The 57,671-nt window shown below is 63.0% G+C and carries 47 protein-coding genes (1 of these 47 running past the window's edge); 2 read left to right on the plus strand and 45 right to left on the minus strand.

Features of this window, described 5'->3' with window-relative positions; translation table 11 throughout:
• The 13 genes from AB1451_10500 to AB1451_10560 all read right to left on the minus strand — a co-directional run.
• Positions 1-1,542: multicopper oxidase domain-containing protein (locus AB1451_10500; GenBank protein MEW6683334.1), on the minus strand; the 1,542-nt coding region annotated here is incomplete at its 3' end.
• 48 nt (positions 1,543-1,590) lie between these two features.
• A complete protein-coding gene (locus AB1451_10505; GenBank protein MEW6683335.1) occupies positions 1,591-2,883 on the minus strand; it encodes a multicopper oxidase domain-containing protein in 1,293 nt (430 codons plus the stop codon).
• A gap of 55 nt (positions 2,884-2,938) precedes the next feature.
• Positions 2,939-4,264: a multicopper oxidase domain-containing protein gene (locus AB1451_10510; GenBank protein ID MEW6683336.1), complete on the minus strand. Its 1,326-nt coding sequence runs from the start codon at positions 4,262-4,264 to the stop codon at positions 2,939-2,941.
• A 267-nt stretch (positions 4,265-4,531) separates the two neighbouring features.
• Complete coding sequence (locus AB1451_10515) at positions 4,532-5,677, minus strand: LuxR C-terminal-related transcriptional regulator (GenBank protein ID MEW6683337.1); 1,146 nt, start codon at positions 5,675-5,677, stop codon at positions 4,532-4,534.
• A gap of 404 nt (positions 5,678-6,081) precedes the next feature.
• The gene (locus AB1451_10520) at positions 6,082-6,312 is read right to left on the minus strand and encodes an SHOCT domain-containing protein (protein ID MEW6683338.1); all 231 of its coding nucleotides are present in this window, start codon (positions 6,310-6,312) and stop codon (positions 6,082-6,084) included.
• A gap of 104 nt (positions 6,313-6,416) precedes the next feature.
• A complete protein-coding gene (locus tag AB1451_10525; GenBank protein ID MEW6683339.1) occupies positions 6,417-7,271 on the minus strand; it encodes a patatin-like phospholipase family protein in 855 nt (284 codons plus the stop codon).
• Between the two features lie 398 nt (positions 7,272-7,669).
• The gene (locus AB1451_10530) at positions 7,670-7,966 is read right to left on the minus strand and encodes a CBS domain-containing protein (protein MEW6683340.1); all 297 of its coding nucleotides are present in this window, start codon (positions 7,964-7,966) and stop codon (positions 7,670-7,672) included.
• 240 nt (positions 7,967-8,206) lie between these two features.
• Complete coding sequence (gene merA, locus AB1451_10535) at positions 8,207-9,616, minus strand: mercury(II) reductase (protein ID MEW6683341.1); 1,410 nt, start codon at positions 9,614-9,616, stop codon at positions 8,207-8,209.
• The gene (merF, locus tag AB1451_10540; protein MEW6683342.1) at positions 9,594-9,923 is read right to left on the minus strand and encodes a mercury resistance system transport protein MerF; all 330 of its coding nucleotides are present in this window, start codon (positions 9,921-9,923) and stop codon (positions 9,594-9,596) included. The genes merA and merF overlap by 23 nt, the downstream gene beginning before the upstream one ends.
• Positions 9,924-9,955: 32 nt before the next feature.
• Complete coding sequence (locus AB1451_10545; protein ID MEW6683343.1) at positions 9,956-10,759, minus strand: MerR family transcriptional regulator; 804 nt, start codon at positions 10,757-10,759, stop codon at positions 9,956-9,958.
• An 82-nt stretch (positions 10,760-10,841) separates the two neighbouring features.
• Positions 10,842-11,816 carry a DUF3179 domain-containing protein gene (locus AB1451_10550; GenBank protein ID MEW6683344.1) on the minus strand — a complete coding sequence of 325 codons (975 nt, stop codon included), beginning with the start codon at positions 11,814-11,816 and terminating at the stop codon, positions 10,842-10,844.
• Positions 11,817-11,949: 133 nt separating this feature from the next.
• Positions 11,950-12,315 carry a hypothetical protein gene (locus AB1451_10555; GenBank protein ID MEW6683345.1) on the minus strand — a complete coding sequence of 122 codons (366 nt, stop codon included), beginning with the start codon at positions 12,313-12,315 and terminating at the stop codon, positions 11,950-11,952.
• Positions 12,316-12,481: 166 nt separating this feature from the next.
• On the minus strand, positions 12,482-13,213 hold the full coding sequence (locus tag AB1451_10560; protein MEW6683346.1) for a Crp/Fnr family transcriptional regulator: 732 nt from the start codon (positions 13,211-13,213) through the stop codon (positions 12,482-12,484).
• A gap of 380 nt (positions 13,214-13,593) precedes the next feature.
• On the opposite strand from AB1451_10560, the gene AB1451_10565 reads away from it, so the two are divergent.
• On the plus strand, positions 13,594-14,409 hold the full coding sequence (locus AB1451_10565) for an outer membrane lipoprotein-sorting protein (protein ID MEW6683347.1): 816 nt from the start codon (positions 13,594-13,596) through the stop codon (positions 14,407-14,409).
• Positions 14,410-14,458: 49 nt separating this feature from the next.
• On the opposite strand, the gene AB1451_10570 is transcribed toward AB1451_10565, so the two are convergent.
• The 28 genes from AB1451_10570 to AB1451_10705 form a co-directional block, all read right to left on the minus strand.
• Positions 14,459-14,809 carry a hypothetical protein gene (locus AB1451_10570; GenBank protein ID MEW6683348.1) on the minus strand — a complete coding sequence of 117 codons (351 nt, stop codon included), beginning with the start codon at positions 14,807-14,809 and terminating at the stop codon, positions 14,459-14,461.
• 252 nt (positions 14,810-15,061) lie between these two features.
• A complete protein-coding gene (locus AB1451_10575; GenBank protein MEW6683349.1) occupies positions 15,062-16,435 on the minus strand; it encodes an IS1380 family transposase in 1,374 nt (457 codons plus the stop codon).
• Positions 16,436-16,504: 69 nt separating this feature from the next.
• A complete protein-coding gene (locus tag AB1451_10580; GenBank protein ID MEW6683350.1) occupies positions 16,505-17,371 on the minus strand; it encodes a hypothetical protein in 867 nt (288 codons plus the stop codon).
• Positions 17,372-17,456: 85 nt separating this feature from the next.
• Positions 17,457-18,335, minus strand: a complete 879-nt coding sequence (locus tag AB1451_10585; GenBank protein ID MEW6683351.1) for a sigma-70 family RNA polymerase sigma factor — start codon at positions 18,333-18,335, stop codon at positions 17,457-17,459.
• Positions 18,336-18,877: 542 nt separating this feature from the next.
• Positions 18,878-24,379, minus strand: a complete 5,502-nt coding sequence (locus tag AB1451_10590; GenBank protein MEW6683352.1) for a sigma 54-interacting transcriptional regulator — start codon at positions 24,377-24,379, stop codon at positions 18,878-18,880.
• A 231-nt stretch (positions 24,380-24,610) separates the two neighbouring features.
• A complete protein-coding gene (locus tag AB1451_10595) occupies positions 24,611-24,892 on the minus strand; it encodes a zf-HC2 domain-containing protein (GenBank protein ID MEW6683353.1) in 282 nt (93 codons plus the stop codon).
• Positions 24,893-25,184: 292 nt separating this feature from the next.
• A complete protein-coding gene (locus tag AB1451_10600) occupies positions 25,185-27,446 on the minus strand; it encodes a cytochrome c peroxidase (protein ID MEW6683354.1) in 2,262 nt (753 codons plus the stop codon).
• Positions 27,447-27,712: 266 nt separating this feature from the next.
• Entirely contained in the window at positions 27,713-28,834 is a 1,122-nt protein-coding gene (locus AB1451_10605) for an inorganic phosphate transporter (protein MEW6683355.1), read from the minus strand.
• Positions 28,834-31,296, minus strand: coding sequence for a methyltransferase domain-containing protein (locus AB1451_10610; GenBank protein ID MEW6683356.1), 2,463 nt, complete (start codon positions 31,294-31,296; stop codon positions 28,834-28,836). Before AB1451_10610 ends, AB1451_10605 begins: the two co-directional genes overlap by 1 nt.
• 45 nt (positions 31,297-31,341) lie before the next feature.
• On the minus strand, positions 31,342-31,860 hold the full coding sequence (locus tag AB1451_10615) for a DUF417 family protein (GenBank protein ID MEW6683357.1): 519 nt from the start codon (positions 31,858-31,860) through the stop codon (positions 31,342-31,344).
• 31 nt (positions 31,861-31,891) lie between these two features.
• Complete coding sequence (locus AB1451_10620; GenBank protein MEW6683358.1) at positions 31,892-32,848, minus strand: VOC family protein; 957 nt, start codon at positions 32,846-32,848, stop codon at positions 31,892-31,894.
• A 53-nt stretch (positions 32,849-32,901) separates the two neighbouring features.
• Positions 32,902-34,482 carry a GMC family oxidoreductase gene (locus AB1451_10625; GenBank protein MEW6683359.1) on the minus strand — a complete coding sequence of 527 codons (1,581 nt, stop codon included), beginning with the start codon at positions 34,480-34,482 and terminating at the stop codon, positions 32,902-32,904.
• 18 nt (positions 34,483-34,500) lie between these two features.
• The gene (locus AB1451_10630; protein MEW6683360.1) at positions 34,501-36,045 is read right to left on the minus strand and encodes a GMC family oxidoreductase; all 1,545 of its coding nucleotides are present in this window, start codon (positions 36,043-36,045) and stop codon (positions 34,501-34,503) included.
• A 25-nt stretch (positions 36,046-36,070) separates the two neighbouring features.
• Positions 36,071-37,105 (minus strand): SMP-30/gluconolactonase/LRE family protein, encoded by a 1,035-nt coding sequence (locus AB1451_10635; protein ID MEW6683361.1) that lies wholly within the window; start codon positions 37,103-37,105, stop codon positions 36,071-36,073.
• A gap of 23 nt (positions 37,106-37,128) precedes the next feature.
• On the minus strand, positions 37,129-38,763 hold the full coding sequence (locus tag AB1451_10640; protein ID MEW6683362.1) for an SMP-30/gluconolactonase/LRE family protein: 1,635 nt from the start codon (positions 38,761-38,763) through the stop codon (positions 37,129-37,131).
• A 12-nt stretch (positions 38,764-38,775) separates the two neighbouring features.
• A complete protein-coding gene (locus AB1451_10645) occupies positions 38,776-39,699 on the minus strand; it encodes a heme-binding protein (protein ID MEW6683363.1) in 924 nt (307 codons plus the stop codon).
• Positions 39,700-39,717: 18 nt separating this feature from the next.
• Positions 39,718-40,023 (minus strand): Rieske (2Fe-2S) protein, encoded by a 306-nt coding sequence (locus tag AB1451_10650; GenBank protein MEW6683364.1) that lies wholly within the window; start codon positions 40,021-40,023, stop codon positions 39,718-39,720.
• A gap of 107 nt (positions 40,024-40,130) precedes the next feature.
• Positions 40,131-40,541 (minus strand): hypothetical protein, encoded by a 411-nt coding sequence (locus AB1451_10655; GenBank protein MEW6683365.1) that lies wholly within the window; start codon positions 40,539-40,541, stop codon positions 40,131-40,133.
• A gap of 114 nt (positions 40,542-40,655) precedes the next feature.
• Positions 40,656-41,477 (minus strand): aquaporin, encoded by an 822-nt coding sequence (locus tag AB1451_10660; protein MEW6683366.1) that lies wholly within the window; start codon positions 41,475-41,477, stop codon positions 40,656-40,658.
• A gap of 70 nt (positions 41,478-41,547) precedes the next feature.
• On the minus strand, positions 41,548-41,964 hold the full coding sequence (locus AB1451_10665; protein MEW6683367.1) for a hypothetical protein: 417 nt from the start codon (positions 41,962-41,964) through the stop codon (positions 41,548-41,550).
• Positions 41,961-43,064 (minus strand): glucose 1-dehydrogenase, encoded by a 1,104-nt coding sequence (locus AB1451_10670; protein MEW6683368.1) that lies wholly within the window; start codon positions 43,062-43,064, stop codon positions 41,961-41,963. The genes AB1451_10665 and AB1451_10670 overlap by 4 nt, the downstream gene beginning before the upstream one ends.
• Positions 43,065-43,149: 85 nt before the next feature.
• Positions 43,150-44,721 (minus strand): mercuric reductase, encoded by a 1,572-nt coding sequence (locus tag AB1451_10675; GenBank protein ID MEW6683369.1) that lies wholly within the window; start codon positions 44,719-44,721, stop codon positions 43,150-43,152.
• 62 nt (positions 44,722-44,783) lie between these two features.
• The gene (locus AB1451_10680) at positions 44,784-45,545 is read right to left on the minus strand and encodes a DUF3047 domain-containing protein (GenBank protein MEW6683370.1); all 762 of its coding nucleotides are present in this window, start codon (positions 45,543-45,545) and stop codon (positions 44,784-44,786) included.
• The gene (locus AB1451_10685) at positions 45,542-46,276 is read right to left on the minus strand and encodes a TVP38/TMEM64 family protein (protein MEW6683371.1); all 735 of its coding nucleotides are present in this window, start codon (positions 46,274-46,276) and stop codon (positions 45,542-45,544) included. Before AB1451_10685 ends, AB1451_10680 begins: the two co-directional genes overlap by 4 nt.
• A gap of 5 nt (positions 46,277-46,281) precedes the next feature.
• Complete coding sequence (locus tag AB1451_10690) at positions 46,282-47,235, minus strand: sugar phosphate nucleotidyltransferase (GenBank protein MEW6683372.1); 954 nt, start codon at positions 47,233-47,235, stop codon at positions 46,282-46,284.
• Positions 47,236-47,490: 255 nt separating this feature from the next.
• Entirely contained in the window at positions 47,491-48,249 is a 759-nt protein-coding gene (locus AB1451_10695) for a TVP38/TMEM64 family protein (GenBank protein ID MEW6683373.1), read from the minus strand.
• An 80-nt stretch (positions 48,250-48,329) separates the two neighbouring features.
• On the minus strand, positions 48,330-50,321 hold the full coding sequence (locus AB1451_10700; protein MEW6683374.1) for an amylo-alpha-1,6-glucosidase: 1,992 nt from the start codon (positions 50,319-50,321) through the stop codon (positions 48,330-48,332).
• On the minus strand, positions 50,318-53,032 hold the full coding sequence (locus AB1451_10705; GenBank protein MEW6683375.1) for a glucosidase: 2,715 nt from the start codon (positions 53,030-53,032) through the stop codon (positions 50,318-50,320). The genes AB1451_10700 and AB1451_10705 overlap by 4 nt, the downstream gene beginning before the upstream one ends.
• A gap of 515 nt (positions 53,033-53,547) precedes the next feature.
• On the opposite strand from AB1451_10705, the gene AB1451_10710 reads away from it, so the two are divergent.
• Entirely contained in the window at positions 53,548-53,847 is a 300-nt protein-coding gene (locus AB1451_10710; GenBank protein MEW6683376.1) for a zf-HC2 domain-containing protein, read from the plus strand.
• 117 nt (positions 53,848-53,964) lie between these two features.
• Here AB1451_10710 and AB1451_10715 read toward each other — a convergent pair whose 3' ends face one another.
• The 4 genes from AB1451_10715 to AB1451_10730 all read right to left on the minus strand — a co-directional run.
• Positions 53,965-54,654 (minus strand): protein-methionine-sulfoxide reductase heme-binding subunit MsrQ, encoded by a 690-nt coding sequence (locus AB1451_10715; GenBank protein ID MEW6683377.1) that lies wholly within the window; start codon positions 54,652-54,654, stop codon positions 53,965-53,967.
• 48 nt (positions 54,655-54,702) lie between these two features.
• Entirely contained in the window at positions 54,703-55,665 is a 963-nt protein-coding gene (msrP, locus tag AB1451_10720) for a protein-methionine-sulfoxide reductase catalytic subunit MsrP (protein MEW6683378.1), read from the minus strand.
• Positions 55,666-57,010: 1,345 nt separating this feature from the next.
• Positions 57,011-57,298 (minus strand): hypothetical protein, encoded by a 288-nt coding sequence (locus AB1451_10725; GenBank protein MEW6683379.1) that lies wholly within the window; start codon positions 57,296-57,298, stop codon positions 57,011-57,013.
• A gap of 51 nt (positions 57,299-57,349) precedes the next feature.
• Positions 57,350-57,671, minus strand: the 3' portion of a protein-coding gene (locus tag AB1451_10730; protein MEW6683380.1) for a TfoX/Sxy family protein. The gene runs 14 nt beyond the window's last position; 322 of the gene's 336 nt are visible here — the last part of the coding sequence; its start codon lies beyond the right edge, outside the window; it ends in the stop codon at positions 57,350-57,352.

The following is a 57,671-nucleotide window of genomic DNA, read 5'->3' on the forward strand; positions in this document are numbered from 1 at the left end:
GCCGCCACCCCCACCGCCGGCCGGAGGAGGGAGGGCCGAGGCCACGGTCACGGCAAAGGCCTGGCTGCCGACCCCGCCACGGTTGTCATCGGCTTGGACCTGAATGGTGATTGGATCGCCCACGAGCGACTCGGTGGGCGTCCAGGAGATGACTCCGGTGCCGGCGTCGATCGTCATCCCAGGAGGCGGGGCAACCAGGACGTACTGAACCAAATCAGTATCCGCATCAGTCGCAATGACGGTCACCGATAAGGGCGAGCCTGCGGTGAGGGTCTGGTCCGTGATCGGGTCGACCTGGGGCACACTGTTGACGAACACATCGAACACTTGGGTGACCGGCCCGCTGCCGTTGTCCACCGAGACGGTCACACTGTGGGGAGCGCCAGCGATGAGCGCGCTGGCATCGCCCGCGGCGGGGGCCCAGGTGAGCCGGCCGTTGCCGTCGATCGCCATGCTGGCAGGGCCCGAAACACCGTACGTGAGTGCGGCGTCAAGATTCGCCCCGTCCACCGCGACCACGTCGTACACCAGGGTGTCGCCCAACGTCACGGCAGCGGGCGGCGATGACAGGATCGCCAAGCCGGCCAATGCGGAGTCGATGGCGCGGACCATGGTAATCATGCCGCCAGGGAACTGGTCCGCGTTCGTGATGTCCAACCGCCGGTCAAACAGGGGGTAGTCGCCTGGAACCGCGGCGGTGACAATCACGTCCCGGGTTTGGCCCGGGGCCATCACCACTGTAAACGCATCCTGGGGATAGGTCGTGAGGTTGGCATCGTCGGCAATGCCGCGCTGCGCCAAGCCCTTGATCACGATCACGTGGTCTTGCGACCCTGCGTTGACGTACCGCAGGAGGAGCTTTTCGCCGGTCTTGACCAGCACGTCCTGGGTGTCGGGGTAGGCCTTGCCGTTGATCAACCAGTATTTCGGAGCAAAGTAGATCGGGTTATAGGGGTTGCCCGCAGCCACCTCGGCGTGCCACGCCGGGTCAATGTCGCTCAGCACCACCACCTGCTCGCGGTCAAACGTCCCTGCCGGATACCCTTGCACCACCACCGCGCCGTACAGACCCATCTGGACCTGCTCGGCCTGGTTCGTGCCACTCTCATAGAGATACGTCCCAGGACCCGGGGGCGTGAACGTGAATGAACCGGATCCCCCTGCCGCAACCATTGCCGCCGTAAAGGTCCCGGCGCCGGTCGGCCCTGTGCCAGGAGTGGGCACGGCCTGGACGGTCATCCCAGGAACGAGGACCGAAACCGCTTCGTCCAGATCATTCTTCAGGTTGATCACCAGGCTGTCGCCGGCTGGAACCACCAGCGTGGGGCCGGGAAGGGTGGCTGGAGGGTTCGACGCGCAGAGGGGGTCGCTCCCGCAGTCCGCAAACCCCCGAATCTCCACGGGTGTACCGTCCGGCATGGTCACGGACCCGGTGGTCGCGCGCAGGCTATAGGTCACGGCCTCGGCAGAGCCCGCTACCAACGCGCTCGCGAACACGGCCAGACCCCCGACAAAGAGCTGTAGTCTCGTTCGGCTTAACATCGCTCCCCTTCCCTCTTCTCCAACAATCAGTGAAAGTGCGTCGCTCAGTTACGGTGTGGGCGGCATGATCATGATATGCGTCATCATGCCGCCGGGACCCTCGTCAAAGTTCTGAATCTCCTGCTCGTGGTGGCTGTGAAACATCATGTAGTGTTCACCCATCCCCTCGTTGAGCGAGACGTGTTTAGCTCCCAACTCACCCGTCTGCCCCAAGAATGGGCTTCCGCTGTACAGCTCGCCGAATGTCAGGTCTGCGTTCGGATCATTGCTCGGCGGCCCCACCACCACGGGAAGCGCCTCGCCGTGCCCCAATGTCGACTCAGCGGTCTCCAGAGCATCGGCCGGAGCGTGCCCGTAGACGTCCCACCCCAGATCTTTGCCCTCCCACGTATAGATCGCGTCCACGGTCTGGCCCGCGGACACCGACTGCGTGAACCGCCCGATCGCCAGATCAGCCACTCCCGCCGACGGATCGCTCTGCAGCAACCGCCCGTCCTGCGCGATCACCTGGGCGTGGTTCCCGTGGTGGTGGAACGGGTGAAGATCGCGGTCCACCGTGGCCATGCGAAAGAGCACCCGCTCGCCGGGGAACATGGAGATCATCGAGCCCACGGGCTGACTTACCAGGTGCGGGACGTTATCCGGCAAGAGCGTGTCGGGATACCCGCGGCCATTGACGAACCAATAGGCCGGTAGATACGACGTGGCCTGATACGGTTGGCCCCGTTCCACCAGCTCGTGTTGGATGGGATCCATGGCGCTCAAGAGCAAAAAGTGCTCGCGATCGTAGGCCGTGTCGGGCGTGTCGTAGGCCTGGCCGGCCGCGGCGGGCCGCACGATGATGCCCCCGATCAATCCCATGTCGAGATGCTTGGTGAGGTACGTTCCGCTGTGGTAGTAGTACGTCCCGGGCTTCGTCGCCGTGAACGTATAGCTCACGGTTCCGCCGGGCGCTGCCTCGGGCGCCAGGGAGCGCAGCGTGGCGCGTTCGCCGACGGTTTCATACACCGGCGCCTGGTTGGGGACGTCCTGGCCGAAGAACACGATCGACACCGGATCCGCCTTTAGAGGCCCGGCCCCGTCGGGATCCGGCAGGTTGTTGGTCAGATTGACCGTGACGTCGTCGCCGACGCTCACCTCGATCAACGGCCCCGGGTAGCGAAACCCGGTCGCATCCCCAAACGACCACGTGTAGACCTGGCCGCCGTCCGGTGTGCTGATGTACCCGGCCTTCGCCTGAAGGTCGTAGACCACCGACGCAGCGGTCGCTGGTGCCGTCGCGCCCAGAAGGGTCGCGACCCCCAGAGCGACCATGAACAGCCGTTGCCCCGTGCTCAACATATCGATCTCCTTCTGTCCCTCAAAGCCATGGTTCACACTGTTCCAGTTTGGAACGTTAGTTCACGATGCGGATTTCGGTGATCATGCCGTTCTGGTTCTCGGACTGCGCCCCGGCGAGTTGATCTTCCCGAGACAGGCCGCTCTGCTTGTTCAGCTCCCGCGCGTGCAGGAAATAGGTCTCGCCCGGGTTCAACCCGGTCGTGTCGATGATGATGTCGGCGGTCTTGCCGCCAGCCATCGAGTACACGGTCTTCTTAAACGACAAATCCTTCCCAACCAACGGCCCTGCGCCGTCAGGATCCGGGCCCCGCAGGAGCTTGGCGTCCTCACCCACCACGTGCATGCGAATGCCGGGGATTGTCACGGTGTGGGTCTGAAATCCCAGGTTCACCAGCCGGATCAGCACGCGCTGGTTGGGCTGCGCCGTGATCAGTGAGGAGATCGGCTGGGAAAAATAGTCTTCTCTGTTGTACATGCAGCCGGGCAGACACGGGGCGTCCCTTGAAACCACGGTGTCGGGATAGGAGCGGCCGTTGAGGGTATAGTAGTGCGGCCGGAAGGTGTGCCACTGGGTCTGCCCCTCCTGGATCGTGTCCAGGTTATGGTGCTTCTCGGCGTCCAGCTCTTGAAGGAGTAAGTTGTACGCCACGTCATACTGCGTGTTCGGCGCTAGTCCTCCGTCGTTATACGCGAACGTGGCGGAAGGCGTGTCCTGCGCCGGTTTGACGATGATCGTTCCGACCATGCCCAATTGGATGTGCTCGGTTGGTTCAAAGTGGCAGTGGTAGGGGTAAGTTCCCGGGTCATTGACCTTGTAGTAGTAGGTGAAGTCGCTGTATGGAGGCACCATCACCGACAGCTCGGGCACGCCGTCGAAAATCGCCATGGCGTGCGGAAAGCCGTGGAAGTGCAGGGTATGCGGGTCAGCGAGATCCACCCGGACGAAAAATCCCAGGTTGGTCTCGGTGATGTACAGATCCTGCCCTTCTTTGACTTCAATGGTCGGCGCCGGGAGATTCGCCTTGTACTTGTAGTCCACGATGTGTTCCTCCGGCACCCCGGTCAAATCAACGAATCCAAAGATGTAGTGGAAGGTGCCGTCCGACATCCTGATGGTTCCGTCCGTCACGCCAAGCCGCACACACTTGACGTTGGGGTCGGCATCAAAGATCCCGTTGCCGTTCCGGTCATTGTCCTCCGGACCCGGAGCGCCCCCTGACGACCAACCGGTCGGCATATTGTCGAGATCGTTCGGGCACTGCACACCAGGGCCCACGGGCGTTGAAGTCACCGCGGAAGCCGGACCAGCAAGGGCCAGCCCCCACGCGACCAGCGCGAGTCCGCCGATTACGAACCTGAAACCTCTCGAACATTCACCCATTGCCCACTCCTTAGTTGAATACGGCGATTGGTTGCCTGGACCTATCGATATCTGCTGGTACGCGGACCAGTCAGAACCCGCGAATCATCCCGGACATGGCCGACCACAGGGCGTCAAAATGGCTCCTGGAGCCATTTTAGATGCTGTACCGATTTAGAGTACAACTATAAAGGTACTTGGATCGGTTCGACAATCCCCTCGAAAGAGGGGATTGAGCAGGGAATCAGCGACGCCGCGCCTGGTCCTGGCCGATGCCGCAGGCTCAGCTCAGGAGGACCCCGAGGGCCCGCGAGCGAGCACCGAGGAGATCCCTGACCGCGTTGTGACGCCGAGCTTGGGCATGATACGTTTGATGTGCTCTTTGATCGTGTACTCGGATAGTTCCAGGGCGCCGGCAATCTCCTTGTTGGTCTGGCCAAGCGCGATGGCCTGGGCGACCGCGATTTCGCGCGGGGTGAGCCCGAACTGCGCGACGACTCGCCCCAGATCAATCCCGGTTTGCCTGATCCGCTCGATCAAGATGAGAACGTGCGGCTTGGAACTCCGATCTATGGCCTGAAGCATCGTGCAACGAATCGAGAACTTTTCCCCCCCAAGAGAACATAGGTACGCCGGGGACGGCGAAGACCGATAACCGCCCCCTTCGGGATCACTCGCCGGCCGTTCCAGAACTTGGTGGCACGTCTCAGCCAGTACCCTTGGAAGGGTCATGGGCCCGGCCTGACCACCAGCCTGAGCCTCCAGCAGTTCGATCAAATCGAGGGCTTCGCGATTCGCGGATGCCAGTCGGCCTTCGTGGTCGACGACCAGCACTCCGGGGTGGCCTCTCCGGCCGGCAAGCACCCCAAGCGGCTGCAGCTCGCCCGTCTCGTCGCCCGGGTTGAAGCCGCCGTCCAAGGCGCGTCCAAGTGCCACGGTCAGCGACGCCGCGAACGCGACGTCTACTTTTGAGAAGTCGGGTTGCCCGACAATTCGCCACACACAGAACTGGCCGATCCGGCTGCCATCCAAAGTCTGAACGCTGCCGATCAGCGACGCCCCCAACCGGTTCGGATCCAGCACCGTCTCCGCGAGCCGGGCCTCGTGGTACACGCAGCGCACCGACGCCTCCGATCCGCGGATCACGGGTCTGGATTGCATGGAGTGGCGTTTGGTTCGAAGACAGCGTACGAGGGGATACAGATACCGGTGGTCCAGGTTCTCCAAAACGGCTCCGACAATTCGACCGCTCGCGGGGCAGAAGAACAAGAGTGCGGCGGCGTGAAAGGAGATTGTCGTTCGCAGCACCGCGAAGAACCGCCGCACCTTCTCCTCGCGCGAGATCGGAGAGGCCGCCAACGCTTCAATCGCGCAGACAACCTTTCGTTGGTAAGGCGACAGCACTTTTTTGGACAAACCCGTCTGCACCGGCATCGCCGCTGACTTCTATCTTTACTCTGTTGCGGAGTAGACCTTTCTCGACCGGCCTTTCATCCGCCTGAGCGTTGCCGTTGCGTGCGATTTCAGGGGCCCGGCACACCTGCCCTACGCGTGCCGCCCACATCAGCGGCGTCAAACCGTCCTGGTCCGCTTCGTCGACGACCACCCCCCGGGTCAACAGCCGCGTGACGGACGCGTCGTCACCGTTGACCGAAGCCCTTGACAACGGGCTCAGCCCCGCGGTCTGTGCGACGCTCATCGACGGGGGAACATTCTCCTCGTGCCGCGGAAAAGGGACGTTCCTAACTGCCTCGATTCCGCCCACTGATGTTTGGGACGCGGACCAATCCCGAGACGTGCCCCCCGCACTAACTTCTTCCCCGAGAGCCATGACCTTTCTACGCGATGTGCCGTTTCTTCTCTTCGAATTCATCCTTTGAGACTTCGCCTCGGGCGTATCGTTTCTTCAGGATCTCCAGAGCCGTCTCCTCAGTTCTTCCCGCCCCTGTACCCTTCTGCACCGCCCAGACGACCAACAAGACGACCCCCACGATCACCAGGATCCAGAAAATCGTGTTCAAGAGCATCCATAGCCCGATCCCTCCGCCCATCATTCCACCATCCATCATCGTCTTCGCTCCCATTCTCGTATGTGGGAATGACGCATCCTCTCGGTACGAATTCTATAGCGCCCGGTGGCAAACATTTGCCCTGTTGGCCAAGGTCCAACCTATCAGGCGTGGGCATGGGGACGCACCAGCTCAGCCTGGTCGGACGGGTGAGGGGCTCGGCCTGATGTCAGCCATCGCACGGTCGACTCGTACGAGCGGTGGATCAGCTCGGCCGCGCGACCGAAGTCCGCGGGAGAGACGTCGAGGGGACACAGCGGTGGAACAACGTGAAGCCTGCACTGTTGCTCGAAGCGCTGAACGTCCAGCGCAAGCCGCCAGCCGATCATGAGCGCGAGGGCTTGCAGCGCCATGCTGATCGCGGTCCGAGGGGTGTGCGGCAACGTGCACGCGTATCCGGCGGGCAGGACATAGATCGATTTCGCGCCGAGGCCGACCGCATGAGAGATAGGGGTGTTGTCGGAGACGCCCCCGTCCATGAGGTCGCGCCCGTCGATGCGCACCGGCGGGAACACCGCCGGGACGGCGGTGCTGGCGAGAATCGCCTCCGCCGCATCGCCCCGGGAGAGCAGCACCGCGGCCCCGGTCCTGACCTCAGTCGCCACGACGTGGAGCGGAACAACGGCGTCTTCCAGGCGCGACAGCGCTACGTGTTGCCGGATGAGGCGGGTCAACGCATTCGGGCGCACGAGCGAGTTGCGAAAGCCGTAGTACCCGAGCGCTCCCTGGATCGGCCCGATGGGGAACACGTCCTTGCGGCGCAGCGAGCGCCAGATACCGGCCAGGTGATCGACGGCGCCCGCTTCCCGCCGCCCCGCGATGAACGCGCCGTTCAGCGCCCCGACCGAAGTCCCCACGATCAGGTCGGGGCGGATGCCGTGTTCGTCCAGAGCGCGCAGCATCCCCACCTGCACCGCGCCCAGGCTCGCCCCACCGGATAGCACGAACGCGATCGACATGACCTCTCCCTACTCGCCTTTGGTCAAAGGACTCCTCTTTGATCGCTAGGGGTTTTGAGAGCCCCTTCTTCTCGAGGCTACGTTCCGATCACCCTGGGCTCCTGCCAGGCTCAATGCGACCAACAGCGCGGACGGCCCGATGGTGTGCTTTCTCGTCTTGGCGTTCATCTGAATCTCCTTTCCGGTTGATGTATGTGTTGACCGACACCCTTACTCATACTGCTCACGTCATGCCGAGTGAGGATCAACTCATGCTGCCCTCCTTTCCTCGCTTGCGTCACCGCAACGCAACGCCTGCGTTGCTTCGCCACCTGGGTGGAACTGACCATCCAGGTTCTCGGAGCGACGCTCGGAGATGCCTTTTGCCTCTCGTCCCTACTGCCGACCTCACGGCCGCGTCATTGATGCAGGGCCGACCGGCTCGATTTCTCGGATGGCTCGCTCTCCAGCTCGCATCCCCCGCGCGAGAAAAATAGCCCGCGATGAATGGCGCCGATGCTGACCATCCCGACCAGCTTGCCCTGCTCCACGACCGGCATGCGACGGAAATTCTTCAGCCCCATATAGGAGGCCGCTTCGAGGATGGGCGTCTCCGGCGAGACCGTTAACGGCTTACGCACCATGATCTCCGCGGCCTTCTTGGCGAGCACTTCGGGATATCTCTGCTCCATTTCCAGAAAATTCCGGCCGTGCACGGTACTTCCGATTCGTATTCCTCGTCACCATCGGCCTCCTTGGACCAGCACCCTGTTCCGGTAGCTGTGCATTGCGTTGCTCGCCGACTTCACCGCTTGCGGTCAGTCCAATCGCCGCGAGGCCGCGGAGTACACGGGTGCACGGCCGCTCTTAAGGCCGCCATAGAAATCGTTGAATGCGGGCGTTGTGAAAATCGGCCATGTAGCTGAATCCATCCCGATCTCCGCGGAGCGTACCACTCAGGTGGCGCAGCACGAAAGCTTCTTCACGTCCCGATCGAACGCGAGCGCGGCCAATTTCAAACCTTCGGCCATGGTCAGGTACGGATGGAAGGTGTCGATCAGGTCACGGATCGCCAGACCATATCGAATCGCGAGCGTGGCTTCCTGCACCACATCTCCAGCCTCGGGCGCCAGGACGTGGGCGCCGAGCAACCGGCCCGTGCGTTCTTCCGCCACCAGCTTGATCAGCCCCCGCGTGTTCCTGGCGACCACGGCCCGTGGGACATCTTTGAGATGAATCATCGCGGTCTTGATCGCGAGCCCCTGCTCGGCCGCGGCCTGTTCGGTCAGCCCCACGCTGGCGATCTGCGGGTCCGTGAAGGTCACGCGGGGCAGGACAGACAGGTCGTACACGCGGCCGACTCCGGTCAGCGCGTTCTCGGCGGCGAACGCGCCAGCGTACGCGGCCACGTACACGAACATGGGCTCACCCAACACGTCGCCGGCCGCGTAAATCGCGGGGTTGCGGGTCTGCAAGTGCTCGTTGACCAGGATCTCGCCGTGCACACCCAGCTCGACACCGGCCGCTTCCAGCCCGAACCCTTCGGTCGTGGGGCGGCGGCCCGTGGTGAAGAGGAGTTGCTCGGCAACGAACGTGCGCGCCTCGCCTGCCACTTCGGCGAGCACCCGATAGCCGCCCTGATTCCGCTCGACCCGGGCCACGTGAACCCCGGTTTCGATCTGTAGCGTCTCTCGGCGCAGCGCGTCGGTCATAGCGGCGCTCACATCCGGTTCTTCCGCAGGAGCGATCCGATCGCCCGCCTCCAGGAGCGTGACGCGCACGCCGAATCGCGCAAGGAGCTGTCCGAGTTCCAAGCCAATGGCCCCGCCCCCGATCACGATCATCGACTCGGGAAGGGCGGGCAGGCTCAGGGCGTCGGTGCTGTCCAGGTATCCGGCCTCGGCCAGACCAGGAATCGGCGGCGTCCAAGGGTGGGACCCGGTGGCGACCAGGATCCCGCGCGGCCGATAGACGGCCCCGTTGATCGAGACCGCGGTGTCCGCCTCCAAGCGTGCCTCGCCTCGAACAATCGAGATCGTGGGATAGGCCTCGGCGACCTGGACGTATTTGCCTTCCCGGAGCGCGGCTACGAGTTCGTCCTTCTGCGCCACGACTCGCCGCCAATCCGAGGGCGGCGGGCATGCCGTCAGTCCCTGAAACTCGTGGTACGCGCAGCGATAGCAAATCTCGGCCGCGCGGATCAGGGTTTTGGACGGCACGCAACCGATGTTTACGCAGGTGCCGCCGATCAAGCCTTTTTCCGCAATGATGACCCGCGCGCCCAATTCCGCGGCCTTGATCGCGGCGGCAAATGCGGCCGACCCGCCGCCGATGATCAACAGATCAGTGTCGCTCTGCCCGTTCATGGCTGACCTCCTCGGGGGACGCCTCGCGGCCACAACACACCGCCCGTACTTTACGCCGGAGATACAGGCCGTAGGCCAGCACAGCCACGCAGACCAGCAACGAGGGAACGAGCACCGCGTCGAGACCACCGGCCATGGCGCCCAGCCCGACCGCGGTGAGCCCGATCACCAGCAGCGGCGTGACGCAGCAGACCGCTGCGACGACCGACCCGATCATCCCGACCTTGACCAGGCGATCGGCCCGCGTCCTCTCCGTGCTCGCGGCGTGCGCGGCGCCATGTGAACGATCCCCCGTCACGGTATGCACGCTCTGCTGCCTGGTCGCCAGCGCGCAGATCGTCAGCGAGTGGGCCGGCCGATGCCCGCCTCTCGCAGCGCCGCCTCCGTGGGACCGCCCTCTGCACAGCACGCGAGCAGGCGGCCGTCCACCGCCACTGCGGGCACGCGCGTGACCCCGTACCGGCGCGCGCGGTCCGCACCGGCCGAATCGCGCGTCGAGACGATCTCGACGGCGCACCACGGACACGCAAGACGCTGGACCATAATGACCGTTTCGTCACAGACCGCGCACCCCGCGCTGAACACTTCCACTGTTCGTTGTGTGGACATGTCATCCTCCCTTCTTCGTTTGCGTGGCGCAGCATCGGCACACGTTCCAGCGCCGACGCCGCGAGACGCCCTTAACGTAGTTCTGCCTCTCTGTGGTCGTGTCCTTCCCCAACTCTTCTTGTCCTGATCAATAGGTCTTTGGTCGACCACGTCGAGGATCGGACACTCGCTGGTGGGACCTTGCCCCCGACAAGCCGCCGCCAAGTTTCTCAACGCGTCGCGCATTCGCTTGAGTTCGACAAGGCGTTGATCGATCTGGGCGATCTTGCGTTCGGCCTCGCGCTTGACGTCCGCGCAGGTCTTCCGCTTGTCGACTTTCAGGTTCAACAATTCCGCGATTTCGACCAGCGAAAACCCCAGGTCTTTGGCCCGCCGGATGAAGCGCACGCGCGCGAGGTCCTCGTCGGTATACTCCCGATAGCCCGAGTCGCGCCGAGACGGCGGCAGGATCAAGCCCCGGCGCTCGTAATAGCGAATCGTATCCACCCGAACGCCCGCCTCTCTGGCGAGCCACCCAATGGTCGAAGGTTTCATCGAGCGCACTATACACCCTGGACCTAGGTCCAGAGTCAAGCCCGCGAATCCGCTGGTTGTCAGCCCTCGCTCCATGCACGAATTACTCGGGTGCCGGCCGGTAAATGGCCGTGTCCGGATGAAACGCGTACCAGGCAAACCAGAAGGCCGCCACAGACGGAATCGGCCGGTCGTTCGGATCAGTGGCGTGGGCTGTACGGGTCTTTGGGTCAAAGTGAACCGTGATCGGCTGATCCCCGAGCCGATCGCGGACGGGCGTGCGCTGGGTCTCAAGCACCGAGAAGGGATAGGCCTTGGCTTGGCCCCCGCGTTTGACGCCCAGGACCCAGGCTTTCGGAGGCAGGCGGGAATCGCGCGCCGCGACGTCGAAGAAGAGACGCGGGGTCGACGCGTACCCGCGGTAGGGATCGGTCTCGTAGTCGCGGGCGTGGCCGGTATCCGTGGAGAGCACGAGCGTCGCGGAATGCGTGGTGCGCCACGCTCCCCAGGTCGTATGGAGCGCCGGAAGCAGGGTCAACCTGGTGCCGATCCTGGGACCGGTCATGGCCTCCTGCCGAAGCTGGGACCAGAGACTCTCGGTGTCGCGGTCGTACAGGAGGACGTCGCTCTGGTAGAGCAGTCCGGACACGCCGAACAACGCGCGCCGGTCGTGGATGAGCGCGTCGAACACCATTCCGGTCCCGCACAGCGGGCAATAGGTCACGACCACCGGCGCGCCGCCCACGCGATCGTTGACCACCTCGTGCCAATTAAGGATCTTTATGGGATACGCCTTGGCTTGCTCGTTGAGCTGGATTCCGATCACCCGATCATCGTCCTGAAGGAACCCGCAGAACCCGCCGGGGCTGAGCCCTGGCGGGTTCTCGTCAACGGGCTTGTCGCCGCACGGGTGGCGCAGCAACGCGGCGGACGACGCCGGAACAAACGCGGGGTCGGTGAGCGCGGGAATCCCGTCACGCGGCGGACCGCCCGATACGATCTGATCCAAGGGCACGCTTCGCATGGTCAAGTCGAACCCGTTCATCACCGGGCCGCGAGCGCCAATCGTCGAGACCATGACGAGCGCACCCCAGACGGTCAGCGCGACATGACTCTGCCGTGTGGGGCCCCGGCAGCCCGCGGCCGGGGCTCGCTTCATAAACGGCTTGCAGTCGTCCACGACAGGGAAACCGCCAACGGCCGGCCTCGCTTCAGAGCGTGATCACCTGGTAGCCGTCCCCGATCAGCTTGGCCACGCTCGGATGTCCCATGTACTCGGAGATCGTCGAGACCTTGGCTTCTTTGACTTTCTGTTTGTCGACCTGGAACGCGCCGATGCAGTAGTCGCACGCGCCTTTGATCAACCCCTGGTCACGAAGCTGGATGAACAGCGGATGGAGCATGTGATCGTCCTTGTTCAGTTCGGGAACCCAACCCGTCCCGCCCCCGTCGAAAATGAGCTGCACCGCGTGCCCCGCTTCACGCAAGTCCTTGGTGTACACCAAACTATGTGCCGCTCGGCCCATGCTGTCGTGCGTGCCAGGTTCGGCGTGAAGGATGACCGCGATCTTTGCCATGAGAATCCTCCTTTCCTCGCTTGCGAAGGGCAACGTAGGCGAGCTTTCCCGCGCCGAGGCTGCCAGATTCCTTCGCCCTTCGGTGTCTCTTGATTCCTTGCGAAGGATACTCCCGGAGCGGCCCTCAAGAATGTAGGCAGGATTACAAAAAGGAAAAAGAGAAAGATTACCGGCTGTCTCTGGCGGCGAGAGACGAGGGCGTGCCGCTCCGTCGCTTGAGCACCTCCGGACGGAGCAGAGTGATCGAGCGGTCTTCGAAATCGATCAGCCCCGCTTTCTTGAAATCGCCCAGCACTGCGCTCACGGTTTCTCGGATCGAGCCGATGAGGTTGGCGATCTCCTGGTGCGTGATTTTGATCTCGATGCGGATACCTCGGTCGGTCGTCCGGCCGTGCTCTTCCGCGAGTTGGACCAAGAGATGCGCCAACCGGGAGGGGACGTCCAGAAACACCAAATCTTCGACGCGGGTCTCGATCTTCCGGAGCCGCGAGCCGATCAACTTGGTCAGCCGAAACGAGAGTTCCGGTTTGTGCCGGACCAAGGCCAAGAACTGCTCCCGCGGAATGAGACAGATCGCGCTGTCGTCGAGCGCTTCGGCGATCGTGTCTCGCGGCGACTCGTCGAGGACTTCCACCTCACCGAAAATCTCGCCGGGTTTCAGCAGGGCCAGCGTGACCTCTCGCCCATCTTCGGAGACGCGGGAGATCTTGACGCGGCCCGTCTTCAGCAGATAGACGTACCGACTCGGCTCTCCCGGCAGAAACAGTGCCGATCGCTTTTTGACGGACTCCATCTTGGTGGTGCGCTCAAGCTCGCGCATCTCCGCGGCGGTCATCTCTTGAAACAGATTGACGCGCTGGAGGTACCACAGCTTGCTTTCGAGCACGCGAACGGTCATGACATGGTCGCTCCGAAACCAGCCCCTCGTGTTTGACGCACCGCCGTGGCCGCCCTCCCGACGATCCTCCGGACTCCAAACGCCTCGCCACTATAAGACCCGACGACCGGAATGTTCAATAGCGCCCCGTTGGGGCGTCGCCATGGCGCGATGGTCCCTCCACCAAAGACGTCCTGAGCGCGGTAGGCCTTCGATGCTCCGGGCTCTCTACTTTGTAGGCCAGGCTACGTTTTGGCTCGTCGCCCGCGTGTAGAGTGAATAGTCGCACGCGTATGCGACGGGTATCGGTCGGTTCTATGAGTTCTGTATGCTGCCACTCGGACGGCTTCGGGGCGAGCTTCTTGGGTCGCCGCAGTCGAGCCGACCGCGAACACCGTTTCATGGCCAGCGTCAAGCAATTCATCCCGGCGGCGATGATCTCTGCGCTCGCCGTTGCGCTCCCCTCCGAGGCCGCCGAGCTGCTCGTCGAAGACGTGGTTCGCAATGTGACCGTGCAGGACAATGCGATCCGTGACGAGACCGCGCAGGTTGTGATCCATCGGGATGACGGCCGAGGGGGCGACCAGCGGAGCGCGTACCGTCTCTATTGGAAAAATCTCCAGGGCGAGAAGGGCGCGCTTGGCAAAATGCTCCTGATCACGCTTTCGCCGTTGGACAAACGCGGCGAGGGGTTTCTCCTGTGGCAGATGGAGCGCGCGACCGACTCTCAGGCCTGGCTCTACTTACCAGATCTACGACAGGTCCGCCGCGTGACGATCTCGGGACACGAGCAGCACCAACACGATCGCGACCAGCGCTCCGACCTGGGGCTCGGATTCGAGCAGCTCGGAACGCGCTTGGCCGGCGTGCGCGGGGAGCTGGTGGGGCGCGAGGTGCTCGGCGGAGTCGAGCATCTGGTTGTCGAGACCAGATCCGTGATGAGCCCCGACCCGCTCCCCTTGCGTCGCTTCTGGATCTCGTCGGCCGACTGGACGATCGCCCGGATCGAATATCGCGACCTTGCCGGACGCCTGGCGCGCACCCAACGGATCGACTGGGCGCGCCTCGGCCAAGCGTGGGTGTGGACGCGCACAGAAATCCAGCAGGCGGATTCGCCCGCCAAGACGATCGTCGAACTGCGCGATATCGCGGTCAACACCAACCTCGCGGACCGTCTCTTCACAGTCGAGACCCTCAAGTCGGGAAGGACTCCGTAGCGTCCCGTGCCGGGCAGTCGGGATCTTCGCACCTCCTGTTCGTTCTTGATCAGAACCGACCTGTGGACTCGAGGTCCTTCCACAGTCGCGCGCCGTTGTAAGAAAGCACCGGGGTCAGGGTCGCATCCTCAAACCCCTTGATCGCCTGTTCGAAGACCCGCACTAATTTTTCATCGCCGTCTTGGACGTACCAGAACTGGGCGATATCCGAGTACTTCTTCAGGTTCGGCCAGGTGTTCATATCCATTCCCGGCGGCCCGGTCCGATAGAAGTTCTGCCACACTCCGAAGACGCGCAGCTTATCTCCGAGCGGAATCCAGCTCACGTATAACGGGTCGCGGTCTGGCAGGAACTCGATCCCACAGAGCACCTCGGTAGCACCGGACTCCGATCCGTACACCCTATCCTCCCCTCCGGTCAGGGGTGCCCGACCGCCAAGGACTAGCCCGCATTATTCATGAAGCCCATGGATAAAGCTCGAGTCGGGATACCTCGCCTCGTCCGGACACCTGGCGGAGCGCCAACAGGCGCTTTGCCAGCCCTCGGGGGCTCGGCGAGCTCCCGAGGGCCCGGTCCGCGAGTAGGCTGCGCCCCTCGGAGACGCACCTCGCCCGCGGGAGCCAGCGGAACGTCGTGTTGGCCCTCGCCACGCCTAGCCCGCCCGCGCGCCGACGGCCAGGGCGACCTGGGACCACGCCTCACGAAAGGGCGCCGAGGCGGGCAGGTGCAGCACGATGCGGCGCACCGACACGACGACGCGCGCCCCCAGCTTGAGCAGCCACTCGCGCAGGGTGGTGACTTGCGCCCGGGCACAGGCCGTTCGCGCCGCAGACCGTCGCAGTTCTTGCAGCACGACATACGCCGCGGCGGTCAGCAGCACGCGGAACTGGTTGGCCCAGAAGCGCGAGCAACTGGTCCGATCCAGTTCCAGCCCGTGGTGCAATTCTTTGATCCGATTTTCAATTTCGCCCCGGTAACAGTACCGCTGCTCGTAGACCACCTGCGCCCGCTCGGCCCGGTTGGTGACCACGAACCGCGGGTTGTCCTTGAGCGCCCGGCCGGGATGCGCCACCACCTCGGCTTTGATCACCACCCGGCGCCGCCGGGCCCAGCTCTTCGCCGCATAGCGACACTCGGTATACCCCGTGGCCGTCTGCCCCGTCTCGCGCGCCCGGCGTCGGGCCTTGCGCAGGGCTTTCTCCGCCCGCCGTTCCAGGACGGCGTTGCTCGGCAGCCCGATGACGTACTCCACGCCCACGGCCTCCAAGCGCTCCAGCAGTTCAGGGCTGCCCAACCCGCCATCGAGCCGCACCAGCAGGCGAGCCGTGGGAAACGCCCCGCGCAGCCGCGCGATTGTGCGGACCAGCAGCCCGCTGATCCCCTCCCGCGAGGCCGTGCCCGGCCGCAACACGGCGGCGAACAGATACTGCTCGGGCTCGTCGTCGAAGCGCAGAAACCCCACCAGCGGCAGGTAGCACGTGCTCCCGTAGTGGCCGTTGAACAGCGCCAGCTGCTGCGCCCCGTGTGTGGGATCGTCCGTCGGGTCCAAGTCGATCGTGATCTGCCGGGCGCGGCCCTTGAGCCGCCGCTCGTGGTAGGCGAGCACGCCCTCGGCCAGCGCGGTCCCCAACCGCAGCAGGGCTTTGGGACCGACCGCGTTCTCAAAGCGCGAGAGCGTGGGCTGCGAGGCCAGGCCGTCGCCGGTCACCGGATCGCGATCCAGCAGCAGCTTGTGCACGGGGTCGTCCACCAACCGCGCCGCGTCGTTCGCATCGGCGTAGCCGCAGGCCAGGCCGAAGACGCGCTGCCGGACCAAGTCCACCAGCGGGTGCACCACCTTGCCGGGCTCGCGCACATCGGGCAGGCACGCCGCCAAGCGGGAGGTCAGCCCCAGGCGCTGATCGACCGCTTTCAGCAAGATCGCCCCGCCGTCCGAACTGCTGTGCGCCGCGTCGAACTGGGCGATCACCGGCCGATCCGCCAGGGCTGGGAACAGGACACGCTGTGTGCTATCATCCGCTCGCATCGACACGCCTCCGGAGTGGGAAATGCTGCGTCGCAACAGCACTTATACCACGCCGGAGGCGTTGTCGTTTCAAGTTTCGTGAATAATCCGGGCTAGGTAACGAATATGTTTCGGATTGCCCACGGCTCGGTGGTGAGCTGGCTGGGAACCGCTTGGGCAGAGGTATGGCTCGTTCGACCGCTCGGCGTAACATACCGAGAGGTGATCGTCGGTTGGCCATGTCAGGTCGCGCCCGATCAGATAGGTCCGGAAATGATTGTGCTGCGCCAGCACAACAGCGAATGGGCGCTCCTCCCCCGACTTGAGGAGCACATGCACAGCCCCGTGGATGTCCAGCTCGTGCCAGGTGTTGAGGTCTCCGATCAGTCTGGCAACCACGCCCTGATACCAGGCCAGGCGGGCTGGCAAACCGCTGGCTGCGAAGGCCACGTTGTACTTGAGGATCAGCACCTCCATGGCGCGGGCCGGCTCGTCGCCGGGAGGGGCCTGCATCGTTTCTCGGTATAATCTGCCATACACCACGGCACGATGGTCGCGGCAGCCGGCTCCTCGGCACGGCGCGATATCCCCTTGGAAGTCGAGGTTGAAACGCGGATTCCGCTCGATCTGCTTGAGAGACGTCCTGTCGGGCCTTTCGCGAACAACCCGCTTCTTTAAGTCTCGCACCACCGTCTGCGGAAGATAGTCGCGGTAGAAGTCGATCGGAGGGATTCCCCGAGGCGCAATGAAGACTCGCGGCTGGAATCGCTCCAAGAATGCGCGATCCGCCTCGGGCGTTTCCTCGCCGAAGTCATCCGCCCGCCACTCCGAACTCGGGTAGGTGAGCGGTTCAAAGAAGGCCAAGGCATCCGCCGGCCACGACGCCGGCTCGGCCGAAGCCGGGACGGCCATCAGGAACATGGCGAGCACAACAAGACTCACGGTGACTGGCGCCACCGGTCGGATCGTTCCCCACCGATTTGCGGCATCTCGCTTCACCACCGGTTGCAACCGACGACCTATTGATCACGAGCCTACTAGTTCAGACTTGCTCTACGGACAATAGGCGCTCGGAGCCCCGTGGTCGATCGCGCCAGTCCCCCCACCGCGCATCCGGAGCCACCGCCAAAGCGGGATGGGTCCCCCGCAGAACACGCTCCCCGAGAGCTGAGTGGCGACGAGGTTGTGGGGTTGCCGTCTGGTCACACTTATCCCTTCCACCATCGAGATATTGCTCGAGTGCCCGTCGGACCTTCGACCTCGCCCGGTGAAGCAGCACCCGCTGATTCGTCTCGCCGATCTCAAGCAGGCTACAGGTCTCTTTTGCGTCCAAGCCCTCGACGTCTCGTAACAGGATGATCTGCCTCTGGTTTGGTGGAAGGGCTTCGATGGCTTTCACGAGATATTCACCCGCTTCTTTCGATAAGAGGAGTCGCTCTGGCGTACCTTCATCCCAAGAGTTGGGCGGTGAGGCCCAGTGATCCACCCAGGGACCCGTTGTCTGAAATCTTGCCGGATCCACAGCGGGCTCATGAGGATCCTCATCAGAACTCCCGAGGGATGAAAATGGCACACTGCGACTCTCGCGGACTCCCCTGGTCTTGGCCCGGTTGATTAGGATCCGGAAGATCCAGGTCTTGAGCGAGGAACGGCCCTCGAACCGATCCAGTCCCTCCAACACCCCTACCCAGGTTTCCTGGACGACTTCTTCAGCGACCTCGTGGCTTCGAACGAAACCCTTCGCCAGACGAAGCAGCACGGCATGATAACTGTCTACCAAGGAGGCGAACGCGGCTTCTTCGCCTCCTCGCAGCGCTGCCAGGAGTTGTCGTTCATTTGTCGATGCGTCAGCTCCCACGGGCCTAAGACTCGATTCCAGGGATCGGTCGGCTTCCTGAACCGTCTCGCTCGACAGCGACATTATGGATCTCCTTATCCCTCGGGACAAACGTCCAGGTCCTTTTGACGACCCTCACAAACTCTCTGTCGCGTCGGGGTTAGTCCAGCACATTCCTGGATCGACCGGCAGTATACAGCATGTTCTTGACCCCGACAGGACAGTTAACCAAGTAGACTCCTTCTGAGAGTCGCTCTAACAGAATGTCCAGGCCCTTGGGGCAAATGGAAGATACCGAAGAGCATTCCAGAACAGTCTGATGGACCCCATTCCGGGTGATGCGTCCCATCTCTTCAGCCCACGCACTCAGATTGTCCTCACAGATCGATCCTTCTATCTTGAGGATCGATGTCAGTTCATTTTCGAGGATTCTTCTTATACGAAACATATCGCTCCTGGCCATCTCGCCCTTTACTTACTACAGGAACTATGCCAAAAAAAAATCCATCGGATGATTTCCTAAGTGCTCAATTTCAAAAGGAATGATAAATTTTTCGAGATTTCCTACTGAGGCTTGCACACTGATCGTGTCGAGATATCAACGCGACGTTGATATTTCGACAGCGTCATGGTGTCCGATTGATACCCAGCTTCTTCATTCTGGATAAGAGCGTTGTACGATTGATTCCCAGTAAGAGCGCAGCACCTTGAGGGCCGCCGATCATCCAGCGCGTCTTCTCCAGAGCCTTGAGGATATGCATCCGCTCCGCCTCATCGAGGGGTAGGACCTCCTCTTTTTTCTCCTGGACGACCGCCGCTACGTGAAGCTGATCGGTTTGGATAACTGGACCATCGCAGAGAATGACCGCCCGTTCTATGACATTAGCTAACTCCCGCACATTTCCCGGCCAGTGATAGCTGGTCAGGAGGCCCATCGCCTCTGCGCCGACACCGTCGATCCTCTTACCCATCCGCTGGGAAAACCGCCGCACGAACAACTCGATCAAGAGTGGTATGTCTTCGGCTCGCTCCCGGAGCGCCGGCAGATGGATGGGGAAAATATTGAGCCGATATAACAGGTCGGCGCGGAACGCTCCGTGCCGAACCTCTTGCTCCAGATCGCGATTGGTCGCCGCGATCACACGGACATCCGTGCGCAACGTCTGGGTCCCGCCTACGCGCTCAAACTCGTGTTCCTGTAAGACGCGGAGCAGCTTGGTCTGCATGTCGAGCGGCAACTCGCCGATTTCATCGAGGAAGATCGTCCCGCCGTCGGCCAGCTCGAATCGCCCCTTCCTTCTCGCCGTCGCGCCGGTAAACGCGCCTTTCTCGTGACCGAACAATTCGCTTTCGACGAGTCCTGCTGGGATTGTGCCGCAGTTCACCGTGACCAAAACGTGTTGTTTCCGCGCGCTCAGATTGTGAATCGCCCTCGCGATCAATTCTTTGCCGGTGCCGGTCTCGCCCGAGACCAGGACCGTGGTCTCGGTGTGCGCGACCCTCTCGACCCGCTGAAAAACTTCCTTCATCGCGAGGGACGCACCGACGATCTCCCCAAAATTGTGCTGGGTTCGGATCTCCTCCTGGAGGTACACCTTTTCGGCCTGAAGGCGATTCTTCAATTGCTCCACTTCCACGAGGGCGGCTCGGAGCCCTTCCTCGGCCCGCTTCCGCTCCGCGATCTCCGCTTTCATCCCGTCGTACAGTCGGGCATTCTCAAGGGAGACCGCGGCCTGGGATGAGAGCATCTGCATCACCCCGACGCGATCGGGCGTAAACGCATCGGCGGTCAGGTTGTTCTCGAGGTAGAGGATGCCGACCAGTCGGCCCTGGTTGATCACCGGCGTGCACAGGATCGAACGCGGTTTTCGCTCCGTGATGTACGGATCACCGGCATACCGCTGGTCGCTCACCGCATCGGCGAGCACGACGCTCTGCGAGGTCCTCTTCACGTAATTGACGACGCTTTTCGGAAGACTCTTCGCTGCACTCAAGGGGATGGCTTCATGCACCGTCATCTCGGGGGCATCGACCGCTCCCTCGGCGCGCACGAACAATTCGCCGTCGGACTCCACCATCAGACTGCCTCGCTCAGCCCCAGCATTCTCAATCGCGATGCGCATCAACTTCGCCAGCAGCTCCTCCAATTCGATCTCGCTGGACATGACCTGCGCAGCCTTCATCACACTGAAGAGGTCGAACGCACCGGCTTTGGTCTGGTCCATGGCCGGAACTCCGCCAACCGCTAATGGGCGGCTATTCGCCTCTCGGCCCAGCAAGTCAGGATACTTGTGCTCCAGTTCGGCGACCTTGGCAGCCGCGCCCCACTGCGCATAACAGGTTCGAGCGTCGTCCATGAACACGGCGGCGATCTTTCCCTGTCCGCGTCCCAGCCAGAACTTGGCGCAAAGTTCGCTCGCCAGCGCTCGATGCTGGAGCATGTTGGTCTCGCCGGCGTAACGAATGGCGTGCTCGTACCGGTCCAGCGCCGCAAGGTGCCGGCCGGCAATGCGCTCGATCTCCGCCGACAGCAACAGTGCCTGACAGAGAAAGTTCTCGGGACAGTTCTGCGCCAGGACCGCAAACGATGTCTGCGCCTTTTCCATCTCCTCGAAATAGGCCCTTCGCTCATCCTCTGTGGCATCAGCATAATTTGCGGCCAGGGTGAGACCAGTCCAGAAATCGAACATCACGGGCCAGATCGTTCCTGAAAGCCGATACACAATCCCGCGCGCGGTGCGGGCGGTTTCCAATGCCTTTCCATACTCCCCAAAGACATAAAAGAGATGTAGCTTGGCTACAGCATAAAACGTCGTAAAGAACGGATTGCCGCGGTAGGTCTCCGCGTATTCGTTCTCGTCAAATGCTTCGTGGGAAAGCGACAGCGGTGCCCTGGTCTCTCCCTGCAACGCCCGGACCCAACTCAGCATGAGCATCAGGGCATCGCCGAAGCTCACAATCTTCAACTTCTTGATCAGCGCCAGATTAGGCGTGTAATCGCGGACGAATTGCGCGAGGTCCTGGGTTGAAACGATCGCCGACCAGGTTTCCGTACTGGCGCCGTAGGCTGCATACAGGAAATCACCGCTCTCAAGCCCGCTCCGGCATGCCTCGCGCGCGTGGGGAATGCAGGTTTGGATCGGCTGCCGCCAGAGATTCACGTGCGCATGGAACTGCTGATGAATCTTTGCCCGCCGCCGGGAGTCGTTAAAGCGCTCATTCACGCGCAGGGCCAACCTGCCGAATTCGTAGGCGGATTCGTAGTCTCCACACACCGGCCCTACCGTAATGGCGTGCGTGACATAGCCGTATGCCGACTCTTCCAGGTTGCCGTGGAGCAACGACAGGCGCACCATCGTGGCGGAGATCAGACGGGCGAGGACTTCTTCTCCAATGATGTAAGCCGAGGACCACATGTCGGTGAGAATAGTCATCACCATCCGCGTCTCGGGATGGATCATGACCGGCAGGTCGATGAGCGATTCAATGCGGCGCTGGCCCAATAGCGACCGAATGGATTCGATCTCGCTTTCCAGCGCGGCTTGCTTGCCCTCCACAGAATCGGGAAAGGACACGCCAAAGAGGGCGAGGCTTTCGCAGGCGACGGCGAGAGCATCCGCATAGCGCGACATGTTTTCATACTGGACGCTGCGCAAGTTGTAGACCCTGGCCTTATCCAGACTGCTCCGCGCGCGCTGCAGAAGCGACTCGAACTGCTGCTCCACCTCGTCGAAATGGCCGCACAGATACAGGCATGCGGCGGCCTCGAGATGCAGAGCGAAGGCGAGATCGTAGCGGGACTCCCACTGCTCTGCACCGAGTAGGCTCAATCCCGCCTTGAGGTAATCCCGCGCCGCGACATAGGCGGTCGAGGATTTGGCCTTCCGTCCAGCGCTCAGATTGAGCCGGGCGAGCGCTACACGCTCCGTCTCTTCCGTGATCAAGCTTCTGCCGAGGTTCAAGTGGTGGACGACATCAAAGACCGTCTCATCGGTGTGTTCCGGATCAACGCGTTGCAACAGCAAGCGGCCCACCGTCAGATGAACGATCTGTTGCCGTTCCGCCGGGATCAGCGCATAGGCGGCTTGCTGCACGCGGTCGTGCAGGAAGGCGTAGGACCGCGGATCGTTATCGGTCTTCGATCCGCGGTCTGCTGTGGTCGAAAGGATCAGCCCTTGGTTGATCGCCTCTTTGAGATCATCAGCCACCGCTTCCTGCGATTGCTCGCTAACAATCGCGAGAGTGTCCTGGTCAAACTGATTCCCGATGCAGGCGGCGAGCGTCAACGCGCGTTGAGTCTTGTTGGAGAGCCGCTGAATTTTTCGCGTCATCAGATCAATAACGTTGTCCGTCATCGTCGCGCCGGCTATGTCGTCGATGCGATACGCCCAGCGGCCCTGCGCGTAATCGAATTCCAGGAATCCCTCCTGCTTGAGCGTCTTTAAAAACTGGATCACAAAAAACGGATTTCCGTCGGTCTTCTCAAAGACCAGAGCGGCGAGCGGCGCGGCCTCTGCAAGCTCGCCGTGCAGTGTGTCGCGGATGAAGAGCGTCAGGTCCGGGAGTTGTAGTGGCTCTAAAGTGACGCGGTGCAGTTCGACCCCCGCCGATTTGAGCGAGCTTAAGGTCCGCATCAGCGGATGGGCCGAATCCACCTCGTTGTCGCGGTAAGCGCCAATCAGGAACAGGTGTCGAACGTTCGGACTCGTGAGTAACAGCTGGAGCAGATTCAAGGTTGCCGGGTCCGCCCATTGTAAATCATCGAGAAAGACGACCAGAGGATGATCGTGTTGCGTGAACACCTGAAGAAAGCGCTGAAAGACGAGGTTAAAGCGGTTTTGCGATTCCACCGGCGGCAACTCCGCGACCGCAGGTTGCGGGCCGATCACCAACTCCACTTCGGGAATCACCGCAATGATGACCTGCCCGTTGGGGCCTAGGGCATGGATCAGCTTCTCCTTCCACCCCTGGATCTGCTCCTCGCTCTCGGTCAAGAGCTGCCGAACCAATTCCTGAAAGGCTTGAATGATGGCGCTGTAGGGAGTACTGCGTTTGAATTGGTCGAACTTGCCTGAGATGAAATACCCCCTCCGTTCCACGATAGGCTTATGCACTTCGTTGACGAGGGTCGACTTGCCGATACCCGAATACCCCGAAACCAACATCACCTGGGTTGTTCCTTGAGCGACTTGCTCGAACGCCGCCAGTAGGGTTTCTAACTCCCGTTCACGCCCGTAGAGCCTTTGAGGAATCAGAAATTGATCAGAGAAATCATACCGACCGGGCGTGAACCCGCCGATCGTCCCGGAGGCCTGCCACTGTGCCAAGCACGCTTCCAGATCAGCCTTGAGACCATAGGCGCTTTGGTATCTCTCCTCAGCAGTCTTTGCAAGCAGTTTCACCACGATACTCGAGACCGCTTGGGGCACATCGGGATTTAGCTCACAAGGCGGTGCCGGAATTTTGGCGATATGAAAATGAACCAATTCCAAAGGGTCCATCGAATCGAAGGGCAGTCTTCCGGTGAGCATTTCAAAAAAGGTGACGCCGAGGGAGTAAAAATCCGTACGGTAATCCACCGCCCGATTCATCCGGCCGGTCTGTTCCGGAGACAGATAGGCTAAGGTCCCTTCAAGTAGACTGGGATGGCTAATTTTGGGGGTCTCATGGAGAAGGAACGAGGAAATAGTAAAATCGACGAGTCTGACTTTATTGGTTTTAAGGTCAACGACGATATTGTTCGGATTAATATCATTATGAATAAAATTATTCTGATGAACTTCTGCTAAGGTCCCTGAAAGCTCAATGGCTATTTTTAGAAAGGAGACGAGGTCGATCCGTTGAGAGTCGATAAGGATCCGGAGGGGTTCGCCACCGATATCTTCGAGGATTAAAGCCAGTCGATTATGTTGTCTTTCAAGCCCATAGGCTTTAGGGATCCCATCGATCCGAAGATTCTGAAGTATTTCATACTCGCGCTTGAGAGCCGCAATATCCTTTTCAGCAGGCAAATCGGCTATCAGGGTTTTGATGAGAACCGTCGCTCGATCCCGATCCCGTTGCCCGCGAAATACCACCCACTTCCTACTCCTATGAATTTCTTCCAGGACTTTGTAGCCGGAAATCATCTTTATCTCTTCTAAAGCGGTTTGAGACTACCCGCCGACGTTGAGTACTCTCGTCGCCGTCCCGGGGTACGAGAGGGTCCAGGTTCTTCCTTCTGGACATTCGTCCGCGCCTTCAAGGAGAGCTACCGACCGTTTTCGGGGAGAATGACTGGCCATACGAGGCACACCCTGGAATATCCGCGGTGCATTTTCTGAAACGCTTTGAGTCGCGTAGGAGCAGGACAATAACTATCAATCCGACCGATGGCTCTTCCACGTTCGGAATCGCTGGAACAGCTCCTCACGAACCGCTGGAGGGATCGGTTGTTCGGGAAGCTTTCCCAACGTCTCGACGGTCTGTTTCATTTGCTTCAGGTACCGACGGCAGCCCAGGCACATTCCGAGATGCATCTGAAATCGCAACCACGTGATAAAGGGCATGTGTCCTTCGAGGTAATCGGTGACGGCCTCGGTGAACTCTTTGCAGGTGACTTTGCCCGCCATGTAGTCGATCACGCGATCTTTCAGCGTCACTGAATCCTCCGTCCTTGATCAGAATTTTAAAGCTGTGTCCGGCGTGGAACGACCCTCGGTGATGCTCATGGCCGTTGTCGGTTTTGAGGCACCCAGCATATCCGTGTTTTTTCCCGTCTGTCAATCATGCGAATTGAGACTGCGAATTGAGACGCGGGCTCATCACGACATCTCGTCTTCTAGCCTCATGAACCGCTCCGGAGGACGGAAGCCGATGGCCCGGGACTCCGCTCGAAAGTGGGAGCCCCGGGCCGCATGACGGGAACAGATCGATCGGTCGAATGTCTTGAACCTACGGGTTGCCTTGTCCCGAAAGGAGTTTGAGGCTGTAACTCACCGGCGGCGCGTGGCCGTGCCGCTTGAAACGCAGCGTTTCGACGATGCTCTGGCCGGGGAGCAGGACGCCATCGGGCAGGAACACGCGGAGATATGGATCGCCGGCGCTCGTGGTGCCGCTGACGTTCACCATGCGAATCTGGTCGGAAAGACCCTGGACCACGATGAGGAGGTGGGTATCGACGATCGACGTGCTGTTGTTGGTGATCTCATACCGGTCTCTCTGCCGCCGCTTACCTTTGCGGTCGGAGTCAATCAACTTCGCGTCCACCTGCGCGGTCACGTCCAGGAACTCGAGCCCCATGTCACGCCGCGACAGGGCATCGTCGTTGTCCGGCGGCCGGCCGCTGCCCGGCCGTCCGTCGACGGCGCCGAGCGCAGCGAGGTCGGGACGGTACACCGAGTAGGTCACGTCGCGCTCGTTCAACTTGATCGTGTCTGTCGTGGAGTTCGGATCGAAGTGCACGAACGCGGGATCGTAGAGGGCGTTCTCGATGAAGTTGGTGAGATCGTTCACTTGATCGTCGCTCAGGCCCAGGCCGCGCGGCGAGCCAGGTCCACGGGGGTGAGTGAACCGGTCCGTCAGCGTGTTCGCCGCGGCGGCCTGCGCGTTCTGCGGCATACCGGCGTTGAAGTACCGCACCACGTCCTTGACGCTCGTGAACGAGCCATTATGGAAAAAGAATTTGGCGTCCCTGAGTTGCCGTAGCGTCAGCGTGCGGAACTTGAAGGCGTCGCTGTCGCGGAACGTGATTTCGCGCCTGCCCTCATCGAGGTGGTTGGGATCATTCCTCGCCGCGCGATTTAGGGCCTGGAGCGGGTGGTCGTCGAGTCCGAGGTTGTAGAAGTTCTCCTCCACGAACTCACCGACGCCAGCCACGTCGGGGTCGTTCACCTGCTTGTTCAGCATGGGGCCGCTGTGGCAGGTGTAGCACCCGGCCCCACCCGCTTCCGCTTCCGTGAAGAAGAGTCTGGCGCCGCGCCGCTGCGCAGGCGTCAGCGCGCCGTTCTCTCCGGCCAGGAACCGATCCCAGGGCGTGTTTCGTGTGACGACCGTGCGCATGAAGGTGGCCGTCGCCCGGAAGATGGTGACGTTGTTGATGAGATTGTCACACGCGCCAGCAACAGGAGCAGATTCTGGAACGCACCCTGGCGCCATGGCGGCCTCCGCGGGAAACGCGTCGCGGAAGAGCTTCCGATACACGGGGATTTGCTCCAGCACGGCCGACTGGAAGCGCACCGGGCCGCGCAGAGGATCATTGTCCAGGAGCCGGTGAGCGTCGAGTAGCAGGAGAGCCACGTTCTCTTGCGCCGGATGCTGGAACGGATTGAGGCCACCGTGCGTCTGATCGGGCTCGCCTGCCAACCCCCCGAACAAGAGGCGGTTGTTGAAGGCGGCTCCGATGATGCTCAGCGGATTTCGCGCCACGCTGTCCAGGGCATCAAGTCGACCGGTAGCCAGCAGCTGAACCGCGGCTGGTCGGGTATCTGTCGTATCATCCGGATACGTATCTTCCGGCAGAGGGCGGCGACCCCGGGCTGGTGTGTTCACTTCGATCGTGCCGTCCGCGAGCGAGTAGATGTCTGTCAGCGTGGGCAGCGCGTCCACCAGCGCGTCTCCCGGGAAGAGCGGGGTCTGCCGCAAGATCGGCAGGTCCGCAAGCGGCCGCCGACGCGCAATGAAGTTCCCGTCCACATCCGTGTAGCCTCGCCCTTCCCCGCCCGAGGCGAAGTTGAGGCGCGTGCCGGACTTCGATGCCGCCTCACCGAGATGACAGGTTCCGCAGGACGTGGTTCCGCGGTGTTCGAGTATGCCACCGAATTCCGGGATAATCCTGGTCGCTCGTGCCGGCTCGTGGAATAGCAGTTTCCCGAGGTAGCGCTTGGCCTCGGTGGTCTGGAAGACCGGGTCGGGGCTTCCATCGGAAAGTCGTGGCTGCGGAAGATCGGAATCGTTCGCTGGAACCATCAACTTCTCAATCCCGCCCACCTGCTGGTCAATGAACTGGCGCAATTGGGTGGGGCTGTGGGTCGGGCTGTTTTCCTCAGCCGCGGCGACTCCGCCGGAAAGCACGCCCACGGCCAGAGCCGCGGATACCGCCATCGCCGCGCGGAAGGGCCCGCCGCGAGGCGCAGGCGGGTGTTGCATGGTTCGGCGGACCGGGGCGCCATGCGGCGTGCCTGGCTCCACAACCTGAGTGTTCGCTTCATTCTTCATGTTCGTATGCCTCCGCTGGTCCAAGTGGATGCGCGGCCACCCGGAGGGACGCGCCAGAGGTCCGGGAACAGTCCCCTCTGCCTGTTTCGGCGACCATGAACGAAACAAGATACCGAGTTGTCAACAACTGGGATCGCGATTTCCCAGTCGGTCTTGCCATCGTTTGAGCCAGCGCAACGCCTCGCGCTCGCGACGCGAGACGGCCTCTGCCTCACCTTCTAAGAAACGAGTCCATTGTCCCCTCCCATCTTCAGACGATCGGGCGGTCACCTGAGCACGGTAAAGGCCGTCCAGGCCAGCGCCGCCGCGACCGGCAGCGTGGTGACCCACGCCAAGGCGATCGAGCCGATGGCCTTCCAACGAGCCTGCCCTGTGACTGCGCCGATCCCGAACAAGGCGCCGCACGAGACGTGCGTGGTTGAGACCGGCAGTCCCCACCGCGAGGCCCAGATCACTAGAAAGGCCGTGGCCAGGTTGGCCGTGAACCCCTGGCCGTGGTTCATCGCGGTGATCTTGTGGCTCATGGTCTCCGCGACCCGCCGGGCGCTGATGAGGCCGCCCACGGCCATCGCGACCGTCACGAGCGACGCCGCGAGCGGCACGTGCAGCGCCTGCGCCGTGACCAGGAGCGCCACGACCTTGGGTGTGTCGTTCAAGCCCCGCGCAAAGCACACCGCCCCCGCGCTCAGGTAGTGCAGCCGATCCAGGATGGTCTGGAGGCTCACCCCCGCCATGTGGCCGGCATACCGCTGAAAGCACTCTTGGGGATTGGCCATGGTGACCGAGGGCAGGGTGCCAGCGACCGACGCGGCGAGGGATCCCCCACGCGGCTCAACGGCCACCACGTGGACCTCTTCCCCCACGCACACGCAGGTCTCGCGTGCAAAGCCCAGGGCCTTCCGGGACGCGTGAAGGAGCGGATAGGCGAGGGCGGTGAGCGCGATCGCGGCGAGCGGGGCCATCACCAACGGCGCCACGAAGGCGGTGCCCAGCGACCCCACGTTCACGCCTCCGAGGCCGCGCGCGGCGAGCCCCGCGCCGACCAACCCGCCGACGAGCGCGTGGGTAGTGGAGATCGGAAAGCCCAAGCGCGTGGCCAGAAACACCGTGGTGGCGGCGGCCAACGCGACCGCGGACGCGAAGCCCGAATCGGCAAGCACCGCGTCGGGCACCAGCCCTTTGCCCGAGAACTTGGCGACCAACCCCGCCCCGACCACGATCGACGCCAGCGAGCCGGCAAACGTCGTCGCGGTCGCCCACCGCAGCGCGCCCGTGTACTCGCTCGCGCCCGAGCCGAACAGCGTGGCCACGCCCTTGAAGTTGTCGTTGGCCCCGTTGGCATAGGCCAGCCAGAGCACGATCGTGCCGATCAAGAGGACAGTCGTCATCAGCAGCACCCCAAGTTGGGATCGCAGCCGCCGGCAGCAGGGTCGATCTCTCCTGTCACGCCCGTCACCGTGAACAGTCCGGCGTACGGCAGGTGGGAGAGCTTCGCAGCCGTGTCGGTGCACACCTCGATGGCCACGTTGCGCGGGAACCAGTGTCCCTCTTCGTCGCTGATGCCTTTGAACGGCCCCAGGTAGGTGGCGGTCTGGCCGACGTAGAGGCAGCCCGCGGTCTTCTCGAACTTGTAGCCCCGCACGGTCACCGACGAGAAGCGGTAGCCCTCCACCTCTTTCCAAAACGTCTTCTTCAAAACCTGCAGGCCGTAAAACCCTGCCCGTTCCAGGTACGCGAGGAACTCCTCTTCGGTCAGCGCGCCGCTGATGCACTCGCCCCAGAGGCGCGGGTCCTTGCGCTGGTGCGGCGGGATTTCCTGATCCGCCACGATGTCGGCGATGACGATGCGGCCGTGGTCCTTCAGCACCCGCCACATTTCCGCGAACACGCGCGGTTTGTCGGGCGAGAGGTTGATCACGCAGTTGGACGTGACCAGGTCAACGGACTGGGTCTCGGCCGGGATCTGTTCGAGAAATCCTTCGCGAAACGCGACCACATCGTAGCCCAGCGCGTCGGCGACCCGCGTCTGCGCGTCGCGCGCCACCGCGAGCATCTGTGGCGTCATGTCCACACCGATGGCTCGACCCGTGGGGCCGACCTTCTTGGCGGCGATGAACACGTCGATGCCCGCCCCGCTGCCCAGATCCAGCGTGGTCTCGCCTGGTTGGATCCCGGCCGTGCCTACGGGCGAGCCGCAGCCGTAGAAGCGCTCGACGACCTCCGTGGGGATGTGGGCGAGGTCGTCGGGGTTGGGTTGCACGGGGCAGCACAGTTCTTCCTGCGGCGTCTCGGCGGCGTTGCCGTAGAACGCGCGCACGACCTTGCGGGGGGCGTCCAGGTCGAACGTCAGCACGCACTCGGATCGGCTGGTCAGCACTTCGCCCGGCGTCTCGTCGGTCGCGCAGGTGACCGCGGCCTCGCCCATGCCGGTGTAGACGATGGGCGCGGAGAACCCCGACTTGCGGTTGGTCACGAGGGCCTTTCGTCCTTCGGTCAGATCCTGCAAGGCGTCGGCGATCATGGCCTGGTGCAACTCGCAGTAGGGGTCGTGCGCCGCGATCGAGCCGCCGTAGCAGTAGGCGTGTTCGATGTCGCCCCCGCCGCAGAGAAACTTGAGTGGACAGGTCTTGCAGATCGCCTTGTCCTCCACGGTCGCGGATGCGAATGCACGCGCCACGTCGCTCCCCATCCAGATGTCCTGCAGCGATCGCTCGAGGATCGACCCGCACGCCAGCTCCGGCACGTTGGCCAGGGCGGCCGAGGGATAGACCTGACCGTCCGCGTACACGCACAGGCTGGAGACCCCGGCGCTGGCCAGGTCGCGCTTGGTGCCCGCCGGATAGCGCAGTCGGGCCTTCACCGCCTCGTGGTTATCCACTACGACGCCGAGCGATCGCCCCACCTCGCGGCAGCGCCGCACCACCTCGATCACCCGGTCCACCGCGGGCGTGCGATCCACGCCCTGCGCATCCGCACGCCCGCGCTTGTGCAGCCAGAGCAAGTGGTGCGTGGTCCCGCCCAGTCGGGAAACCAGGCGGGTGACCTCGGGAAGATCGTCCGCATTGGCCTCGGTGATCACGGTGCTGACCGTGACCGAGAGCCCAGCGCCGAGTGCTGTTCGGATGCCGTCCACGATGCGATGGAAGCTGCCCTTGCCCCGGATGGGGTCGTTGGTCTCGGGCGTGGAGCCGTCCAGGCTGATCTGGATTTTGAGCCGTGCGGGATCGCGCTGGCGAAGCGCCTCGATCCGACTCGGGGTCAACAGGATGCCGTTCGTGAGGATGGCCAATTCGGCTTTCGGGTCCTCCAGCACGGCGTCGATCAGATCGAAGAGGTCTTTCCTCAGAAACGGCTCGCCTCCGGTGAAGAAGAAGCGGCGAACGCCGAGCGCCCGGGCGTCGGCGAGCGCGCGCAGGAGCACGTCGGTGGGCAGGCCCTTGTCCCCGTCCGGGCCGGACGACACGAGGCAGTGGCTGCACGCGAGGTTGCACGAGTTGTTGGTGTGCAGCCACAGTTCGCTCAGGTGGCGCGGTCCCAGGTGCGACGCGCGGCCGCGGTAGGGCGCTCGCACGATCGGCCGTTCGGCTAGCATCCCGCGTCGGATCGCGTCGCGCGCGAACGTGTCCACGTGCTGCCACGCCGCGATCAGGTCATGCTTGTGTTCGGCGGCGTAGGCGCGGACCACCTGGCCGAACGTCCGTACGCCGTCGAAGAGCTCCAGAATCCGCCGGCCGCGCTCGTCGGTCCCGATCCAGTTCGGCCCCGCTGGGTCGAGCAGGACGGTCAGGTCGTCGAGCGTCAGCGTTTCCCTGGTCGGCGCGTGCAGCACCGTGTCGTGGATCACGATCATTCGTCACTCCTTTGTCGTGGTGAGTCTGGGCCCAGCCTCCGCTCGCTAACATCGCTCGCAACGCCGGCTATCCATGGCCTCTCCCCACGACCACACGGCTGCGCCCAGCAGCACCAGGTCCTTCAGCAGGAATTGACCGGGGGCCACCGACAGGGCCGGAAACCCGCCCAAGCTCGCTTCCCACACGGGGGGTGTCGAGACCATAAAGCTCAGGGTGGTGAGAAACAGTCCTGCGGCTAGCGCGCTCCCGATCGCCGCGACCGTGGCCGAGATCGGTCGCACCGCGATCATCACACCGATCGCAACCTCCACGACCCCGATCCAGTTGGACAGCGCCTGCACGCTGAAGAATTGGTACGTCCAGGCCAGCAACGGACTGTTCGCCACCAGCGGCTGGATGGCGGCGGCTTCGTACGCGGTGAATTTCATCGCTCCGATCCATACGAACACCGCGACCAGCCCGTACCGCGTCAACCAGGCTCCCAGCGCGGTCAACTTCCCGGTCATCTCCATTCGGCCTTCCATCATGTCCGTTCGTGTTGCGGCGGTGGATGCGCTTATCATGGCGTTGTCCTCCTGTTTGTCGTGATCGTGCCTACGGCTGGACGAGTACCACGGCGTGGCCGTCCGGATCCCGGACCAGCACCCCCTTGGAAAATCCCACCGCACCGTCCGATACCGTGACCACCCCCGGCGACACGAACGCGGACTTCCCGCCGCGCAGACGGCCCGCAGCAGCATCCGCGTCTCGCGTCGCGATTTGTATCTGCCAGTGCGCGAGGTCATTTGCCCGGGCGTCCGCGGGTATCGGGCGCCCGTCCCGTGGGGCGAGGTACTCGAGAAACTCGATCCCCGGACCCGTGGCCGCCCGCAGCGCCGTGATCCGCAGCCTCGCGCCGAAGACATTGTTGAGGTGTTCTTGCTCGGTCCCGTAGTTCTCGCTCTCCCCGACCACCCGCATCCCCAAGGCGTCGCGATAGAACGCCAGACTGCGCTCGGTGTCGGCCACCACGATCGCGGTGTGGTCGATGCCGAGGAACAACTTCTCGCTGGGACGATGCCACTTCGGATCGCCTTTCCCCGCGGGGAAGTGGAGGATCTCCAGGTGGTGACCGTCGGGGTCCTTGAAATAAAAGGCCTGAATGCCACCCGCGTTCTTGTTCCAGTCCGGCAGCCGTTGCGGACCGGAGGAAGCGTGTTGGATGCGGTGCTCGCGGAGTCGCCGATAGGCTCGATCCATATCGCTGACAATGATCGCGACGTGCTGGAACCAGCGGTCGTTGCTGCGGGAGTCCGCCGGAATCGGCCGGCCCTTGGGCGCGAGGTACTCGGTCAGCTCGATGGATTCGTCGCCCAGTTTCATGCGCACGACTCTCATGCGCAGCCCGAACACGCCCTGCAGGCGCTCGTACGCCTCGCCCGTGACCTCCACGTCCGAGATTTTCTCGAAGGACAGGACGTCGGAGTAGAACGCAATCGAGCGATCCATCTCCGCGACCGTCATTCCAACGGCGGCCACGGATTCGACGATCCCCTCTCCGCGCGCCGCCATGCCGGGCGCGAGGATGAGGATCAACCAGAATGCGGCGACGAGCGTGATCCGCCTCACGAAGCCCTCGCGGTCCATGCCTCGACGCGCGCGCCCAGCCGTTCGAGGATGTGGTCTCCGACTCGCAACGCGTTCGCGATGATGGTTAACGACGGGTTCACCGCGGTACTGGATACGAAAAAGCTCGCGTCCACCACGTAGAGGTTGTCGAGATCATGCGTCTTGCAGTTCACGTCCAGCGCCGACGTCATGGGGTCGTGGCCGAAGCGGATGGTGCCGCACTGATGCGCGGTCCCGGCCAGCGGGATCTTTTTGCCCAGGTAGATATTCGACCCCAGCCGGCCACGTTTGCGGCCGATCGCGTCGAGCGCGCTCTTAAGCTTGGCGACGAGCCGCCGATGTCCCTCCAGGTTGTTTTGGGTGTAGTGGAGATGGATGTCACCGTTTGAGGCAACGAGCACGCGATTGTCAGGGTCCGGCAAGTCCTCGGACGTGAGCCAGAAATCCAGCGAATGCGTGGCCATGCCGTCCAGGACCCAGCGCGGCGTCCACGTGGGCGCGTCGCCTTTGAGCATCTCGAGGTCGGTCTTCCCCAGCATCTGGATATGCCCCAAAGGAAAGTCCCAATCATCCGCGCTGAAGTAAAAGTCGTTGAGGGCGAGCGTCTTTTGGAAGGTCGTGGGATTGCGTCGCGTGGAGAGCGCCAAGAGCGCCGAGTTGTTGTGGCACATGTAGTGGCGTCCGACCACACCCGACCGATTCGCCAGGCCGTTCGGGTGCTGGTCGTTCGCGGACTGGAGCAGCAGCGCGGCGGAGTTGACGGCCCCGCACGACACCACAACCAGATCAGCGGAGTAGGTCTCGGGCATCCCTCCCCGTCTGACGTGGACCGCGGTGATTTCGCGTCCCGAATAACTGGTCGCGAGACGCGACACGTACGCGTCGGTCAGCAGGGTGACGTTGGGATACGCGAGCGCCGGCTGCACGCACGTGGTATGGGCATCGGCCTTGGCCTCGACGAGGCACGGGAAGCCGTCGCAGGTGGCGCAGCGGATGCACGGGCTGTGGTGCCGCTGGGCCTCATTGAGCCGGATGCCGAGCGGTAGCGGAAACGGAGTGTGCCCGATCCCACGCAGGTCGTCGCACAGCTCTTGAATGCGAGGCTCGTGGCTGACCGGCGGGTGGCGGTAGGGCGCGCTGGCCGGACCCTCGGTGGGGTCGATCCCGCGTTGCCCGTGCACGTGGTAGAGATATTCCGCCTGGGTGTAATAGGGCTCCAGGTCTTGGTATCGAATCGGCCACGCCGGAGAGATCCCGCCGTGGTGTTTGACCTCTTCGAAATCTTCGCGGCGAAATCGCAGCAGCGCCGCGCCGTACACCTTCGTGTTCCCGCCCACGTAATAGTGAATGCCGGGGTGGAAGCTTTTCCCCTGCTTGTCGTACCACGTTGTCTTCGCTCGGTACTTCGAGTCGGCGAAGACGGCGCGCGAATCCCAATTGGCTGTCTCCCGCGGGAGATAGCTCCCTCGCTCCAGCACCAAGATCCGCTTGCCGGACGGCGCCAGGTGAAAGGCCAGCGTCCCGCCCCCGGCTCCGGTGCCGATGATGATGACGTCAAAATGTGTGTCGTTGGCCACGAGTCCCTCGCAACGGCGTTACTTCATCCGCTCCACCAGATGGTCGCCCACCCTCAGCGCGTTGGCCAACAAGGTATGCGTCGGGTTCAGCGCGGCGCTGGAGGGGTAGAAACTCGAATCCACGACGTAGAGGTTGTCCACGTCGTGGGCGCGGCAGTTGATATCCAACACCGAGGTGGCCGGGTCGGTGCCGAAGCGGACCGTCCCGCACTGGTGGGCCACGCCCTGGATACCGACCTTCACGCTCCGATAGAGGTTGCTCCGCAGAATGTGATCGCACATCTCCAGGCTCCGGAGAACTTCGATCCACCGCATCTGCAGCCGGTCGAATGACGCGCGGTTGTTCTCGGTGTAGCTGATCTTGACAGTGTTCCGCTCCCACGTGACCCGGTTATTGGGGTCGGGCACATCTTCAGTCATGAACCACCAATCGGTGGAGTTGGCGGCCATTTCATCGAAGGTCATGCCCGGCAGCGGCTCCTTGAACATATCCGCGAGCATCTCCGGCAGGATCTGCCCGGTGCTCTGGATATTGCCCATCGGGTAGCGGTAGCCCTTCTCGCCCCAGTAGAAATCGTTCAAACCCACGGTCTTCTCGAACACCGTGGGATTGCCTTTGCTGGAGACGACGACCATGGCGCCGAGCAGGTGATACATGTAGTTCCGTCCGACTTGATCGGAGCGATTCGCCAAGCCGCGCGGATGTTTCTCGTTCGCGCTCCGCAAGAGCAGCGCCGCGGAGTTGATCGCCCCGCACGAGACGACCACGAGATCCCCTTTGAAGATCGTGGTCGCGCCGTTGATCTCGGTCTCGACCCCCGTGACCTCTCGCCCGGAGGAACTGGTGAGCAGCCGCTGGACCCTGGCTTCGGTGAGCAACGTCACGTTCCGGTGTGCAATGGCCGGGCGCGCGCCGTTCGACTCCGCGTCGGCCTTCGCTCCCAGGAGACACGGGAACCCGTCGCAGGTCTCGCAGCGGATGCACTCGCTCAGAAACCGTCGATCCTCGTTCATCCGAATGGCGGTGGGCAGGTGAAACGGATGAAGCCCCCTGGCCTTGAGGCCGTCGACCAACGCCTGCATCGGCGGCTCGTGGCTGATGGGCGGATAGGGGTACTCCCGGCTCATCGGCGGCGCGGTGTGATCCTCTCCGCGCAGACCGTGGCAGTCGTACATCTGCTCGATCTTGGTGTAGTACGGTTCGAAATCTCGGTACTTGAGCGGCCATTCCGGGGAGATCCCGTCCGGGTGTTCGACCCGTTCGAAATCGCGTTCGCGGAAACGAAACAGCGCCGCGCCCCAGAACTTGGTGTTCCCGCCCACGTTGTAGTGCGCATTGGAGCGGACCGGTTTGTCGTCCTTGTCCAACCAGACCTCATTGGTTTGGTAGCAGCCCTTCACCGCGACCTCGTTGACGTCCCAATTGCGCTTTTCACGCGGAAGCCAGGGTCCGCGTTCCAGGATGAGGATCTTTTTCCCGCTGGGCGCCAGGTACCTCGCCAGCGTAGCGCCCCCCGCGCCGGCGCCGATGATGATGAGATCGAACCGGTTCTCAGATATCATGACGTCCTCCCACGACCACGCGCTGCTAGAATCCACTGCCAGTTGTGCTCAGCCGAATCCGGTAAATGGCCGAACCTCCCGTGACGTAGAGGACCGACCCGTCGTCGCCCCAGGTCAGGTTCGATGTGGCCAGCCCGGTTTCGATGCTGCCCAGGTGGGTGCCATCGGGCGCAAACACGCTGATGCCGCCGGGACGCGCGCCAAAGACGTGGCCGCTGCGGTCCACCTTCACGCCGTCGGGACCAAAAAACGGCGGTTTCTTCCACCGGGCGGCGTCGAAGAACACGCGCCCGTTCTCCACGGTGCCATCGGCCCGAAGGTCATACGCTCGCCACGCCGCGCGATCCGGATCAACGTCCGTGACGTAGAGCGTGCGTTCGTCCGGCGAGAGCGCGATGCCGTTGGGCGCCTTGAGGTCTTTGATCAGCAGGGCGAGGGTCCCATTGCGGGATAACCGGTACACACCCTGGAACGGGAGCTCTTTCCCCGGATCGTCGAAGGCCTTGGGCAACCCAAAGGGGGGATCGGTGAAGTAGAGATCTCCGTTCGACGCGAACACCAGGTCGTTGGGACTATTGAGTCGCCTGCCCTCGAAGCGATCGACGAGGACCGTGCGGCGACCGTCCGGTTCAAGCCGCGCGATGCGTCGGTCGCCGTGCTCGCAGAGCACCAACCGCCCCTGGGAATCCAGCGTGAGGCCGTTGGAACCGGGTTCCTTGCCCCGGAATGGTCGGGGACCCGCGTAGCCGCTGGGCGTCAGAAATACACTGATCCCATCCCCTTCCTTCCATTTGAGGACGGCGTTCGCGGGAATATCCGAGAACAACAGATACCGCCCGCTCCGCTGCCAGATCGGTCCCTCGACCCAGGTGAATCCGTCGGCCAGCTTTTCCAATGTCGCGCCGGGTGGCACGAGCTGGTCGAACCGCGGATCAAGCCGCACGAGTTTCGCGAGACCGGACGGCGCGCTCGGGGCTTCGATCGCCCACCCCACACTGAGGGAAAGAGCCGCCGCCAGACCCACTGCCCCCTGTATCAGAAAGGCCCATCGCCGCTGCATCGCTGGCCCGCCTCGCCGAATCATCATCGGGATACCGACTGAGACGGCGTCCCCGGAACGTTGAGTCGCATCCGGTACAACCCGCTCCGCGCGCACAGGTACAGGGTCTTGCCGTCCTCGTCGCCCCACGCCATGTTGTGGATGTGCTTGGGCGCGACGATCGTGCCCAGGTGCGTGCCGGCCGGTGAAATCACCCAGAGCCCGCCGGGACCGGAGACGTAGAGGTTGCCTTGCTGATCGACTTTGACGCCGTCGATCGCGTCCTCCCCGGGTGCGCTGGTCATATCGAAGAACACGGTGCCCTTGGTCACCGCGCCGTCGGGTTTCACCTCATAGCGCATCACCACTTTCTTCTTGTCGTCCCAATTGCCCACGTAGAGGTAGCGTTCATCGGGCGAGAACGCGATGCCGTTGGGGCCGCTCAGCTCCTGGCTGATCAGACGCAGCGTGCCGTTGCGCAGCGAGAACACTCCGCTGTACGGCAATTCCTTCCTGGGATCGTCGAAGACCCGGGGCAACCCGAAGGGAGGATCGGTGAAATAGAGCGTGCCGTCGGACCGGTAGACCAGGTCGTTCGGGCTGTTCAGTCGTTTGCCCTGGTACTGATCGGCCAGGACGGTCAGCGTGCCATTCGCTTCGAGCCGCGACACCCGATGGTTGCCGTGTTCGTTGATCGTGAGTCGACCCTGGGGGTCAAGGGTCAGGCCGTTCGATCCCGGCTGGCGATATTCGGCGACGTCGGCGCCGGCGTAGCCGCTGGGTTGGCGAAACACCGAGAGCTGCCCGTCCTGGTACCGGTAGATGACGTTGCTGTTGGGGTCGCTGAACAGCAGGTATCCTCCGTTGCGGACCCAGATCGGGCCTTCCGTGAACTTGAAACCCTCGGCGAGCTTGAAGATCTTGGGGTTCGGCCCGACAAGGGCATCCATGGCCGGATCGAGCCTCACGATCTCGACGTTCACCTCGCGCGGGGCTATCGCCCTCGGTCCCTTGGGGCCCGGGTGGAATTCCAGCTTCGCGACGCGCATCCAGATGAAATTGGTCGGCGGATTGGAGAGCGGTCCGTTGCTGCCGAACACGGCGAGCTGGATGGTCTGGCCCGGCTGCACGTCGCGTCCGATCACGAGCCGATTGGGCGCGTTCCAGCCGCTCACGACCGATCCGCCCATCTGCCCGAGCGCGCGGGGCAACTCGCCGTCCACCCAGACCTCCGCGTAGTCATCGAGCGCGGTCTCGAAGACCACCGTGGAGCCGGTCGGATCGTAGGTGCCGATTCGCTCCGGAATCGTGACCGCAATGCGGTACCAGTTGAAGCAGATCCGGCCGGTGGAGCGACGCTGATTCAGCGTGGTGGGATCGATCACCTCCCACTGCGAGTCATCGAAGTCAGGGCCGCCGGCGTGAGGGGTAAAGTCGTACGTCTTGATCGGCCCGCCCGTGGGCTGGCCTTCGGGTCCCGGCGCGTTGAAGTCGACCTCGATGATCTTGGTATCGCTGTAGCGCCACGCGCCCTTCACCAACCGGACGCCTTCAACCGTGGCCAGATCAATCACGGCATCCGGTTTGCCGGCCGGCACGTCGTCGATGGTTCGGGCCTGAGCCTCACTGCATCCCAGAAGCGCGATCGTGGCGATCAGGGTGGCACCGAGACTTTTCATCGCTGCCTCCCGTTACCGAACCTTGACCACGTAGTAGTCCAGCGGACCCTTCACGTCCTTAAACCAGTGGGGCACACCGGCGGGCACGACAATCACGTCGCCCTCCCCGATGCGCCGGGTTTCGCCGCCCTGAATCGTGGAGCCCCGGATCTCGCTCGGCGCGGTGGGTTTGGTATCCGCGGCTGTGCCGCCGGTGACGAAGGTCGCAGACCCCTTGAGCACGTGGATGATATCCGTATCCAACTCGTGCACCTCGGCCACCCCGGGTTTATCGCGGTGACTCGCGTGCACCATGTAATTGCGGCCGGCGTGCATCATCTGTTCGTCTTCACCCACCAGGACCGCCCCTTTTTCGAATGCCTGAGCCACCTGTTTGCTCGGGATGTACGTCACCGGGAGGGCAGGATCTCCTCCCATGGCGCCCAGCATGGTTTTCATCGCATTGGCCCCCGCGATGGCCAACTCCTCGTCTTGCGCGGCGCTGGCCGCGCCGCTCACACCGACGCCGCCGACGATCTTGCCCTCAAACTCGATCGGCACACCGCCCTGCAGCGGGGTAAAATCGGGCAGGGCCACCATCGTCGTGCGTCCCTTGTTGACCAGGTCCTCGAACACCTTCGTGGGCCGCTTGAACAGGGCCGCGGTCCTTGCTTTCCCGATCGAGATATTGGCCCCGGCCGCAAAGGTATTGTCCAAGCGTTCGAGCGCCATCAGATTGCCGCCGTCATCCACCACCGCAATCACGCCGCCCGGCGCGTTCTTGCTCTTGGCCTCGGCCACCGCCGCCGCAATGACCTTCTTGGCTCCGTCCAGCGTAAGCGCCTGCTTGTCCACCACCTGCGCCTCGGCGCCGACCGCCGCGAATACGATGCTGATCGCGACGCTACGCAGAACGTTTTTGGTTTGATACGGATCACTCATCCCGTGACGTGTCATCGCCGTCCCCTCTCTTCGCTACTCTCCATACACGTAGGTCAACATCCCGTTTTCGACCCGGGTCGGCAGCGTGATCAACTGACTCTCTCGGCTCGCGGGACCCTTCAGGCACTTCCCTTGAGCACAGTCGAACTCCGCCCCGTGCCACTCGCAGATGAGCCGCTCCCCTTCACGCCGCATCGGACCGCCCAGGTGCATGCAGATATTGAGGATCGCTTTGGGCTGACCCTCCACCTTGAGCGCGACGATCTGGCGCCCGAAGAAGTCAACCGTTTTCGTTTTTCCTTCGGGAATCTCGTCAACCCTGCACAGCGGTACTTTCATCTCCCAAACTCCTCGTGACTGATGTGTGAGCCGCCCCCACCCTCACCCTCCCCCACAGGGGGAGGGCTCTGACGTGGGCGATGGTCGTTCTGCCGGGAAGTCCCGGCCTACATCACCGGCGCGTCAAAGGGGGCTTCTCCCAACAGGACCTCCGCCCACGCGCACCAGATCTGGACCTTGGCGATGTCGTGGACATAGTCGGGCACCGTGATGGTCTTGTTGTACTTGTCGCCCTTGATCACCAGCCGTTGCAGCAGGTAGGTATTCCCCTTCGAGTCGACCACCTGCCAGTGCGGCGCGGGAGCGTCGGGAACCTTGAAATCGTCGGACAACGTCAACGTCCGCGGGCTGGCCTTGGAAAATGTCGCCGTCCCGGTATTCGCCTTGACCCCCTTGAACGGCTTGGTGGTGACGCGCACGTCGGCGGCAAAGCCACTGGCCGCGGTGAGCAGCGCCGCGGCCACTAGCCCCGTCAACAACGCGCCTCGAATCGTTCCAATCTCCCGGATACTACGCATGGCTTTCCTCCTTTTGATGAAATGGTTGTCGGAAGCATCGCCTGAACCTGCCTCGGCCGGTTCAGTGTCTTCCCGCTTCAATAGTCTCCGCAGCGCTCGATTCGTTTCAGCCCGTTACGACTTCCCGCAAAAAATGCAGCGCCGCGGGTTGTCGTGGTGTAGTTTCGGACACGCCATCAGCCCCGCTGTGCGGAACCGCAGGCACAGCTCCGAAGCCGCCAACATCCCCAGCGGCGGAGCCGCGAAGTAGATCCACCAATCGGTCCAGAGATGGGCGGGCAGCGCTGAGGCGACCGTTCGGGCCGGATTCATACTCATCCCGGATAAAGGCGCTTCCACCGCAATGTAGGTCGCCACCAGCACGCCGGCGAAGATCCCGGTCCAACGATTCCAGCGAGCCGAGTTCGACGCGATCAGCACGACCAACATGAGACCCGCGGAGATGGCCAGTTCGGCCACGAAGGCGATGACCGGTCCCGATGGACCTGGAACCGTCACGGCATAGTTCACGGCGGGATCCTTCAGATAGGGCCCGATCAACGCCGCCCCGAGCAGAACCCCGGCAAGGCCACCGGCGAACTGCGCCAGGACGTAACCACACGCATCAGGGACCTTCAGCTTGCCCATACGGAAGAACGTCAGGGTCACAGACGGGTTCAGGTGCGCGCCCGACTGCTTGCCCCACGGTGAGTAGATGATCCCGATGGCCGTCACGCCCATCGCAATTCCGATCAGGATCCGACGAAGCACGGGATGGGTGATGGCCGCCCTCAGCGGCGAAACCGGATGCTCAAGCAGGGCGGTGAAGAGGACGGCCGAGAGCATGAACGTCCCGAGGCCCGCGGCCTCCATCAAGTACTCGGGCCAGTGGGTTTTGATCGCCTGGCTGACACCAGCGAGGCGGAAGAACTTTCGATCCGCGACCGCGACGGACATCGACCGATCCTCCGGTTCTGCTCACAGAGTCTCGGTTTGTCCGTGCTCGTTACATGCAGATACGGTAGGGTTAGGTCCAGCGGCGGCGACGGTGGTCGATCGCCCTGGTGTCGTCGTCCTGAAACGCCCACAACACGAGACTTGCTGCGAAGATGATTACGGAAGGGAAGAACAAGACGTTACTTCCTTCCAAGACCCATCCCCACGGATCCAGGATCGACCGCCACACCCCCAACATCGTCGCGCCCGTGATTACGAGTAGAGGCGAGTACAGAACCTTTCGTGCGTAGCCTACGATGACCGATAGTCCCAAGAACGTCTGCAATGCCCCGAACGCCACCAATACGGCTGGGTGGCTGAATAACCCCAGATAGAACCCATCGGACACCGCAAGGGCATGCTGCACGTTGGCCAGCTTATCGATCCCCCAGATCACCATGAGCAGGCCCACGGAAATCCTCAAGATGAGCAGCGAGGTGTGTCTCACAGGCTCGCCACCTCGCAGTAGACCTTGATCGCACCCCTGGCGGTGGTGAGCAAGTTGAGCAACTCGGCATAGTTCTCGAGTCCCTTTACCGGGTGTGTGAGCAGCCTCGACAACCAGCCCGGGTACTCCGCCTCGGCCTGGGCGAGGTCTTTGACACCCATTTCAAAGTATTCGCGGTTCGCGTTGACCGTACCCACCATCACCTTGTTCCCCAGCACGAACTCCAGGTTGATGCGGTCGGCCGGCACCTCGATCTTCCGATCGCCGCCCGTCACGCTCGACAGCACCAACACGCCGTTCTTGGCCAGGGCCTGCATGCTTTCAAAGACGATCGGCGAATAGCCCGTGGCCTCAAAAATCAGATCGAAGGGGCCGTGTCGTCTTGCAGCTTCCAACAACGGAACATCTTGGGTCGAGAGATAGCGGGCCCCGATCGCTTCAATGAGGTCGGCATTCATGGAGGGTTTGCGGGGCAGCGAAAAGGTCGTAACGTCGAGGCCCCGTAATCGCAAGCCCAGGGTCGCGAGCAGACCGATCGTTCCCGCGCCCATCACCGCGGCACGGCGCGGCCGCCAAACCCGGAGACGACGCTGGATCTCGTAGGCCTGGGCGATGCCCTTCTCGATCACCGTTGTCGGCTCGAGCAGGACGCCGACCCGTTTGAGCCCCTGCGGGACCTTGACGACGTACTCGGGTTCGTCGACGTAGTACTCCGCCAGGTATCCGTGGCGCAGGTTGATCCCGCGCTCGAAGTAGGTGTCGTCGGTGGTCATGTCCGACGCGCCGATGCGGTCGTAAAGACTCATCCCCGGCCGGCGCACGGTCGCCACCACGTAGTCCCCGGGGCGAAGCTCGGACACGTTGGGCCCCACCGCCTCCACCTGTCCGAAGCTCTCGTGGCCGATGACCAAGACGTGGTCGCCGGGCGGGGGAGCGCCGTATTCGCCCGCGTTGATCTCCTTATCCGTGCCATCGACCCCCACCTGTAAGACTTTGACCAAGACTCCCCGTCCGTCCGACACCTCGTCCAGGCCGGGTTTAGGCATGGTCGCGAGATGGGCCGAGTTGGGTTTACCGGGGAAAACGGCGATGACCTTCATAGCAATCTCCCTTCCCCGCAAAGCGGGGTGCGCAACGCAGGAACCGTCTTCGCGGCCCGGGGCTGCGAGGTGAACGTGACGTCTCTTACCGTGTCCAGGCAAACCATCGACTCAAGACCTTCTTCTTCCCCTCCGTGAACGTGGTCTTGCGCCAGGCATTGGCAACTCGCTTGATCACCTCCGCCTGCGTCGGGTAAGGATGGATGGTTCCCCCGATCTTTCCCAATCCCACCCCCGCTTTCATCGCCACGGTCAGCTCGCTGATCATGTCACCGGCGTGAGCGGCCACGATGGTGGCGCCGAGGATTTGATCCGTACCCTTCTTGAGGTGGACTCGCGCGAATCCTTCGTCCTCCCCGTCCAGGACCGCGCGATCCACTTCATCCAATCGGTAGGTGAAGGTATCGACCTCGATTCCCTTCACCTGCGCCTCCTTTTCGTACATCCCCACATGGGCCACCTCGGGTTCGGTGAACGTGGCCCACGGGATCAGCAGCGAGTCGGTGCTGGCGTAAGCCAGGCCGAATGGGTGGGGGAAAAGGGCGTTCTGAATCAGAATCTGCGCGGTGGCGTCGGCGGTGTGGGTGAACTTGAAGGGGAAGCAGACATCGCCGGCGGCGAAGATCTGGGGGTTGGTGGTTTGCAGTCTGGAGTTGACCTTGACCCCAATCATTGGATCGTACTCGACGCCCGCGTGCTCCAGACAGAGATCAACATTCGGCGCCCGCCCGATTCCGACCAGGATCTCGTCGACCGCCGCTTCCTTCACGGCGCCATGCGTTTCGTAGTGGAGGACCTTCTCGGTCCCGCGCCGTTCGACCCGAACCACGTTGGCGTCGAAGACGAAGCTCACCCCATCTTTTCCCATCTGCTCCTGGACGATGGCCGCGGCGTCGGCGTCTTCGCGCGGCAGAATGTGCGAACCCCGCTCGAAGAGGTGGGCCCGGGAGCCGAAGCGCGCGAAGGCCTGCGCCATTTCGCAGCCGATCGGCCCAGCCCCGATCACGGCGATCCGCGGGGGGAGCTCGGTCAACGTGAAGATCGTTTCGTTGGTGAGGTACCCGGTATCCATCAGCCCCGGAATCGGCGGAGCCGCCGCCCTCGCGCCGGTGCAGATGGCGGCCTTGGCGAACTTCAGCGTCGTGCCGCCGACCTGGACCGTATCGGGTCCGGTGAAATGACCATTACCGATGAAAAGATCGACGCCCAGTTTCTTGTAGCGATGGGCCGAATCGGTGTGACTGATGCGCGCCCGCAACCGGCGCATCCGCGCCATGGCGGTGCCGAAATCGTATCTGACCCCGTCGATGTTCGAGATCCCAAAGTCAGCTCCGTGGCGAATCTGCGACCAGACGCGGGAAGCCGAGATGACTCCCTTGGACGGCACGCACCCCACGTTGAGGCAGTCGCCGCCCATCAGATGGCGCTCGATGAGCGCGACTTTGGCGCCCAGGGCGGAGGCGATCGCGGCGGTGACGAGCCCGGCCGTGCCGGCGCCGATCACCACCAGATTGTAGCGACCCTGGGGCTCCGGGTTGATCCACGAGGGCGGGTGGACGTTGTTGACCAGCGCGCGATTGTGCTCGTCATCCGGCAGAATCGTGACTGGTCCGTTGTGAACCTCGTCGGTCGCGACCGTGCAGGTCGCCGGCCCCATGTGGTTCGTCGCTTGATCGGCACGCGTGATCGATGATGGCATGCGCGGACTCCTTTCTCGCGTCATCGCGCCGGCTTGAACACGATGTCGCCGTAATACGCCGTGGCGGATTCTTGGGTGTTATCGGAATCCGTCATGATCGCCACCCCGTTGACCAACGGCGGTTCCTCGCCGAAGGCTCGACGGTAGTCGTCGTAGACGTTGCGCTCTTCGATCATCCATTGGTTGACGTGCTCGTCGCCGCTCTCGATCACGATCATCTTGACGAAGTCGGTGTAGGCGTTGTCGACGACCGTGCCCCGAGGCGTCCGGCCGTCCCAGATGTACGTGATGGCGCCGATCGGAAGATCCCCAACCAGCAGCCGGGCGGCGCGGTACTTGGCGCGCTTCGAGAATCCCACCTTCTGGGGATCGTAGGCGAAGGTGATGTAGATGCGGGCCGGGTAGTCATCCCCTTCTTTCTTGGTCACATCCCCCTTCGCGATCAGATTGGACACCTTCCATCGCCACTCGATGACGGGATAGGTCTTCAAGTCGATCGCGATTTCACGGATCAGCCCCGATGCGCCGGCTTGGCTGACGGCGCGGACCACGGTCGTTCCCTCATCCCGCACCACGGCATACTGGGTGGCGACCGGCACCTTTTTGAAGGTCAACGGCGACCAGCCGGGCGGGGCTGCCGGCCCCTGCGGAGCCTGCGAGAATGCGCCGACCACGAGTTGCGAATCGGACTCGGCCCGACTCGGCGCGGCCACCGCGAGCAGCCCTGCGATCAGCAGGAGCGCCAAACACTCGTACCGCCTCCTCAGGACGTTCCAACTCATGACAGCGCCGCGCGATGGGCTTCCAACCGGTCGTGGAGGCCCCAGGGGTTGCGCCGAACGATCCATCGTGGGACCAGGAAGAACAGGAGCACCAAGACCCCGCCCAGGAGAAACACCGCAGTGGAATTCGAAAAGATCCCGCTGCCGAAATAGTTGACGACGAAGGTCGCGGGAATCATGCCGAGGAGCGTGGCGAGAGCGAACCCTCGGACCGACAAACGGGTCAGCCCCGCGCCGTAACTGACCAGATCGAATGAGAAGATCGGCAGCAAGCGCGAGATCAGAATCGCCGTGAAGAGATGGTGTTCGGCGCAGCGAGGACAGAACCCCACTTCGCGCCCAAAGAACCGGACGATCGCGTCTCGGCCGAGCGCGCGCCCGATGCCGAAACAAATCAGCGCGCCGGCTTCGGCCCCCAGCACGGAATACACCGTCCCCCAGAGCGGACCAAACACCGCTCCCGCCGAGGCGCTGAGCGGAAAACTGGGAATCGGGCTGATAACCACCGCCGCCGCCATCGCGATGATGAGCGCAACGGGCGCCAGCACGCCAAGACCCTGCAGGAACGGCACCAGTCGTGTGAGATCGACCCACTCCGCCAAACCGCCCAGCCAGGCAAGGCCCGCCAGAATCGCCGCCACCAGGCCGAGCCCGACCAGGCGGATCGAGCGCGACCAGCCGGTCGCCGGGCTGCCGGTCGTGTCGATGGGACAGGTGTCGGTGGACGCCACGGGACTCATGCGTGAAGGGCGGCCGGCATGTCGGCGCGCTCCGCGTACGGCGAAACGGGACGGCGCAGGGACAACCCGTAGCGATCGAGCGTCTCGACGATCCGCTCTGCCCGTCCCCAATCGCTCCAGCCGATTCCCTCGACCGGGAGCACGAAAAGTCGGTTGGCGGTCTTTTGAAACAGATCGCGCGAGATATTCATCGACTCCATCCGCGCGTACATCCCGCGCAGGATCGCCGGCTCGCTCGGCATCCCGATGTTGTAAGAGAGCACATCGAAATACGCCACCATATGGGGCGCGACGTCGCGGGCCATGGCATAGAGGGTGGCGGCCTTGGCCACGAACACGAGCGTGTTCCACAGATAGCCGTTGCGCAGAAAGACGTCGCCGCGATTGGGTCCTGGCTTTTCGCAGAAGGAACGGACCTTCAAGGCCATGGACCCGTCCGCAGTGGGTACGCGGCCGCCGGGCGCAATCCACCCGTAGTCCGACTCCGGAGCGTCCGGCTTGACCCCCAGCAGCACCAATTTGTCGGGATACTGCTCGACGGCACTCACCCCCGCTCGCACGTACTCCATAAACTTCGCCTCGTCCCAGACAAAATGGTCGGATGGAAACACCGCGACGGTCGCGTGGGGGTCCCGTTTCCGAATATGAGTCAGCGGCAGCAGGATCCCAGGCAAGGTCTCCAGGTTGCGCGGTTGGGCGATCACCGTGCCCGTCGGCCGATCGCCGAGCTGTCGTGCGACGTGCTCGGCGTGGTCGGGACTGACTACCGTGAAGATGCGCTCGCGCGGGATCAGCATCTCGACTCGATCCAAGGTGTGCTGGAGCATCGAGCGGCGGCCGGTGAAGACGTGGTACTGCTTGGGACACGCGCGGCCTTCAAGCCGTTGAATGAATTGGTCCACACGGTGGCCGTTGCCTCCGGCTAAGACGATTGCCGATACCTGATCCATGCCCCCCTCCCGTATTTCGAAACGGCTGCTGAAAAAGTCCATCTACTGCGTACTCGGTCGTCTCCCGGCCGCCTCACCGCCTTGGCGGCGCGCGTGGCTTGGCGCCACGCCTTCGTGGCGCCACTCGCCCTCACGTACAACCCAGTACGCTCCCGTTTCCTTCTCCCTGCGGCCTTGCGACCCACCTCCAAGAAATCAAATGCTGGAAGTCCCCGAAGGGGGCAGCTGGAGCTTTTTGAGCAGCCTGCAGGGCCTCTATGCCACCGCCGGTTTCTTGAGTTTTTGATACACCACTGGCACCAGCGCCAGGATTCCTAACAGGACGAAGGACCCCAGGACCCCCGGCGAAGCCACGTCTTTGAGCGAATTGATCGTGCCCAACTGGCTGCCCGCATTGCTGAACACGACGCTCCCGGGAAGAATCCCGATGGCGGTCGCCAGCACGTAGGTCGAAAGCCGAATCCGCGTCAGGCCCGAGGCCAGGTTGACCAGAAAGAACGGAAAGAGCGGAATCAACCGCAGGGTCAACAGGTAGTGAAAGGCGTTCCGATCGAATCCCCGCTGGATCGACTCCAACTTCGCCCCAAACTTGCGCTGGATGCCGTCTCGAAAGAGATACCGCGCCGCGAGAAACGCGAGCGTCGCCCCTGAGGTGGCCGCGAGATTGACGTAGACCGTTCCCAGCACCGTCCCGAACAAGAATCCCGCGCTCAAGGTCAGGACCGCGGCGCCGGGCAGAGACAACGCGGTCTGGAGGCAATAGACGGCAATGAAGAGCAGAACGGTTGCGGCATAGTTCGCCTCGGTATACGCGCGCAGCGCGTCCTTGTTCTCCTTGAGCGACGCGAGCGTGAGATACTGCCCGGCATCGAAATAGAAGAAGGCCGCCACGCCGATCGCAAACACGGCGAGGAGGGCGACCTTCCCGACCGGAAGCGTTCGCTGTGTCGCCGGAGCGGCATGCGCGCTCATGGGTTGATCGCGGTCCTCGGTTAGTTCAAGCTTGATGTCCATGGGATTCCCCTTCGCCAATCGGCATGCGCACGTTGCGAGGTATGGTCTCGGCCTCGACTCATTCGTTACAGCAGGCACCGCTACCCGTTCTCCGTGGCCACCCAGGCGCGGAGCACTTCCGCCACGGTCCACGCCTGGGCGATGCACCCCCGCGGCGTAAACGGCGCGTCGCCGTCGAAGATTTCGCTCATGCTCCCGACCCCGTGGGCGAGCAAGTGGGCGGCGATCGGCTCCAGGAACTCGCGAGCCCGGGTCGGGTCGCGGTAGACCCGCAGATGGGCAAGGACGAACGGCCCGATGAGCCAGCCCCAGACGGTCCCCTGATGGTAGGCGCCGTCCCGGCTCCGGGGATCTCCCCCGTAGCGGCCCTGATACTGAGGGTGGTCGGATGCGAGACTGCGCAGGCCGTGCGAGGTCAACAGGTTTCGCGCGCACGCGTCGACCACCGCGCGCTGCTGGGCGGGTCGAAGCGGGCTCTGCGGGAGCGAGACCGCGAGGAGTTGATTGGGACGCAGCGCGAGATCATCGCCTTCCGGACCGTCGATCACGTCGTAACAATAGCCCGCGGCCTCGTTCCAGAAACGCGCGAATCCCGACTGCACCCGCGCGGCCATCGCCTCGTATTCCTCGACGGGCTTACCCAGCCGTCGGGCGAACTCCGCCATCGAACACAGCGCGTTGTACCACAGGGCGTTGATTTCGATCGGCTTGCCGATCCGCGGGGTGACGACCCAGTCCCCCACTTTGGCGTCCATCCAGGTGAGCTGTACCCCCGGCTCACCTGCGTAGAGCAAACCGTCCCGCGCATCCATCCCGATGCGGTAGCGCGTGCCGCGCACGTGCCAGACGAGGATCTCCTGCAGCACCGGGAAGAGCCGGCGGAGTCCGTCGGCGTCGCCGGTAGCGTCGTAATACGCGCGGACGGCGTCCACGTACCAGAGCGTCGCGTCCACGGTGTTGTACTCGGGCGTTTCGCCGGCGTCGGGGAAGCGGTTGGGGAGCATGCCGCGATCCACGTACCGGGCGAACGTGGAAAGAATGGAGAACGCGACGTCGGGGCGGCCGGTCGAGAGCGTGAGCCCCGGCAGGCTGATCATCGTATCGCGGCCCCAGTCCCCGAACCAGTGGTACCCCGCAATAATCGTGTGGCCTTCGCTCCCGTCTGCGAGCGGGCGGTCCACGACGAATTGGTCGGCGGCGAGCACGAGATGGGACACCCACGCAGGAGGCCCGTTCGCCCGGGGGGCTCTCGTTTTTTCCCAACGCCGGATCAACTGCTGTTCGTGCGCTCGACGCGACTCCAGCGCGGCCCGACCGTCGAGATCCGGTTTCTCATCCACGCTCGCGACGAACGTCACGGCCTGCTCGGGTTCCAGCGTCACCTGGAAAGTCGCGACGTGGAGGTGGTCCTCCCGGTGATCGAGCCCGCGCGCGCGCTCGATGGCGAGGTCAAAGCCGACGTACCATTCGTGTGTCGGCGCGGCATCGGCGCGGTCGCTGAGGAGATACACCGGAGCGGCTCCGTGGAACGCGGTCACGCCGATCCCCTGCGTGACGGGCTCGACCCGCATCTGCCAGCCGTTCCCGTGGGTCGTCCCGTGGTAGTCACGGTAGTTGACAAGCGCCTGAACGGTGAGGGTCATGGGCTTCGTGGCCCGACGGAGCTCGTACCGCACATACGTGGTGTTGGCGCCCTGCTGCATCCAGATCCGCTTCTCGAGGACCGCATCGCCCACCGCAAAACGCCAGACCGGCACGAGACCGTCGAGGAAGAAGCGTTCGATGTGGCGATAGCCGTGCGGATCGATCGTCCCGTCCGCCCAGCGGTTGGCGAACAGCGGATAGCGACGACCATCGTACTCCGCCGTCTCGTCGAGCTTGGCCACCACCAGCGTCCGCCCCAGCGGGGGGTTGAGCGCGGCGACGAGGAGGCCGTGGTAACGGCGCGTCAGCAGGCCCGCCACCGCTCCCGAGGCGTACCCGCCGATGCCGTTGGTGACCAACCACTCCCGCGCCTCGACCGACGCGAGTTCGCCGCAGATGTCTCGTGCGAACCCAATGCCGCCGTTCATGTCCGAACCTTTTTGATCAGCTCCGGCGCCTTGTGCCGCCCGCAGTACTCGCCGCACTGCTGGATCAACTTGGCGACCAACCCGGTCCACCCGGTTTGGTGGCTCGCGCCGATGCCCGCCCCGTTGTCCCCGTGAAAGTACTCGTAGAACAGGATCAGATCGTGCCAGTGGGGATCGGTTTGAAAGGTCGCACTCCCCCCGAAGACCGGCCTCCGACCGGAGCCGTCTTCGATGAAGATCCCTATCAGCCGGTGGGATAATTCGGCCGCAACCTCCCACAGGTTGAGCATCTTCCCCGATCCGGTGGGACACTCGACCTGAAAGTCGTCGCCCAGGTAGTAGTGAAACTTCTGGAGTGACTCCACAATCAGGTAATTCACGGGGTACCACACCGGACCGCGCCAGTTCGAGTTCCCACCGAAGAGACCACTGGAAGATTCTGCCGGCTCGTACTCGACGCGGTGATACTGACCGTCGACCCCGAACACGTACGGGCTCTCGGCGTGGTACCGCGACACGGAGCGGATCCCATAAGGTCCCAAAAACTCCGTCTCGTCCAACATCCGGCGGAGGATCCGCGTCAGTTTCTCGGGATTCACGATCGAGAGGAGCCGGCGCTTGCCCACGCCCGGCGCCTCCAGGCTCGCGACGTTGCGGGAGAGGTCGGGACGATTATTGACGAACCACTCGAGCCGCTTCCGGAATCCCGGCAGGGCGTCGACGACGTCGGGCTCCAGGGTCTCGATCGCGAACAGCGGGATGAGGCCCACCAACGACCGGACCTTGAGGGGTAACGCCGACCCGTCGGGCAGATGCAGCACATCGTGGTAGAAGCCGTCCTCATCGTCCCACAGACCGCTCGTCATCCCGCCCACGTGGTTCATCGCGTCGGCGATATAGAGGAAGTGCTCGAAGAACTTACTCGCGATGTCCTCGTAGCTCGGACGTTCTTTCGCCAGTTCGAGCGCGATGGTGAGCATATTCAGGCAGTAGAACGCCATCCAACTCGTGCCGTCCGACTGCTCGAGGTGGCCGCCGGTCGGAAGCGGCGTGCTGCGATCAAACACCGAAATATTGTCCAGCCCCAGAAAGCCGCCCTGGAAGATGTTCCTTCCCTCGGCGTCTTTGCGGTTAACCCACCACGTGAAGTTCAGCAGCAGTTTCTGGAACACCCGCTCGAGAAAATGCCGGTCCGCCCGGCCGTACAGCTTCTTTTCGATCTTATAGATCCGCCACGCCGCCCACGCCTGTACCGGCGGGTTCACGTCGCCGAACGCCCACTCGTACGCCGGGATCTGGCCGTTGGGGTGCATGTACCACTCGCGAGTCAGCAGCACGAGCTGGTGCTTGGCGAACTCGGGATCGATCATCGCGAGCGGGATGACGTGGAAGGCCAAGTCCCACGCCGCGAACCAGGGATACTCCCACTTGTCCGGCATGGAGAGGATGTCGTCATTATAGAGGTGCGTCCACTCGCGGTTGCGGCCGTTGCGGCGGGAATCCGGCGGGGGTGGAGGCCCCGGATCGCCCTTGAGCCAGTCTTCAACCACGTAGTGGTAGTACTGCTTGTTCCACAGCATGCCCGCGAACGCCTGGCGCTGCACGTTGCGCATGTCCTCGGACAGGGTGTCCGGAGTGACCCGGGCGTAGAACTCGTCGGCCTCGCGGAGGCGGTCCGTCATCGTGTCCTCAAACCCCACGCCAAACGGCGACGCGAGGCGGGCCGCGGGGCTCAGTCGCAGGTGGATCGTCTGCTCGGCCCCCGGCGGGGTCCTCAGCACGTAATGCGCCCCCGCCTTGCTGCCGACTTGGTCGGGGTTCACGGCGTCCGCCCGCCCATGCACGAGATAGTCGTTGATGCCGTCTTTGGCGTAGCGGGACGCCCCCTGCACGCCGAAAAGCCGGGCATCGTTGGTCTCGTTCTCCGTGAACAGCAGCTCGGTCGGTCCCTCGCAATACAGCCAACGCATACCCAACGTCGGGTGCGCGGCTTCGATCATGCGGAACCGCCCGTCGGTCGCGAGTTCCCGCAAGGTGGGCTTGTCTCCCCTCTCCTCGCTTGTCGATCCATTGGCCGATTTCCAGGACCATGTGTTGCGAAACCACAGGGTTGGGACCAGGTGCAAGACGGCATCCTCCGGCCCCCGATTGATCGCTCGGATGCGGATCAGCACATCGTCCGGCGACGCCTTGAAATACTCGACCAGCACGTCCCAATACCGATCGTCGTCGAACGCGCCGGTCTCAAGGAGCTCGGCCTCCCGATGGGCCCTGCCGCGGCGCGCGTTCTCGTGGACCAGGTGCGCGTACGGAAACTCCCGGTGCGGGTACTTGTAGAGGTACTTCATGTACGAGTGCGTCGGCGTGTTGTCGAGGTAAAAGTAGTACTCCTTGACGTCTTCGCCGTGGTTGCCCTCGCTGCCCGTGAGCCCGAACAGGCGCTCCTTGAGAATCGGATCGCGGCCGTTCCAGAGCGCGAGCGAGAAGCACAGCCGCTGGTGGTTGTCGGAGATCCCAGCAATGCCGTCCTCGCCCCACCGGTAGGCGCGGGAGCGCGCCTGCTCGTGGGTCAAATAGTCCCAGGCCGTGCCGTGGGGGCTATAGTCCTCGCGCACCGTTCCCCACTGCCGCTCGCTCAGATACGGTCCCCAACGTCGCCAGTGGGCCTTTTTCGTCCGCGCGTCTTCGAGGCGTTGCTCTTCCTGCGTCATGGCCACACCATCCTTCTGCAAGAGGGCCGAAGCGTCCTGGTCACGAGACGAGGGCGTAGTCGGCGGATCGGCGATTCCGTACGATCAGCGGATCGACAATCTCGCCGCAGACGAGACAACGCCTCCCATAGAAATAGCCGTGACCAGAGTCATCCAAGAGGTCGTAGCACTGATCGATCACCATCAAACCATTGCAGCGTGGACACGGCATGGCATCCCTCCTGAACGTGCGCCTTCGCGCAGATCGCGGGACAACGCTGAGCCATCCCCCGCGTGCGCGACTCTCGATGACATAGTCCGAAGCCGTGGCGGTTCGTTACAGTTAGTTGACCGCCAATCCACAAACTCGCTCGCGGGCACTGGGCAACGCCTCTCGCCCGCGGGGGATCCTTTCGTCGGCAGGTCTGTAACATTCTGGCCGTCAGCGAGACCAACTGACGAGTCCCGCTGCACTGTGCGCGGTTACGAGTCCGGCGCGACTTGGAGAACTACCTACGAACGGAGGAGACCGCCCGATGACCCGACGGGAGCTGTGGTACCATGTTCTTAACCACGTGGGAACGAAGGTGACGTGCAAGCACATCACAGAAGTCATCACCGACTATCTTGAGGGAAAACTCGGCCTGGTCGATCGGCTTCGCTTCCAACTCCATCTCGGGGTCTGCCTGGGGTGCCGCCGCTACCTCCGCCAGATGAGACAGACCGTTCATACCCTGGGCCAGTTGCCGCCCGAGCCCATGCCGCCCGCTGTACGCGACGAACTGCTCCGCCGGTTCCAAACCTGGAAAACCACCCGCCCCGGATCCTCCGCGTAACGCTCCTCGCATCGGCACGGACCCAGTATCGCAACCCCGTATGCCGCGTCGATGACGACGCAGTGGTGTTTTGATGACGTCCGCTCACGCCCCCGGCGAGGATCGCGGAGCGTCTCCCTACGGTGAGAGCGGTTCGGCGGCCGACCGGGGATCCAACATACCGCTCCGGCCGCGCGGCGCCGGACGGCTCGGGGAGAGCCCCCGGCTCCCATAGGCGAGGTACATGCGCGCACCGAGCAACGCGACCAAGAGCCCTGCGTAGATCAGCGGGGACCGGATGTCCGCCTTGACCAGCCAGAAGTAGTGTAAGACGCCACCGATTCCGATCAGATAGACCAACCGATGCAGCCTGCGCCACCTCGCCCCTCCGAGGCGCGCAATCATGCGATTGGTTGAGGTGACGGCCAGCGGGATCAGGAGCACAAAGCTTGCCATGCCCACGGTGATGAACGGCCGTTTGATCACGTCCTTCACGATGTCCTCCACGGCGAAGAATTGGTCCACGCCCACGTACATCATCAGGTGAAGGCATCCGTAGAAAAAGGCGAACAGGCCCAGCATCCGCCGGAACAGGATGAGTCGGCTGCAGCCTGGCAGGCGCCGAGCCGGTGTGACCGCCAACGAGATCAGCAGGAAGTTGAGCGCCCAGACCCCGGTTCGCCGGACCGCGGTCTCGATGGGATTCGCTCCCAAGTTCCCGCTCACGCCGTCCCACACCAGCCAGAGCAACGGGACAAGACACAACCCGAAGACCGCCGGCTTGATCCCTGGCGTCGTCCACCCATTCCTGAAGAGCCGCTTATTCATCGCATCCCCTTCCCCCTCGTCTCCTCGCGCGAGCCCCGCAGGAGGTGCTCAAAAGTTCTTGGCCAAGTCCATCCCGGCATACAAGGACGCGACCTGCTCCGCGTAGCCGTTGAACGGCAACGTCTTGCGCTTGATCCAGTCCCCGATCCGGCGTTCCCGCGCCTGACTCCACCGCGGGTGGTCCACGGTCGGGTTCACGTTGGCGTAAAATCCATACTCTCGCGGATTGATCTCGGCCCACGTGGTTCTCGGCTCCCGCTCCACCAGGCGCATCTTGACGATCGACTTGATGCTCTTAAACCCGTACTTCCACGGGACGACCAACCGAAGCGGTGCGCCGTTCTGGTTGGGCAGGACCTCCCCGTAGAGCCCGACTGCCAGGATCGTCAGGGGGTGCATCGCCTCGTCCAACCGTAACCCCTCGACGTACGGCCAATCGAGGATAGGCGATCGTTGACCCGGCATCTGCGTGGGATCGTACAGGGCGGCGAACTCCACGTATCTGGCCTTAGAGGTCGGCTCTGCGCGCCTGATCACCTCGGCCAACGGAAAGCCCACCCACGGAATCACCATCGACCAGGCCTCCACGCAGCGCAGCCGGTAGACGCGCTCCTCGAGCGCGTACGGCTTGATGAAATCTTCCAGCGCGTACACCGCCGGGCGCCTGACCTCGCCCTCCACTGCGATCGACCACGGTCGGGGCTTGAAGTCCCTCGCGAGTCGGGCGGGGTCCTGCTTGTCGGTGGAGAACTCGTAGAAGTTGTTATAGGACGTCACGCTGACGTACGGGGTCAACGCCTCGTCGGTCCCATAGGGACCTTTCGTGACGCCATCCAACTTTGCACCCGCCTTGGCCGGCGTGGGGCTCAGGCATCCCGGAATCAGGGTCATGGCGGCTCCGGCCACGGCGAGGCGCCCAACCGACTCCAGGAAACGGCGGCGGTTCATCATGTAGACGGCATGAGGCGTGATGTCGGATGACTTCACATCAGGTGCGCGCCGAATCAGCATGGATCCCTCGTGTCCGGTCGCCTGGCCTAAGCCCAGGCTGTGTGATACGGTACCAAGGCCACATCACACCGTCATCGCGCAGAGATGACGTGTTTGCGACATCCAACCCCGGCCTACCATCCCCATCGCAGCGCCCACCAGAGCGCCACGAGCTTGAGGCGTGCGACCGCCCCTAACGGTTGTGGGAGTGTATACATCGCCGCTCACCTTCTCTCGTCCCGTGTTGGGGTCCTTGCCTGTCCGTGTCCCATTTCCTCGGAGTCGAGGAGTGTGCGGGGCCTGCCCGTCCTGGGATCAGCCCACATTCCCGACCCCTCGACCCTCCACCCTATTGTCGCGGAGCCGCTCGAAACGTTACGGAGGTTGACATCCAGGACGAAGACACGCAACTAGCCGTAAGCAGGGCACAGGCCGCCTGAATAGACGACGGTCATGGTTTCTTAAGCGCTGAGTCTCGCCATGGCGCGCGACTCTCGCCCGGCCGATGGCCCGCTCACGCGAGCGCGATTTTCCGGCGAAACCGCGCCAGAGCGACGGCGAAGAACGCCGCGCACTCTAAACTTTGCAGTTCCAGCGTGACGGAGTCCTGCTCAGAACGAGCCACACAAGAATGAACGAAGGAGATGGTTGCTTCCCGAGAATCCTCGAGAGTCCACTTGGACGATTGTCCCAACCCGCTTGTGCTAGATTCGTGCTGGAAATCGTCGAAAAGCACAAGGACTGGCGGAATCGCCAGAATCAGTGGAATCGACCCACGTCGCTGTTCTGACAGAGAAAACGGGGAAACCGTCGCAACATCAAGCCCGAAACCAGAACCCGTGTTGTCCGTTCGCAATCAGCAGGTCACCGGTTCGATCCCGGTACCCTCCACCAATTCAAGCACTTATGAATCTTGCACCTGCTGATTTGCACTCAGCAGGTCACCGGAGCTCCCTCCCTTACGTTTTCAAATTCATCTGTGAGCCTTGTAGCTAGGCGTACAGTCGACTGCGTTGGGATTGTGCTGCGCCAGTCGGGTGAGCGTCTATTGCGCCAGGCTGTTCGTCAGGGTGAGATTCGGACTCTCTCGGATGAACGCGCAGCGGCACGCACCGTTGTCGCTTTTCTGATTGGCCTCAACACGGTTTTGAAAGTTGTCCGCGATGAAATGCAACTCTGGGCGATGTGTCGCCAATTCTTGGTCGGGCTGGGAGTTCCGAAGGTAGCTCTGGACCTAACGGGCAGCTGACCGCCGGAGTCCTCAGGCGAGACTAGGCCAGACGTCACCCGCAACGCGTCGTTAGTCAGAAGCCCCCTCGCTGGACGCCTGTTGCTTTAACGCGAAGACAACTTCCGAGAAATACGTCTACATCGACCTCAATTCGTAGATTCGAATGCTCGCAATAAACGGGTTGCTCTTGGCGAGTTTCTCGGCCGCATCAAGACTCTCCGCCTCGATGATGTTGTAGCCGGTAATGGACTCCATGTTCCATGGGAGGTCCTTGGTTCCACTCTTCGAGATTTCTCGACCACCGCTGAACCCACCCTGGTCCACTTGCTGGTCGGCGATCGATTCAAACCAAGTCTGCCAAGCCTTCATGATTTCCGGCGTGGGTTTTTTGAATCCGAAATGCAGCAACATAAACTTTTTCATGTCTCTCTCCTTTGGTTGAAGGGTGTCCTTTGCTTGCGGGAACGGGCTGTCTCACTTCTTCTTTTCCGGCAGAGAGGCCGCATAGCGCACCCCAACGTCGACCCACTGTGCCAACATCCTGTCGTCGGCAAGCCCTTTCGCTTGCACCAGAATCCAGCCCTTCATGGGACGGCCGGACAGGTCGAAGATGCGAGTATACGGCTGGCTCAACGCGCGTTCGGCCTCGTCCGCGGGAAGACGCACGATCAGCTCCAGCCCGTGGACCCCGCAGCACATGTTGCCATTCACTAGAAAGGCCAGACCGCCGAACATCGTTTTCTCGGTCACGTCGCGACGTTTACGAAGCTGCTTGCGAATCCGCTCTGACAGTTGG

The sequence above is a fragment of the Nitrospirota bacterium genome, assembly GCA_040757335.1.
Lineage (GTDB): Bacteria > Nitrospirota > Nitrospiria > 2-01-FULL-66-17 > 2-01-FULL-66-17 > JBFLXB01.

Coding starts and splice junctions, on each gene's coding strand:
- AB1451_10605 (MEW6683355.1), bottom strand. CDS start 28,834: ATGACGACTGTCCTCTTGATCGGCACGATCGTGCTCTGGCTGGCCTAT.
- AB1451_10560 (MEW6683346.1), bottom strand. CDS start 13,213: ATGACCGTTCGCGTGCTCGAAAGCAAGCTGTGGTACCTCCAGCGCGTC.
- AB1451_10700 (MEW6683374.1), bottom strand. CDS start 50,321: ATGAACGGCGGCATTGGGTTCGCACGAGACATCTGCGGCGAACTCGCG.
- AB1451_10645 (MEW6683363.1), bottom strand. CDS start 39,699: ATGACACGTCACGGGATGAGTGATCCGTATCAAACCAAAAACGTTCTG.
- AB1451_10630 (MEW6683360.1), bottom strand. CDS start 36,045: ATGATATCTGAGAACCGGTTCGATCTCATCATCATCGGCGCCGGCGCG.
- AB1451_10690 (MEW6683372.1), bottom strand. CDS start 47,235: ATGGATCAGGTATCGGCAATCGTCTTAGCCGGAGGCAACGGCCACCGT.
- msrP (MEW6683378.1), bottom strand. CDS start 55,665: ATGCTGATTCGGCGCGCACCTGATGTGAAGTCATCCGACATCACGCCT.
- AB1451_10680 (MEW6683370.1), bottom strand. CDS start 45,545: ATGAGTTGGAACGTCCTGAGGAGGCGGTACGAGTGTTTGGCGCTCCTG.
- AB1451_10640 (MEW6683362.1), bottom strand. CDS start 38,763: ATGAAAAGTCTCGGTGCCACCCTGATCGCCACGATCGCGCTTCTGGGA.
- AB1451_10565 (MEW6683347.1), top strand. CDS start 13,594: ATGGCCAGCGTCAAGCAATTCATCCCGGCGGCGATGATCTCTGCGCTC.
- AB1451_10515 (MEW6683337.1), bottom strand. CDS start 5,677: ATGCCGGTGCAGACGGGTTTGTCCAAAAAAGTGCTGTCGCCTTACCAA.
- AB1451_10675 (MEW6683369.1), bottom strand. CDS start 44,721: ATGGGGCCGGCGACCTGCACGGTCGCGACCGACGAGGTTCACAACGGA.
- AB1451_10545 (MEW6683343.1), bottom strand. CDS start 10,759: ATGAAACCTTCGACCATTGGGTGGCTCGCCAGAGAGGCGGGCGTTCGG.
- AB1451_10635 (MEW6683361.1), bottom strand. CDS start 37,105: ATGCAGCGGCGATGGGCCTTTCTGATACAGGGGGCAGTGGGTCTGGCG.
- AB1451_10725 (MEW6683379.1), bottom strand. CDS start 57,298: ATGAAAAAGTTTATGTTGCTGCATTTCGGATTCAAAAAACCCACGCCG.
- AB1451_10550 (MEW6683344.1), bottom strand. CDS start 11,816: ATGGTCTCGACGATTGGCGCTCGCGGCCCGGTGATGAACGGGTTCGAC.
- AB1451_10620 (MEW6683358.1), bottom strand. CDS start 32,848: ATGGCGGCGCGCGGAGAGGGGATCGTCGAATCCGTGGCCGCCGTTGGA.
- merA (MEW6683341.1), bottom strand. CDS start 9,616: ATGAACGGGCAGAGCGACACTGATCTGTTGATCATCGGCGGCGGGTCG.
- AB1451_10660 (MEW6683366.1), bottom strand. CDS start 41,477: ATGTCCGTCGCGGTCGCGGATCGAAAGTTCTTCCGCCTCGCTGGTGTC.
- AB1451_10510 (MEW6683336.1), bottom strand. CDS start 4,264: ATGGGTGAATGTTCGAGAGGTTTCAGGTTCGTAATCGGCGGACTCGCG.
- AB1451_10505 (MEW6683335.1), bottom strand. CDS start 2,883: ATGTTGAGCACGGGGCAACGGCTGTTCATGGTCGCTCTGGGGGTCGCG.
- AB1451_10670 (MEW6683368.1), bottom strand. CDS start 43,064: ATGAAGGTCATCGCCGTTTTCCCCGGTAAACCCAACTCGGCCCATCTC.
- AB1451_10600 (MEW6683354.1), bottom strand. CDS start 27,446: ATGAAGAATGAAGCGAACACTCAGGTTGTGGAGCCAGGCACGCCGCAT.
- AB1451_10715 (MEW6683377.1), bottom strand. CDS start 54,654: ATGAATAAGCGGCTCTTCAGGAATGGGTGGACGACGCCAGGGATCAAG.
- AB1451_10655 (MEW6683365.1), bottom strand. CDS start 40,541: ATGCGTAGTATCCGGGAGATTGGAACGATTCGAGGCGCGTTGTTGACG.
- AB1451_10610 (MEW6683356.1), bottom strand. CDS start 31,296: ATGATCGTGATCCACGACACGGTGCTGCACGCGCCGACCAGGGAAACG.
- AB1451_10705 (MEW6683375.1), bottom strand. CDS start 53,032: ATGACGCAGGAAGAGCAACGCCTCGAAGACGCGCGGACGAAAAAGGCC.
- AB1451_10525 (MEW6683339.1), bottom strand. CDS start 7,271: ATGTCGATCGCGTTCGTGCTATCCGGTGGGGCGAGCCTGGGCGCGGTG.
- AB1451_10520 (MEW6683338.1), bottom strand. CDS start 6,312: ATGATGGATGGTGGAATGATGGGCGGAGGGATCGGGCTATGGATGCTC.
- AB1451_10615 (MEW6683357.1), bottom strand. CDS start 31,860: ATGATAAGCGCATCCACCGCCGCAACACGAACGGACATGATGGAAGGC.
- AB1451_10695 (MEW6683373.1), bottom strand. CDS start 48,249: ATGGACATCAAGCTTGAACTAACCGAGGACCGCGATCAACCCATGAGC.
- AB1451_10575 (MEW6683349.1), bottom strand. CDS start 16,435: ATGCGAGCGGATGATAGCACACAGCGTGTCCTGTTCCCAGCCCTGGCG.
- AB1451_10585 (MEW6683351.1), bottom strand. CDS start 18,335: ATGTCGCTGTCGAGCGAGACGGTTCAGGAAGCCGACCGATCCCTGGAA.
- AB1451_10650 (MEW6683364.1), bottom strand. CDS start 40,023: ATGAAAGTACCGCTGTGCAGGGTTGACGAGATTCCCGAAGGAAAAACG.
- AB1451_10555 (MEW6683345.1), bottom strand. CDS start 12,315: ATGGCAAAGATCGCGGTCATCCTTCACGCCGAACCTGGCACGCACGAC.
- AB1451_10710 (MEW6683376.1), top strand. CDS start 53,548: ATGACCCGACGGGAGCTGTGGTACCATGTTCTTAACCACGTGGGAACG.
- AB1451_10590 (MEW6683352.1), bottom strand. CDS start 24,379: ATGATTTCCGGCTACAAAGTCCTGGAAGAAATTCATAGGAGTAGGAAG.